Raw genomic sequence first — 57,671 nt, forward strand, 5'->3', positions numbered from 1 at the left:
TCTTTCTCAAAAATGAAGTATTCTATCAAACTTGTTGTGCCTAAATAAGCCTGTCTTTTCGGATTTTGATGAATCAAAAAGTCTATTGTTTTATTGTTTAAAAATTCCAGATTATTTTCTAATAAATCATAACCCACAAGCGCAATCTTTTTTTCGGGATTTTTAGCAATAATTTTTGCGACCTGATACGCTTTTGAAGTCGTAACAAAAAGACCGCTAATATTTGGATTAGCTTCTAAATATTCCTTAAGTGTTGTTTTAAATTGAGGATGCTTTACCTTAAAAGTTTTGATTTCGAATTTTCCTTTTTCTAAATTTTCAAAATAATCCCTGAAACCTTTTTCTTTTTCCTGCATGTGAATCGCATTCTCATAATCTTCATCAATATGGATAATAGCAATTGTTCCTTTTTGAATCAATAAATCGAGTAATCTTGCAGCAATTCTTCCGCTTTGAAATAAATCCTGTCCTACAAAACTTTTGATGGCATTTGATTTAAGCTGGTTATTAAAGATACTGGAAATAATACCTTTAGAATTATAGGTTTCAATAGCATCTATTGCTTCCTTGTGAAACAACGGAACCAGTAAAACAGCATCCGGAGCAGCATTTAAAACAGCTTTGTTCGTTTCTACAAAAGAGGCAGTACTTGTAGCATCAAACAAGAAAATTTCTACTTTAACATTGAAAGATTTAAATTCTTTTTTAGCATCATTTATACCATCAATGCAAGGCTGCCAATAAGGATCATTTTTAGAATCGGGAAGTAAAACACATATGGAATAAATTTGTGTTTTCTTTAAACTTCTGGCCATCAAATTGGGTTGATAATCGATTTTATCCAAAACTTCATTTACTCGGTCAAGTGCATCCTGAGAGACTTTTCCTCTTTTATGCAAAACACGGTCTACTGTTCCTTTAGAAACACCTGCCAGTTCTGCAATATCCTTAATTGTATAAATTTTTTCCATATAGAAACAAATATATATAAAAATCGAATATAAGAAAATATTAAATTATATGTGTTCGAAAACATTTTAATTGTGTTCGAGCACATTTTAACACTATTTTCTTTTTTTATAAAATATTAATATATATTTTAGCCGAATATTAATCATATAGCGCATGATATTAACTAAAATATTGTCAGATTAATATTTATTTTTTGATTTAATGAATAAGTTATTAAAATCTAAAAGGGGTTTTGAAAGATACTTTTTTAAAAACGAGAAAAATAAAAATACCATCGAAACAAAATAAAAATAATAAACCATTAATATACTATTTAAATGAGCAAAAGTAAACCTACTCTCGTGATTTTGGCGGCAGGTATTGGAAGTCGATATGGAGGATTAAAGCAGTTAGATACATTTACTCCCGAAGGTGATACCATTATGGATTTTTCAATATATGATGCATTACAGGCGGGCTTCGGAAAATTTGTATTTATTATAAGCAAAAATATAGAAGAAGAATGCAAAGAAATTTTTAATAAAAAATTAGAAGGAAAAGCCGAAGTAGGATATGTATTTCAGGAAATTGATAATGTTCCTGCAAAATACCAGAACCCGGAAAGAAAAAAACCATGGGGAACAGGACATGCATTATTAATGGCAAAAGATGAGGTAACTGAAAATTTTGCCATAATAAACGCCGATGATTTTTACGGAAAAGAAGCTTTCGAAATTATGGCAAAGGCTTTAACACAAATGGACAAAGAATCCTATCATTTTAATATGATGGCCTATCTTTTGAAAAATACAGTTTCAGATCACGGTTTTGTTTCAAGAGGAGAATGTCAGGTAGATGAAAATAATTATCTGACCGATGTTACAGAACGCACACACATCGAAAAAATTGATGGCAAACTGATGCGTAAAGATGACAATGGCGAATTTATCCTGATTGATGAAAATACCATCGTTTCCATGAATTTTTGGGGATTCACGCCAAAATGTTTTGAGTTTGGCGGTGCTCTTTTTGAAGAATTCCTTAAGGAAAACGAACACAATCTAAAAGCCGAATTCTTTATTACATCTGTAGTAAACGAAATTTTAAAATCAGAAAACGCATCGCTAGAAGTACTTCAGTCCAATGCAAAATGGTTTGGTGTTACTTACAAGGAAGATAAGGAAATTGTAAAAAAAGAAATAGAGAAGTTAAGAGCCCAAAAAGTTTATCCAACAAATCTTTGGTAATATGGCAGCAGAACATTTAAAATTTATATTCGACCAGTTTGACCATATTGAAGTTTTCAAAGAATTTGAAGAATTAGCCTCTGGTCATATCAATGATACCTATTTGATTACTACTGATAGCTGTAGACAGTTTATTTTACAGCGCATTAATAATGGTGTTTTTAAAGATGTTCCAGGACTTATTGCAAATAAGGTTGCCGTGAGTAAACATTTGCTAAAAAAATTAAAACACTTGTCTGAAGAAGAACTAAAGCGCAGGGTTTTAACTTTCATTGGCACAAAAAAAGGTGTTTTTTATTACCATGATAAAGACGGCAATTTCTGGAATATGATGGTTTATATAGAAGGAAGTCTGACGTTTGAAACCGTAAACAATGAAGAAATCGCTTATGAAGGCGGAAAATTATTTGGTGAATTTTTAAATCTAACCAGTGATTTTGATGCCAGAAAACTAACAGAAGTAATTCCGAACTTTCACAACATGGCTTTTCGTTATTCACAGTTTAACAAGGCATTAAAGGAAGCATCAATACAACGAATTGAAGATGCAAAAAAATATATTGATCTCGTTATTGAGCTTAAAGAAGAAATGCATGTTTTACAAAATCTAAAAGATGCCGGAAAAATAAAACTAAGAGTTACGCACAACGATACCAAAATATCAAATGCCCTTTTTGATATCAATAAAAAAGGACTTTGTGTAATTGATACAGATACTGTTATGCCCGGAATTATCCATTATGATTTTGGAGATGCCATACGAACCATCTGCAATACAGCTGCAGAAGATGAAAAAGATCTGGAATTAGTCAATTTCAATTTACAATATTATAAAGCCTATGTAAAAGGTTTTCTTGAGAAAACAAATTCGTCGCTTTCTTTATTAGAGATCAAATATTTACCGCTTGGTGCCAAGACTATGGTGTTTATTATGGCATTGCGTTTTTTAACTGATTTTTTAAATGATGATATTTATTATAAAACAGAATATCCGGAACACAATCTCGACCGTTCGAAAAATCAATTTAAATTGATTGAAAGTCTCTCGGAACAGTTTAAGGAAATGGAAGACTATAATTTGAATTTCATTGGATCATTAAAATAAGAAAAATGAAAAAGTATGTAATTACGGGAGGTGCTGGTTTTATTGGAAGCCACATTGCCGAGCATTTATCTAAAGAAGGGCATAAGGTTACCATATTAGATAGTTTAAGAACAGGATTTGAACACAACCTGAACGGTTTAAATGTAGATTTTGTGAAAGGAGATATTCGCGATGAAAATTTAATGAGTGAAGTAATCGCTGGAGCATCAGGTATATTTCATTTGGCAGCTTTGGTTAGTGTTCCGGAATCGCTTTTAAAAATAAGAGAATGTATTGAAATCAATACCATCGGAACAATTAATATTCTGGAAGCTGCAAAAAACAATACAGGTTGTAAAGTCGTTCTTTCTACTTCTGCAGCAAATTATGGAAACAACCCTGTCTTGCCGAAAGTAGAAACGATGTTCCCGGAACCCATGACACCCTATGCGATAACCAAATTAGACGGAGAATATTATCTAAAAATGTATCTCGATCAATATCAGGTTCCAACGGCATCTTTAAGATATTTCAATGTTTTTGGACCACGCCAGAATCCGGAATCGGCGTATGCGGCTGCAGTGCCTATTTTTATTAATAAAGCACTTCAAAACGAACCTATCACTATTTATGGGGACGGATTGCAAACCAGGGATTTTATTTATGTAAAAGATGTGGTGAAAGCCAATATTCTGGCTTCGCAAAAAGGAAATGAAACCTATAATGTTGCATTGGGTCACAGTACTTCGGTATTAGAATTGGCAGAGAAAATTATAAATATCACCAATTCAAAATCGCAGATTAAATTTCTGGAAGAGAGACCCGGTGATATCAAACATTCGAAAGCTAATCCTGAAAAGTTCAATCAATTGGGTTTTAAACCGGAATATACAATTGATAAAGCTTTAGAAGAAACTATACTTTTTTACGATCAGCAATTAGTGAGCAAATAATCAGAATATTAACAAAACCAAAACCAAGAATATGTCAGAAATCGATATCACTTTAAAAAAAGAACAAAGCAGTACTTTGATTCCAATGGTTATTTTAACCTCCTTATTTTTTATTTTTGGATTTGTAACATGGCTCAACGGACCTCTGATTCCGTTTTTTAAATTAGCTTGTGAATTAACCGAATCACAATCCTATTTTGTGACTTTTGCTTTTTACATTGCTTATTTTGTAATGGCAATTCCGTCTTCATTCCTAATTGAAAAAGTAGGTTACAAAAACGGAATTTCATTAGGATTACTGGTTATTGCAGTTGGTGCATTATTGTTTTATCCAGCGGCTGCTACACGAACTTTTAGTTTTTTTCTGATCGCTTTATTTGTAATGGGAACCGGTTTGGCCGTTTTGCAAACAGCAGCAAATCCGTATGTTGTGGTAATTGGTCCAAGGGAAAGTGCCGCAGCAAGAATCAGCGTTTTAGGAATTGCAAATAAGTTAGCAGGATTTCTGGCTCCGTTATTATTAACTGCATTAGTGTTGTCGAATATAGGGGATTATTCTGCAGATAAAATTGCTGTAATGACATCAGTGCAAAAAGAAAGTGCACTTGATTTATTGGCTTTACAATTGCAGACGCCTTATATATACATGGCAGTAATTATGCTGGTGTTGGCAGTTTTGGTAAAATATTCACCACTTCCTGAAATCAATTTAGACGATGAAGGACAAGTGGCACATTTAAGCATTTTCAAACAAATAAAAGAAGCTTTCAAACATCCGCAATTGGTTTTTGGTGTTATAACGTTAATGGTTTATGTCGCCGCCGAAGTTTTGGCAGGAGATTCTATTGGAGGTTTTGGAAAACAATTAGGTGTTTATGGTGAAAATGGAGCTTTTTATTTAAAACTTACTTCGTTTACCATGACCGCAATGGTTATTGGCTATATTTTAGGAATTACACTTATTCCTAAATATGTTTCTCAGGTCTTTGCCTTAAAAGTATCAGGATTTTTAGGTCTTATTTTAGTTGCACTAATCGTTATACTTTCTCCAAAAATTATGGTTCAGCTGCCGGGAATTCCAGAATTGCCAGTAATAATTATTTTAGTGGCTCTTTTAGGATTGGCAAATGCACTTTGCTGGCCGGCAATCTGGCCAATGGCACTTCAGGATTTGGGCGGATTTACAAAAATTGGAGGCGCAGTATTGATTATGGGAATTATTGGCGGTGCAGTTTTTCCTTTATTCTATGGCTTATTGGCAGATACAATCAATACAGCAAACGAAGCTAAAGGAATTGCTGAAACAGCAAAAAGCGGTAATCAATTAGCGTATTTAATTTTATTGCCGGCGTATTTAATGATTGTATTTTTCGCATTTAAAGGGCATAAATACAGAAGCTGGGAAAAAGCCTAGAAACACATAAAAGTAATTTTCGTTACTGCTCTTTTTAATTAATCGATCTAGTAAAATTGGATTAAAAATAAAGCACTCAAATATCACATTTGAATTTGCTCACGCTCAACTTATCCCTTTTTAAAGGAAAGACATTTAAAAAAAAATAAAGAAAAAAACAATAAATATATTTCAAAATGATAAAAAGTAATATTGATAAAGCAACAGGTTTCGAGAAACGATTCGAAAACATCAATACCGTTGTTTTTGAAAATTCTTCAGATGCTTCAAAAGTGGTTGCTCAGGAAATTGCAGCTTTAATTCAATTAAAACAAAAAGAAAATCAGCCTTGTATTTTGGGACTTGCAACGGGTTCTTCTCCAAAAGGATTGTATGCTGAATTGGTTCGTTTACACAAAGAGGAAGATTTGAGTTTTAAAAACGTAATCAGTTTTAATCTGGATGAATATTACCCGATGGAACCAAATTCGATCAATAGTTATGTTCGTTTCATGAAAGAACTTCTGTTTGATCAAGTTGATATTTTACCTGAAAACGCTCATGTTCCGGACGGACTTTTAACAAAAGAACAAATTGCAGATTATTGTCACGAGTACGAAGCTAAAATTGAAGCACTTGGCGGAATTGATTTGCAAATCCTTGGAATTGGAGGAAACGGGCATATTGGTTTTAATGAATCAGGTTCGCTGCAAAATTCTAAAACGCGTTTGGTCGCTCTGGATCATATTACAAGAGTTGCAGCAAGTAAAGATTTTTATGGCTTGAGTAATACGCCAAGAACGGCAATTACACTTGGCGTAAAAAAAATTATGGAAGCTAAAAGAGTGATCTTAATGGCTTGGGGAGAAGGAAAATCAAATGTGGTAAAAAGATCGGTGGAAGATGAAGTTACCAATCGTGTACCAGCTTCATTTTTGCAGGAACATAGTAATGCTGTTTTTGTTTTGGATAAAGAAGCTTCTTCAAAACTAACCAGAATCAACAGACCCTGGCTGGTAGAAAAAGTAATCTGGACAGACAAATTAACTCGTAAAGCTGTTTTAGGATTAGCGCTTCAGCTTAAAAAACCAATTTTAATGCTTACCGATGCTGATTATATCGAAAACGGAATGAGTGATTTATTGGCAGATTCAGGTCCTGCATACGACATCAACATTAAAATATTCAATAAACTACAACATACCATTACAGGCTGGCCGGGCGGAAAACCAGATGCAGATGATTCCAACCGACCTGAAAGAGCAGAACCAGCAAAAAAACGTGTCTTGATTTTTAGTCCGCATCCTGATGACGACATTATCAGTATGGGAGGGACTTTCATGCGTTTGCAGGAGCAGGGGCATGATGTTCATGTGGCATATCAAACCTCAGGAAATATAGCTGTGGCTGATGATGAAGCGTTGCGTTTTGCAAGATTCGTAATTGATTATAATGAAAAATTTGGAATCAAAAGTGCAGATGCAGAGAACATTTACCAAAAGGCAGTAGCGTTTTTAACCAATAAAAAGAACAGCGAAATTGATATTCCCGAAGTACGTTACATCAAAGGATTAATCAGAAAAGGTGAGGCGAGAGCAACAAGTCATTTTGTGGGTTTAACCGATGATCAGATTCATTTTATGGAACTACCGTTTTACGAAACCGGAACAATCGAAAAGAAACCAATCGGACAAGAAGATATTCAATTGACGATGGATTTAATTGAAAAAATAAAACCACATCAAATATACGCAGCAGGAGATTTAGCGGATCCGCACGGAACGCACAAAGTTTGTCTGGATGCTATTTTTGAAGCTGTAAAATCTTTAAAACCAAAACCATTTATGAAAGACTGCTGGCTTTGGCTCTACCGAGGAGCCTGGCAGGAATGGGGAATTGATGAGGTTGAAATGGCAGTACCAATGAGCCCGGATCAGGTTTTGGCAAAACGTCACGGAATCTTCAAGCATCAATCGCAAAAAGACGGCGTTGTTTTTCAGGGAACTGATGCAAGGGAATTTTGGCAAAGAGCCGAAGACAGAAACAGAGAAACAGCAGCAGTCTACCAACAAATGGGTTTAGCGAGCTACGCAGCTATGGAAGCATTTGTAAGATGGGAGTATTAAAAAATGAATTTTATCATATAAGTGATATAAGTTTATTTAGTTACTAAAGTTATAAGATTCTATATATGGTTTAAAATTCTATGTGGTAAAAAATAAATCAAAATGGCATTAATAAAATCAATTTCAGGAATACGAGGTACAATTGGGGGAGTGGTAAATGAAAATCTAACTCCCGTCAATGCCGTAAAGTTTGCCGCAGCCTATGGTATGTGGCTAAAAGGACAAAATTCAAAAGAATTGTTAAGCATTATTTTAGGAAGAGATGCGAGAATTTCAGGCGAAATGATCAGCAATCTGGTAGCCAATACACTCACAGGTTTAGGGATTAACGTTATAGATATTGGCTTGTCAACAACACCCACTGTTGAAATTGCCGTCACATTAGATCATGCTGATGGCGGAATTATAATTACCGCAAGCCATAATCCAAAAGAATGGAATGCCTTAAAGTTATTGAATGAGAAAGGCGAATTCCTAAATGCTGTTGAAGGAGAAAAAATCCTCAAAATCGCAGAAGACGAAACTTTTGTGTTTTCAGAAGTGGACGATTTGGGAAAATATGAAAAGAAAGAAGGGTATATCAATCAACATATTGAAGAAGTTTTAAAATTGGGTTTGGTTAATGCCGGTGCGATTAAAGCATCAAATTTTAAAGTAGTTGTTGATGCCGTAAATTCAACAGGAGGAATTGCTATTCCGGCCTTGTTGGAAAAACTGGGAGTAGAGTGCATCAAATTGTATTGTGAACCCAATGGTCATTTTCCGCATAATCCCGAGCCTTTAAAGGAACATCTAACGGATATTTCAGAATTGGTAGTAAGGGAAAAAGCTGATTTTGGAATCGTTGTAGATCCGGATGTTGACAGACTCGCGATTATTTGTGAAGACGGTTCTATGTTTGGAGAAGAATATACTTTAGTAGCCTGCGCAGATTATGTTTTGGGTAAAACAAAAGGAAATACAGTTTCAAATTTATCTTCATCGAGAGCTTTAAGAGATATCACTCTAAAGCATGGCGGTAAATATGAAGCCAGCGCAGTTGGAGAAGTAAATGTGGTTGAATTAATGAAAACGACAAACGCCGTTATTGGAGGAGAAGGAAATGGCGGAATTATTTATCCGGCATCACATTATGGCAGGGATTCCTTAATTGGTGTCGCTTTGTTTTTATCGCATTTGGCGGATGCAAAAATATCCTGTAAAACGCTTAGGGAAAGTTATCCCGATTATTATATGAGCAAAAACAAAATTGAACTCACTCCCCAAATTAATGTTGATGAAGTTTTAGAAAAAATCATTCAAAAATTCAGTAGTGAAAAACCAAATTGCATCGACGGTGTGAAAATAGATTTTGAGAAGGAGTGGGTGCATTTGAGAAAGTCAAATACGGAACCCATTATCCGAATTTATACAGAAAGTTTTTCCCAAAAAAACGCTGATGAATTGGCTGAAAAATTCATCTCGGAAATAAAAGAATTATTGTAGTCATTGGTAGCCGGAAATTCGTTTTTTGTACTTACGAATATAATTTGAAAATGATTTTAAATTGTGGATTATATAGGGGAAAATATAATTTTTGTTGCACATTTTAAATAAATGAATAATAAATAAAAAATACATTTTCTTGAAATATAATGGATCCTTTTTTGTGCTTACTTGTATTTTTTTGTAATGAATTTTTAAAAATAGTAAGAATTTAATAATACTTTTTCTAAAAAATGTGTTCGAAAACACTTTTTTCATGTGCACGAACACATTTTTTTGATTTTACCATTGTTTATTAAAAAATATTATTTAGTTTAGCCAAAAGTAAGTACAAAAACACCTTTTTTCTGTCCGTTTTTTTAAAGAAGAAAATGAGTTTCAAATTAAAAAAAAATGGAAATAAAAATTGTAAAAATTCTAATAACAGAATGAATTATGCAGTTGATTTTAAGTGAGAAGAAAAAACTGCATTTTTAAAATATCAATAAAAAAATAACCAGACAAAAACAAAAAACAAAACCAAAAAGAATTATGAAATCACAAGTAACATAGCTTGAAACATTTCGCTTTGTGTTGATGAAATCTCTATACATTTTTTATTACTGCAAAGCATGCTTTTTACATTAACCATTAAACTAACCAGAATAATATGAAAAAAAGTAACAAGTTGCTACACGGTAACTATCAGGAATTAAAATTTAATTTAAAAACAATGATTACTATTTTAATTTTGATCGTATCTGTTTTTAAAGTAAATGCGGCTACATCAACGGGCAGCAATGAGAACTCAGAAATTATAAATAAAAAATCTGAAGACGATATCACCATTAAAGGTATAGTTTTAGATGAATTAGGGCAGCCAATGATTGGTGTTAACATTGCCCAAAAAGGATCTGCCAAAGGTACAACAACAGATTTTGACGGATCATTTACTATTGTTGTTTCTTCGAATACACAAGCTCTCGTTATTTCTTATGTGGGATATGAAACACAAGAGGTTGCAATAGTGGGTAAAACCAATATTACGGTGTCGATGGTTCCAGCATCAAAAAGTCTTAATGAGGTAGTTATTGTAGGGTATGGAACACAGAAAAAGAAAAATGTATTGGGAGCAATGTCATCCATAAAAGGAGAAAGCTTAGATTTAACATCCAGTCCTTCTGTTGCTCATGCACTCCAAGGCAAAGCTGCCGGGTTACAAATAACACAAAATAGTGCACAACCAGGAGGTGGGCTAAATATTCAAATTCGAGGAGCAGGATCTGTAAATGCTGGTAATGATCCTTTGATAGTTGTTGATGGATTTATTATTACAAATTTAGATCAATCAGGTAGTGGAAATAGATATAATGGAGGTACGCAAGGAATTTTAAATTCATTCAACCCTAATGATATTGAATCGATAGATGTTTTAAAAGATGCCAGTGCTGCTGCAATATATGGGGCAAGAGCTGCAAATGGTGTAATATTGATTACCACTAAAAAGGGGAAAGAAGGAGATATAAAAGTTGATTATTCAGCATCATATTCTCATCAGGCATACAATAAAAATTATAATGTATTAAATTTAAGTCAATGGATGCAATTGCGAAATGATGCTGCGAAAGAAAAGTGGGAATTTGAAAACAGAGTTTATCCGTACTCTTCTATAACTTTAGAAGAAGCTAACGCTGCACCAGTAAATGGTATAGCTTTTAAAAGATATTTTTCGGATGAAGAAATAAGAGATGCTGGAAATGGAACAGATTGGCTTTCATTAGTTACCAGAGACGGAGTAATTCAGCAAAATAATATATCTATATCAGGTGGATCCAAAACTACTAAATATTTTATGTCGGGAAATTTGTATAGTCATGATGGTGTAATACAAAATTCAGGTTTAAAGAGAACTTCATTTCGAATTAATTTAGATCAAAAAATAAATGATTATGTGAATATTGGTATGAATCTTACAACTAGCAGAATTAAGAATCAATATACCCAATTAGGCGGCGATCAATATGAGAATTCTGGAATAATAAGATCTGCTATTCAACAATCACCTAATATAGCTGCGATCGATGAATATGGCAAATATCCTATAAATCCTGAATTATCACAACAGCCTAACCCTTATTCGCTCCTTACTATTTCTGACCAAGGAGTTACAGATCGAGCTTTAAGTAATTTTTATATGGAAATTAAACCATTTAAAGGATTAACAGCAAGAGTTCAAGGAGGCTTTGATAAGGGAGAAGATAGTCGTTTTACTTATTTGCCAAGAACTACCCTATGGGGAGCAGCAGAAAATGGAAAAGCATCGATTGCTAATAATAAAAAAAATGATGACTCATTTGATTTTACAGTAACTTATAATAAAAGCATACAGGATCATAGTTTTACAGTTCTTTTAGGAACTTCGAGACAAACATATAGAAAAGAAGCTAATTCAATTGGTAACAGTGGTTTTGTTACAGACTCTTTTTTATGGAATAACATGAATGCTGGAGCTGGGACTAAAGTTGTATCGTCTTCAAAATCAAAAAATAATTATATTTCATACTTTACCAGATTTAATTATTCATATAAAGACAAATATATTTTGACGAGCACAATTCGTCGTGACGGAGCTAGTGTATTTGCAGAAAACAACAAATATGGTATCTTCCCTTCTATTGCTTTAGGTTGGGATATAGCTAATGAGCCATTTATGGAATCTTCAAATAAATATGTATCCCAATTAAAATTAAGAATTGGTTACGGACAATTAGGTAATTCAAATCTTAATGGTAATGCTGGTGGAGCATATTATTCAAAACCGGCTTATTTGAATCCTGATGAATCTATTATACAAGGTGTTTTCGCTTCCAGATTAAATAACCCAGATTTGAAATGGGAAACTACTACAGAAAAAAATATAGGGCTTGATTTTGAGTTATTTAACAGAAAAATATCTGGTTCACTTGAGGTTTATAATAGAGTAGTATCTGACTTGCTTTCAGAAAAAGCTATAAATAGCTATAATGAAATAAACACTGTGGTAGCAAATATAGGCGCAACAGAAAGCAAAGGGGTAGAATTAACTTTGAATACCAATAACATAGACCTTAAAGATTTTAAATGGAGAAGTACCTTTGTGTATTCAACTTATAAAACAAAATGGAAAGATAGAGCTCCAGACTGGAAACCATCAGTTTATGAGGGATATAATGACCCGGTAAGAGCACAATATTCAAGATTATCTGATGGAATAATGCAAGCAGGTGATGTAGTTACTGCCCAGCCTAATTTATATCCTGGTCAAATAAAAATTAAAGATATAAATGGATTTAAAAGAGATGACGCTGGAAATCCAATGACTGATGCTAACGGAATATTCTTAAGAACAGGTGCTCCAGATGGTATAATTGATGATGCAGATACAGTGTTATTAGGATCATCAGATCCTAAATGGACTGCAGGACTTAGTAACACTATTATCTATAAAAAATTTCAATTGGACTTTCATTTTAATGGAATGTTTGGTAGAAAAATCGTAAATCAAACAGATCTGGCTTATGGTACAAGTGCAGATGGTGTAGCACAGTTTGGCTATAACGCAACTACTAGAATTTATGACAGATGGACACCAGAAAATCCATCTACGACTCGTCCAGGATCTAATTATGGATATTCCTCTTATGGATCAGGGAATTTCTTTTTAGAGAATGCATCTTTTGTCAGATTACAAAACGTATCACTAGCTTACAAATTGCCAACTGATTGGGCAGGTAAATATATTACAAGTTCATCTATAAAATTAGACGCCCAAAATCTTTTTGTTATTACTAAGTATGATGGTATTGACCCAGAAACAGATGGATATGCAGCTGCTTACCCGAATGTGAAAACGTATACAATAGGAATTGATATCAAATTTTAATAAATAAAAGATATGAAAAATTTAAATATAGTTATAATAGCATTGTTTATAACCCTTTTGTCAGGATGTAGTGACGATTTGAATTCTGTTAATTATGATGAGATAAATCCAAATAATTTTCCCCAATCAGAAGCCGATATTAATGCAATTGTTGCTTCTGCTTATTATCCTTTGAGAGGATCTTATGCCGATGGTATACATAGTACTTCAGAAAATGGATTGATGTTTATGCTAGATGCAACCACAGAAATCCTTCAAGGTCCTTATGGAGCACAACAAGTACAAACACTACACAGCTATACTTCAGCATCTACTGCAATAACTCAATTTTATGATAAATTTTATAATAAAATAGGAAGTATGACTTTGAGTATTGATAGAATAGAAAAGTCTAGCGTTAATGATTTGATAAAAAAACAAGCTATCGCAGAAATCAAATGTGCTCGAGGTTTGTTATCTTATGAACTTTATGATATGTATGGGCCAATTGTAGTAGCTCCACTGGCAACCTTACAAAATCCATTAGTAGAAGAACCATTACCAAGACTATCTAATGCAGATATGGTTAGCTTTATTGAAACTGATCTTCTAGCTGCAGCAACAGATTTAAAATTGCCTTCAGAAACTAATTACGGAAGGTTTAGTCAAGGTATGGCAAGAATGGTATTGATAAGATTGTATTTGCATGAAAAAAGATGGGCTGATGTTGAAGCTCAGGCTGATGCAATAATAGGAATGAATTATTATGGATTAGATGCTGATTATGTAGCGCTTTGGGGTACCAAAGCTCCGGTTGATAGCAAGGAAATAATTTGGGCAATTCCTGCAGATGCTGCAGGTACTGTAGAAAACCAATGGCAACTTATGGCATTACCAGGTAATTATCCAATTAGAGGAGGTTATGGAACCATACAAAGTTCTTGGAGTTTTTATGATTCTTTTGAGTCTACTGATATTAGAAGAAAAGGTCTTATTGCCGAATATGTTGGAACAGATGGAGTCACCTATAATAGAGCAAATCCTTCAAGTTATTTACAATTAGGACCTATTCCCCTAAAAATTAATGAAGATGCGGCAAGAACAACTGCTTTAACGACTGTTGATATTATTATGTATCGCTATGCGGATGTTTTATTGTCTAAGGCAGAAGCTTTAGTAAACAAAACTGGAACACCAACACAAGAAGCTATTGATTTGGTAAATATTGTTAGAAGAAGAGCCAAAATCAGCGAAATTAATTTAGCAGATTACAATACACTGGCCAGTTTTAATGAAATGATCCTGTTGGAAAGATCTCATGAATACTGGTGTGAAAACGGACAATATCGTTCAGATTTAATCAGACACGGAAAATTTACAGAGCATGCTCTTGATCTTAATGGTGCAGCCAGTCAAAGCGAACCTTATAAAGCATTGTTTCCTTTTTCATTAGCGAGAGTAAGTGAAGGTAAAGGAAAATTCATTCAGAATGATAAGTATAATTAATTAGGAGAAGGATGGCACTTTTGTGAATAAATAAAAATTAATCAGATAATTTAATTATGCAAAAAATGAAACATTTACTAATATTATTTTACCTTTTTCTGAATGTTGCTTCCAGTTGCCAAAGCGACGGAGGCGGTGACAATAAAGAAGAAGCCAGCGGACAGGAGAAAGTTACATATACAGTTTCTAATGAGGTTTTCACAAATCCGGAAAGAGGGTTCATGCACACCTGGCAGGTGAATTCTGAAGGCACCGCCATGACTGCGGCGTCTCTTAATAATCTAAAGAAAGAAAATGTAAGTCTTATTTTGCGTTTGTATTACTTAGAGAAATTTAAAACGACTGCTTTAAGCCAGGCACAATTAGATCTTATTAAAACTGATTTCTCACGCTTAAGGGATGCAGGTTTAAAATGTGTTTTACGTTTTGCCTATACGGATGCTCAGGATGGCTCTGATGCTTCTGTTACCGTTATTTCAGGTCATTTAGATCAGCTAAAACCGATTTTGGAAGAGAATAAAGACGTGATTGCTTTTGTTCAGGCAGGTTTTGTGGGAGCATGGGGAGAGTGGTATTACACAACAAACCAATTAACGACACCTGCAAATAAAAAACTGATTTTGGATAAACTTTTGGAGACTTTTCCTAAAGAAATTAAAATTCAGGTGAGAACGCCAAAAATCAAGCAAGATTTCGTAGCCACTACAACCGCTATGGATGCTAAAGTAGGTTATGGAACTACCAATCCTGCCCGTTTAGGTTTTCATAATGATTGTTTTATGGCCAGTGTTGATGATTATGGAACCTACCAGAATGTTACAATCGAAAAAACATATATAAGTAATGAAGCCCTTTTTGTCCCAACAGGAGGTGAAACATGTCCGCCGGTAGATGTGCCAGTTGCCAGTTGTAGTATCGCAGAAAAAGAAATGACACTTTTAAAATGGACCTACCTAAATCTTGATTATTATGGCCCCGTTTTACAGGAATGGAGAAATAATAATTGCTTTACCGATTTTGAAAGAAAGTTAGGATACAGACTTGCATTGGCTACTTCAAGTGTAAAAAAAGAGGTTGCCTTAAACGGAACATTAGAGTTTAATGCCGTGATTAACAATTCAGGTTTTGCTCCGGTTTACAATCCTAAAAACGCATTTTTAACTTTTAGAGCTACTGCAGGCGGAACAATCTACAAGAAAAAATTAAGCTTTGATGTTAGAAAAGTGGTGCCTAGAGTTTCTTATGATTTAAAAGAATCGGTGAGCTTATCAGGGATTCCGGCAGGTACTTATGAATTGCTTCTAAAAATAGAAGATAGTTCTTCAAAATTGAGTGAACGACCTGATTATGCTATTCGTCTTGCCAATACAGGAGTATGGGAAACCACAACAGGTTTCAACAAATTATCACAAACGGTTATCATTAAATAGTTATTAAAATATTTAAACCAAAAAACCATGAAAAAAATAAAATTAACCAAGTACGTAACAATGCTGACGCTGCTGTTACTGTTAACAGCTTGTTCGAGTGATGGTTCGGATTCAAATTCGGCTACTAAACCTGTAGCAGATTTTTCATTCACTAATCATGGAAGCACCTTTACCTTTACTAATCTTTCTACAAATGGCACAAAGTACAGATGGGATTTTGGAGATTTGTATTATCCTTCTAACGAAAAAGATCCGGTTTATACCTATCAAATTGGAGGTGAAATCAGGGTTTCGCTAACTGTTACAAACGACGACGGGGAAGAAGACTTTATAACAAAAGTTATAACAGCACCTATTATAAAAATCATAGATGTTAAAATTGACGGTGATTTTGCAGAGTGGGATGATGTTGATATAACAGATCAAAATACATCCGGAAATGGATCTATCCAGAAAATTAAAATTTGGGCTAAAGGTCCAAATGTGAATGTGTATTTAGAAGGAAACAAAAAAATGTTACTGGAATTGGTAGATATGTACATCAATACAGATGGTAATACGCAAACCGGATTTTTACATAGTAACTGGCCTGAAGGTTCCGGAGCAGAATTTTTATTTGAAGGACCATTGGTAAGTGCCGGATGGGGAGATTTTTATAAGCATACTGATCCTAATGGCGGATGGGGGTGGAGTCAAATTGCTAGTTCTGGAGTTAATTTGAAAGCATCAGCTGTGGTTAGCCTAAATGCTACCACAAATGCTTTGGAATTTAGTATTCCGAAAACACAGCTTGGAACTTTAACAGGTTCTATTGGTATTGCAATTACTGAAATGACTAGTGGATGGGCGTTAGTTGCCAATTTCCCGGAAGGGTCTAAATTCGCTACTATAAAATTGTAGTTTGTCATCGATAGCCTGTTAAAATATGCCATTAGGTTGAAAGTTTTTTAAAGTAGTCATTTTTAAAACCTAATGGCATGAGCTATCGAGTTTAGATATTTAAAAGTAATCCTTGGTATTTTTAATGATATTGAGGATTACTTTATAAAAATTAAATTGTAAAGAAATAACAAGAAATGAATAAAAGCATAGCCAACAACCGATTGATGTCAGTAGATGTGCTGCGAGGATTTGATTTATTAATGATAATCGTGGCTGATCGTTTTTTTTATAATTTGAATACAGCTGCCAAAACCAATTTTACTAAGACTTTGGCAGACCAATTCGAACATCCGGAATGGATTGGTTTTCATTTATATGATGTTATTATGCCTTTGTTTCTTTTTGTGGTTGGTGTTGTTATTCCGTTTTCATTAGGAAAAAGAAGTACCGAATCAGGCTCAGAAAGAAAATTATATGTTCATATTCTAAGACGATTTGTAATTCTGTTTATTTTGGGTTGGATCGTTCAGGGCAACTTATTGTTTCTGGATCTCTCCAAATTTCAAGTATTCAGTAATACGCTTCAGGCTATTGCAGTAGGTTATTTCTTTTCATGTATTGCTTATATTAATTTATCTAAAAAAGGGAGATATATATTCTTTGTATCGTGCCTTGTTTTATATGCAGTTTTATTAGCATGTCCGAATTTCTTCGGACATGCTTTTGAATTATTACCAAATAAAAACCTTCCTATTTATATTGACCAGCAGGTTTTCGGTCGCTTTTATGACCAGACACAATATTCGTGGTTCTTAACAGGTTTAGGATTCACAGCCACTACAATGTCCGGATTATTTGCAGGAGAGTTACTTCTGTCTTCTTTATCCAGACAAAAAATTGCGAACTACTTATTTTTAATCGGAATAACCGGAATCGTTATCTCATTAATTATAGGGTTATGGCATCCCATTATTAAAAAAATATGGACGAGTTCATTCGTACTATTTTCATCAGGAATTAGCTTTGTTTTGTTAGCTTTATTTTATTGGCTTGTAGACGTAAAAGGCTATACTAAATGGGCATATCCATTTCGTGTTATCGGTCTGAATGCCATCGCAGCTTATGTTGGTTCGCACGTATTAAATTTTTCTTTAATAGCCAAACAGGTTTTTTATGGTTTCGAACAATTTACGGGAGCCTATTATGATGCCTTTTGCGATTTGGCAGGTTTCGGAATCCTTTATTTCATACTTTGGTACATGCATAAAAATAAAACATATATAAAAGTATAATCAAACAAATAAGTATAAATAGAACGTCTAATAAATTATATCACTAAATAAAAGAAAATGAAAAGTTCAAGTTTAAAATTTTTACTGATAGCTTTTTTGCTATTAAGAATTTGCGATGTATCTGCGCAGCTCATAAAAACAAAAACACCTAAAAGAGATAAAGGTCAAACCGATGTTTTGCGTTTAGCGACACCGGCTATTCCGGTTGTTCATGTAGCTATTATTGGTTTAGGAATGCGCGGAACGGGTGCTGTTGAACGTATCACGCATATTCCGGGAGTAGAAATTGTTGCACTGTGTGATATGGTAGAAGAGAGAACAACAGCTGCCAATGATACTTTAGTAAAACATGGAAAAGCAAAAGCTGAGGTGTTTTTTGGAGAAGATTCCTGGAAAAAAGTAACAACGCTTAAAAATGTCGATTTGGTTTATATTGTAACCGATTGGAAACATCATGCTAATATAGCGGTACAAGCCATGAAAGATGGAAAACACGTTGCCGTAGAAGTTCCGGGAGCATTAACGATGAAGGAAATATGGGATATTATTGATACATCTGAAAAGACTCGTAAACATTGTATGATGCTGGAGAATTGTGTTTATGATTTCTTTGAATTGACTACATTAAATATGGCTCAGCAAGGCTTGTTTGGAGAAATTCTTCATGCCGAAGGTTCTTACATTCATGGATTACAGCCGTACTGGAATAATTACTGGAACAACTGGCGTATGGATTATAACCGCAAACACAGAGGCGATGTATATCCTACACACGGAATGGGACCGGCATGTCTGGCTCTAAATATTCATAGAGGGGATAAAATGAATTTCTTAGTTTCTATGGATACCAAAGCTGTTGGAAATCCTGCTTTTATTAAGGAAAAAACAGGAGAAGTAGTAAAAGATTTCAGAAACGGCGATCATACCATGACTATGATTCGTACCGAAAAAGGAAAAACAATCCAGATTCAGCACGATGTTACAAGTCCAAGACCATACAGCAGAATGTATCAGTTATCAGGAACAAAAGGATTTGCAAACAAATATCCTGTAGAAGGGTATGCAATAGATGCAAAAGAAGCAGGAGCAGAGATTTCTAAAAATTACCAAAACTTAAATGCAGAAGAATTTGTATCTGAAGATGTCAAAAAGATTTTAATGGAAAAATATAAAAATCCAATTGTAAAAGATATCGAAGAAATGGCCAAAAAAGTAGGTGGCCATGGCGGAATGGACTTTATTATGGATTACCGTATGTTTCATTGTTTACAACAAGGACTTCCGCTGGATATGGATGTTTACGATTTGGCTGAATGGTCTTGTTTGAGTCCGTTAACAGAAATATCTTTAGACAACAATTCAGCACCGGTTGAAATCCCTGATTTCACTCGTGGAAGCTGGCAAAAATTAAATACGGTTGAGTTTTCTAAATAAAGAATCAGTATTAATTGTTTTAGTTATATTTTGTGTTAGATTTAAAGTCTCCTGTTATTTAGCAGGAGATTTTTTTTGATTTTTTTGAGTGAGGAAAGACCACAACCATTATGAATATCTTAGCTACTATTAAAAAAAAATAAATCTCATATCTTTGAAAAGTTAAAAATAAACTATGGAAAAACTGAGAAAACATATTGAAGAAATTATTCCTATTACTGATAAAGAGTTTGAATCGATAAAACCTTTTTTTACAATAAGAAAGGTATTAAAGAATCAATATCTCGTTCAGCAAGGAGATGATGCAAAATATGAATACATCATTATGAGCGGTATTTTCAGGGTTTTTTATCTTGACGAAGAAGGAAAAGAACATATTGTACAATTTGCCACAGAAAACTGGTGGATGTCTGATTATATTGCCTACTTCAATCGAAAGCAGGCGAATATGTATGTGGTGTGTATGGAGCCTGGAGAAGTTTTATGTTTGACATTGGAAGGCCGGGAAAAACTCTCTGATACGCTTCACAAAATGGAACACTTTTTTCGGGTAAAACTCACTAAAGGTTATATAGCACTTCAACAAAGAATCATTTCATTACTTTCTAATAATCCGCAGCAGCGATATAAAGAATTTGCAGATCTTTATCCCAATCTAATGCAAAAAATACCCAAAAAATATATAGCAGAATATCTGGGAGTTAGCCGCGAAACCCTTAGCAGACTCTACTCTAGTAATAAATAAGATATTTTTTTAACTCTCAAGTGTGATTTTTATCACACTTTTTTTGTGACTTTTCTCCTCGTATTGAGGAGTAGGGCTGGCATAAATTTGTCCTGTAAATAATTCATAACAACTTTAAAATTTATACCAATGAAAAAACTTATGATTCTAACAACGGCACTTGCCATTTTTTCTTCTTATGCACAAAATAAAAGAGAAAACACCTCAGTAAAAGAAAACACAATCCTTAAAAATGAAACTAAAATGAACAAGAAAATTTTAATTATCGTATCGAATGCCAATGCAATTGGACCAAATAACAGAAGAACAGGAACATTTCTTCCTGAAGTAGCACATCCTTATGCTGAATTCGAGAAGGCAAATTACCAAATAGATTTTGCAAGTTTAACAGGAGATACTCCTTATTTAGACGCACTTAGTTTAGCAAATGATCCTGCTAACCTGGCATTTCTAACAGGAAAAGGATGGGAAGCGATGCAAAAAGCAGTGAAACTAGCAACTGTTGATGTCAGTAAATATGATGCTGTTTTTGTACCGGGCGGATTAGCACCAATGGTTGATATGCCAGAAAATGAATTGCTGAAAAAAGTTATTAAAGAAACTTACGAACGAAATGCAGTTGTGGGCGCTGTCTGTCACGGTCCTGTTTCGTTATTAAACGTAAAACTAAGCAACGGAACTTATCTTGTAAACGGTAAAAATATTACCTCTTTTACAGATGAAGAAGAAAGAGGTTACGCAATTGCAGATGTTCCTTTCTTATTAGAAACGGCATTGACAAAACAAGGGGCAAAATTTCATGCGGCTGCAGTATGGTCAGCTCACAGTATTGTAGATGGTAATTTAGTTACAGGACAAAATCCTGCTTCTGCAAAAGGAGTTGCTGAAAAGATGATTGTCATTTTGGAAGCTGCTAAAAAGTAATTACAACCCTAAGCTAGTAACCACAATCTTGTCATCCCGAGGAACGAGAGATCTCCGCTAGAAGCTCGACAATCTACATACACTTAGTGTCAATTCCTGTGGACAAGATTGTAGTTACTCTTTAATTAGAACTAAAAAAAACAATTATAAAATAAATCAAAATGCAAAATCAAAATCCGGTTCATGTCTTTGCAACATGGAAAGTTAAAGAAGGTCAGGTTGAAAACGTTTTAAATATACTAAAAACAGTTCATGACGAAAGTATCCAAGAAAATGGAAACCTGTTTTATAAAGTGCATCAAAGCAATTCAGATAAAAATACAATACTGTTATTTGAAGGATATACCAATGAAACTGCAGTTGCAGTACATAGAAATTCATCATATTTTCAAGATTTAGTTTTGGGTCAGATTGTTCCTTTATTGGATAATAGAGAAATTTTTTTAGCGACGCCTATAGCTTATTTGTAAATAATAAACATGCAAGCTATGAATGTTACATCAAATCAATCTGAAAAAATTATTGAAGCCGCAAAGGCCAAAGCAAACGAAATTGGAGTCGCTATGAATATTGTCATTGTTGACGAAGGAGCCAATTTAAAATCCTTTTTAAGAATGGATGGAGCACTTTTAGGATGTGCAGATATTGCAATAAAGAAAGCAAAGACTTCTCGTTTTTTTGACATCGACTCAGGAGAAATTGGAAAATTATCGCAGCCCGGCGGTTCTTTATATAATATTGAACATTCAAATGGTGGTCTTATTTCATTTGCCGGAGGCGTAGTATTAAAAAATAATAAGCAAATAATTATTGGAGCAATCGGTGTATCAGGAGGATCTGTAGAACAAGATCAGGAAGTAGCCATTGCCGTTGCAAATGCTTTACAATTAAGACTAAATCATATTAAAATAATCTAAAAAAAAAATAAAATGGAAAATAATATTAAGAATAAAGTTGTTGTGATTACCGGAGCGAGTAGTGGCTTGGGTGAAGAAACAGCAAAATATCTTGCAGAAAAAGGAGCTATTGTAGTTCTGGGAGCAAGACGTGAAGATAAATTAGAAAAAATTGTAAATGATATTAATACAAAAGGTGGAACAGCTCGATATAAAGTAACCGATGTAACCAGTAAAGTGCAAGTACAAGCCTTAGTAAATGAAGCTGTTACGGCCTACGGAAAAATTGATGTATTGATTAACAATGCCGGCATAATGCCTATTGCACCCATGTCAGAAGTTAGAATTGATGAATGGGAGAATATGATTGATATTAATATAAAAGGCGTGCTTTATGGAATTGCTGCTGCTTTACCAATTTTTCAAAAACAAGAATCAGGTCACTTTATCAATTTAGGCTCTGTGGCCGGAATTAAAGTTTTCAGTCCCGGCGGAACAGTTTACAGTGGAACGAAATATGCCGTAAGAGCCATAAGTGATGGACTAAGACATGAAGTTGGACGTAATATAAGAACCACAACTATTGAACCTGGAGCAATAGATTCAGAACTGAAATTGAGTACAAACCATCAGGAAAGTGCTATAGGTGTTAACGAGTTTTATAAATTGGCTATTCCAGCATCATCAGTAGCCAGAGCAATCGCTTTTGCTATTGAACAGCCTGCCGATGTTGATATTAATGAAATTGTAATCAGACCAACAATTCAGGATTTTTAATTAAGAAAGGGATTGTTTTTATTGATAATTTGACTAAATTTAAGGAACAAACAGTGATGTAATAATTTAAAATTGTATAAGCATGGTTTTTAGAATTACATATTAAAAACATATTTATGGAAAATACCACAAAAATAATATTCCCATACGATCGAAGTCTTGTAAAAGAATTACCTTTAATTGATAAAAGTAAAATCGAAAAGATATTGACTGCCGCTCAAAACTTATTTAATGATCAATCAAAGTGGATTCCTGCTTTTAAAAGAATTGAAATATTAGAAAAAGCAGCTTCAATAATGAACGACAGAAGCGAGGAATTAATTCATATCGCCATTAGCGAAGGCGGAAAACCCTATAAAGATTCGAAAGCTGAAATTCGGAGAGCTATAAAAGGGGTTAAATTAGCAGCTGAACATATAGCACAACTAAAAGGAGAGCAGATTCCGATGGGATTGACGGAAGCTTCTCTAAACAGAATGGCTTTTACTTCAAAAGAACCTATTGGAGTTGTTGTAGCTGTCAGTGCATTTAATCATCCATTAAATTTAGCGGTACATCAAATTGCAACTGCTGTTGCGGCAGGCTGCCCCGTAATTTTTAAACCGTCAAGTAATACACCATTATCAGGTCTTAAACTTGCTGCTATTTTAAAAGAAGCCGGATTACCTGAAGGATGGTTGCAAGTGGTTTTGTGTGATAATGAAACGGCAGAATTGTTAGTTACAGATCCAAGAGTAAACTTCTTTACTTTCATTGGATCAGCAAAAGTGGGATGGTCTTTAAAAAGTAAATTGGCTCCAGGAACGAGATGTGCATTAGAACACGGTGGAGCAGCACCAGTAATTGTAGAGAGTGATGCCGATTTTAGTGAGATGATTCCAGATTTGGTAAAAGGAGCTTTTTATCACGCTGGACAGGTTTGTGTTTCTGTTCAGAAAATTTATGTGAATCAGGAAATTTGTGACCGTTTTGTTGAAGAGTTTTCTCAGGCAACTAGTAAATTAATCGTTGGAAATCCGTTTGATGAAAAGACAGATGTTGGTTCACTTATTACACCAAAAGAAGTAAATAGGGTTGAAGACTGGGTTAATGAAGCTTTGCAAAGTGGGGCTAAATTAGTTGTAGGAGGAAAAAGAATTTCGGATACTTGTTTTCAGCCTACCGTTTTGTTTAATCCATCAGAAGATTCTAAAGTATCGACTAATGAGATTTTTGGACCTGTTGTCTGTATATATTCATTTACTGATAGGGAAGAAGCTATAAAAAAAGCAAATTCATTAGATGTGCATTTTCAGGCAGCTGTCTTCACACAAAACATAGATATTGCATTAGAAACAGTAAAAAAATTAAATGCCACGGCTATTATGATTAATGACAATACGGCTTTTAGGGTAGATTGGATGCCTTTTGGCGGCAGAGATGCTTCAGGTCTCGGAATGGGCGGAATATCCTATACAATTAATGACATGACAAGAGAAAAATTGACAGTTTTTAAAAGTAAATTTCTATAATATAGATTTTTCTTATTCACATTAGCGGTTTTTTGCCTAATTCCAAATTTTTGCAACTGATACGTTAATTTTCAGGCTATTAAATAGGGACTTGTCTGATGCCTATTTAAAGTTTAAAATGAAAATGAAATCATTCAAAAGTTAAATCAGAATACTTGTATGTGCTGTAAAATATAAGATAATCAAATCAATTTAAAATTGCTGAAAGTTTGTAGAGTTTTTAGGAAATTAAAAGTTAGTGGTTCATGGTTCAGCGTTGAAGAAAATCAAATCACCTAATTAGGGCGAGGCACCATTAGAAAAAGAAGCTGCCTTTCTTTGCGATTATTTGCTTCCTTCTTTCCCTAATACTCTGGTGCTATCCGCACTGCTCCAATATCTCTTGCGTAAGAAATAGAACGTAGATTTAGGAAAATAGAGAAAAGACTACAATTAAAAGTTATTGCAAAAAAATAAAGTAATCACAAAGTATGTCATCCTGAGCTGAGTCGAAGGGCTTCAAAGTAAAAAGTTTTTTGATTCCGCTTAGACTGACAAAAAAAATTGCCAGAACAAATAAAATAACCAGCATAAATGGGTACAAATAAGCTTTATCTACCTACAAATTTCTCTGCAACCAAGTCCTCGTAAACAACAAAACAATAGTAAAATATAACCTTTTCTCGTTATCTTAAAACTCACCTAATTGTCATCACAACTCGTAACAAATACTTTTAGATTCAAATATTAATCCTTACTTTTGAACCTCATTTAATTTAAACAAAAAACATGGCTTCAATAACTTTAGGAGGAAATCCTATTCATACTTCAGGAGAATTACCAAGAGTTGGCTCACAACTGGCTGATTTCAAATTAATACAAAATGATTTATCAGTAGCTTCATTAAGCAACTTCGCAGGTAAAAAATTAGTTTTAAATATTTTTCCAAGTATAGATACAGGAACTTGTGCTACTTCTGTTAGAAAGTTCAATGAAAGTGCAAGTAACTTAGAAAACACAACAGTACTTTGTATTTCAAGAGATTTACCATTCGCTCAAAAACGTTTTTGCGGCGCTGAAGGATTAGAAAATGTAGTAAACTTATCTGATTTTCAAGCTGGAGATTTTGGCAAATCAAACGGTTTAGAAATCGTTGACGGCCCATTAGCAGGTTTACACTCAAGAGCTATAATTGTAGTAGATGCTGACGGAAAAGTTATCCATACTGAACAAGTTGCTGAAATTGCAAACGAACCAAATTACGAAGCAGCTTTGGCAGCATTATAATACCAGTAAATGGAATTTCAAAAAGACAATACTTTTGTAACAGGTCGGTTAAAAAGCATGACTTATGCTTTTAACGGAGCTGTTAAACTATTAAGAACAGAGCATAGTGTTATGGTTCAATTTTCATTGGGAATCATAATGACTATTGCTGGTTTCTATTTTAATATTTCACAAACCGAATGGCTTTTCCAGGTATTAGCCATCGGTTTAGTAATGAGCATTGAAGGATTGAATACTGCAGTTGAAAAAATTGCCGATTTTATTCATCCTGATTACAGTAAACGAATTGGATTTATTAAAGATATTGCTGCCGGAGCAGTATTTTTTGCCGCAATGACAGCAATAGCAATAGGCTTGATAATTTACATCCCAAAATTTGTATAGGCAATAAACGCAAGAATGGCAAAAACAACCAAAAAAGAAACTGCAGACAAAAAAAAAGAACCAAAAGCTGAAACTAAAAGGTCATGGAAGCTATCCAAACAGCAAAAAATTGTTTTAGGCTGCCTTTTGGTACTATTTTCTATTGCCTTATTAGTTGCATTTATTTCTTTTTATGTCAACGGACAATGGCAAACCGATCAAAGTGCAGTTAGTCACCTGGAAGATCGTGCGGAAGTTGTGCAAAATTGGCTGGGTAAATTCGGAGCTTATCTTGCTGATTTAATTATATATAGAGGTTTTGGTCTGGCTTCATTCATTTTTGTACGTCTATTTTTTCTTACCGGCTTATTTTTGGCCTTAGAAATGACTAGCAAAAAACTGAATAGTATTTGGTTCTGGGATTTATTTGCCATCATAATAGTTTCAATTCTATTTGGTTTTTTCGCTACTTCAGCACCGGAATTGGGTGGTACAATCGGGTATGAACTTAATTTATTTCTTCAGGATTATATCGGAAAAACAGGTACGCTTCTAACATTGCTTTTCGGATTAATCGTTTATTTAATTTTTAAAATTAAAGTGTCACCAGAAAAAATTCAGTCGTATTTTGATTCAACAAAAAAAGAATTTAAATCTGAACTAGGGTCTTTAAAAACTTCTAAACAACCTGAAAGTGCTTATAATTTAGAAGAATTTGCTATTGAGGAGGAAGATCCTGAATTAGATAAAATTCACTTAAAAACGGTTAATAATCAATTCGAAATCGACAAAGAGGCACTTAAACCTACTATTTCAAATTCATCAGAAATCGATTTGAATCCGGTTGTAAAACCACTTCAAATGGATATTAATCCTGTAAACAGCAGTGTTCCGGTTCATAACGAAGAATTGGTTATTGAGAAACCTGAAGAAGAAGATATCATTGAAGAAAATTTGGCATCACGTTTAGTAGCAGATTTCGGTTTATTCGATCCAACCCTTGATTTATCGAATTATAAATTTCCAACACTTGATTTATTAAAAGAATATTCGACTGGCGGAATTACTATTAATCAGGAGGAATTAGAAGAAAATAAAAACAGAATTGTAGATACACTTCGTAACTACAAGATTGAAATAGCACAAATTAAAGCAACTGTTGGTCCATCAGTAACTTTGTACGAAATTGTACCTGAAGCAGGAATCAGGATTTCTAAAATCAAGAGTTTAGAAGACGATATTGCATTGTCACTTTCGGCATTAGGGATTCGTATTATTGCACCAATTCCAGGAAAAGGAACTATTGGTATTGAGGTTCCAAACAAGAATCCAACGATGGTTTCTATGAAAAGCGTTATTGGTTCAGCTAAGTTTCAGGAAGCTGAAATGGAGCTGCCAATTGCTCTGGGAAAAACAATTTCAAATGAAACTTTTGTTGTCGATTTAGCGAAAATGCCTCACTTATTGATGGCAGGTGCTACTGGGCAAGGAAAATCGGTTGGATTGAATGCTGTTTTAACTTCACTTTTATATAAGAAACATCCGGCAGAAGTTAAATTTGTTTTGGTCGATCCAAAGAAGGTAGAGTTAACATTATTCAATAAAATTGAAAGACATTATTTAGCTAAACTTCCTGATACCGAAGACGCCATTATTACAGATAATGCTAAAGTTGTAAATACACTGAACTCACTTTGCGTTGAAATGGATAACCGTTATTCCTTATTAAAGGATGCGATGGTGCGAAATATTAAAGAATACAACGATAAATTCAAAGCCAGAAAACTAAATCCTGAAGCGGGACACCGATTCTTACCTTATATTATTTTGGTTGTCGATGAGTTCGCCGATTTGATCATGACTGCCGGTAAAGAAGTCGAAATTCCGATTGCCCGTCTGGCTCAGCTAGCCCGTGCTATTGGTATTCACTTAATTATTGCTACTCAAAGACCATCTGTAAACGTAATTACAGGCTTGATTAAAGCAAACTTCCCTGCTAGAATTGCTTTTAGGGTAACTTCAAAAATTGACTCCAGAACTATTTTAGACACCCAAGGAGCTGATCAGTTAATTGGCCGTGGAGATTTATTATATACAAATGGAAACGATGTGGTTCGTGTTCAGTGTGCTTTTATTGATACTCCCGAGGTTGAAAAAATCACAGATTTTATTGGTTCACAAAAAGCATATGCCACGGCTTATTTGCTTCCGGAGTTCGTTGGAGAAGATACTGGCATTAATCTTGATATGGATATTTCTGAAAGAGATACTTTATTTAGGGAAGCTGCGGAAATTATTGTTAATGCACAACAAGGGTCTGCTTCATTACTTCAAAGAAAACTAAAATTAGGCTACAACAGAGCAGGTCGTTTGATAGATCAACTGGAAGCAGCCGGAATTGTTGGTCCTTTTGAAGGCAGTAAAGCCCGAAGCGTAAACATCTTAGATTTAAGTGCTCTTGATCAATTTTTTAATAATGAACAAAATTAACCCAATCATGAAAACGAAAATTCAGGAAATCACAAATAATTCTATCATGAAAATGAGTAAAAAGTGTCTGCAAACGGCAATTTTATTACTTTTAAGCTTTACTTCTATTCAGGCTCAGGATAAAAAAGCGAAAGATTTATTGAACCAGGTGACCGCAAAAATAAAAAGTTACAACAATATTTCTATTGATTTTAAATACTCTTTAAACAATGCAAAAGAAAACATCAATCAGGACAGCAAAGGAAATGTGATTATGAAAGGCAATCAATATATATTGAATTTTATGGGTGTTACTAAAATATTTGATGGACAAAAAACATACACAATTGTCCCAGAAGATGAAGAAATTACTATTTCCAAACTAAAAGATAATGACGATAGTTCAATTACTCCTTCGAAAATGTTAACTTTTTTTAATTCCGGATACAAATACAATATGGATATTGTTCAAAACGTTAAGGGAAGAAAAATTCAATACATTAAATTAGTGCCAACAAATACAAAAGATCAGAGAAAAGAAATTCTTTTAGGTGTTGATGTACAAACAAAACACATCTACAATTTGATTGAAACCGGAAAAAATGGCACAAAAACCACTTTAACCGTTAATTCTTTTAAAACCAATCAACCTTTATCAAAAAATCAATTTACCTTTGTGGCGAGTAAATATCCAAAGTACTACATCAATAAATTAGATTAATTACAAGGTTGAAAATTTTAGACAAATACTTACTAAAAACATTCCTGATTACATTTACTACGGTATTTGTAATCCTTTTTTTTATATTCATACTTCAAACAGTCTGGCTTTTTATTTCTGAACTCGCAGGGAAGGATTTGGATTTAATATTAGTTGTAAAATTCCTTCTTTTCTCTATGCCACGGATTATTCCGCTTGTTTTGCCTTTATCTGTTTTATTGGCTTCGATCATGACTTTTGGTAATTTGGCAGAAAATTACGAGTTTGCTGCAATGAAATCTTCAGGTATTTCGCTACAGCGAGCTATGAGGGTCTTAATTGTTTTCATCTTTTTATTAAGTATTGTTGCCTTTTGGTTTTCAAATAATGTTATACCTTTTGCAGAATATAAATTTGTGAATTTCCGAAAAAACATCGCTCAGGCAAAACCTGCAATGGCAATAGCCGAAGGGCAATTTAATGATGTCGGCTTTTATAATATTAAGGTAAATAAAAAATCCGGAGAAAACGGTAATATTTTAACAGGGGTTACCATTCATGAAAAACCCACAAATATGGGTGAGAACAAAACGGTTATAAAAGCTAAAAACGGGAAGTTAATAAGCAGCGAAAAGTCGAGTATCTTAAAATTAGTACTTAATGATGGTTATTATTATCAGGATGTCACACCAAAAAAATACGAAGACAGGGCTAAATTACCTTTTGTAAAAGGCGCTTTTAAAAAGCAAATCATCAATATTGATTTATCTGAATTAAATAAAACAGATACAGAAAACGAGAATATTAGCAGCACCAGTAGCATGTTAAATGTTAACGAATTACGCTACACATTAGATTCGCTAAATAAAAGCAGAGACAACGAAGTTATTTCATTCACTGAAAACATAAATCAACGTGCAGGGTTGTCAAAATTTGTTACAATTGCAAAAGAAAAAAAGAAAAAAAAACAATTGCCTAATAACCTTTTATCTCTTTATGATAATAAACAAAAAAAGGGTATTTTAGATATGGCAAGCAGCAATTTGACAAGTACTATTTATTCTATAGAATCAACCCAAAAAGACCTAAAGGACAAGCAGCGTGAAATCAACAAGCATTTAACGGCTCTTTACGAAAAGTTTGTTATTGCCTTTGCCTGCTTTCTAATGTTTTTCATTGGTGCACCTTTAGGGGCAATTATCCGAAAAGGAGGACTTGGCCTTCCTATTGTATTTGCAGTTTTAATTTTTATCACATTCCATTTCATCAATACCTTTGGAAAAAGACTTTCACAAGAAGGTGGAATGACTCCGTTTATGGGAGCCTGGATGTCTTCGTTTATATTATTACCATTGGCAATTTTACTGACTTATCGTGCTACTAACGATAATGGGTTGGTGAATTTTGATGCTCTAACTACCCCAATCCAAAAACTATTTCAAAAAATTTCTGAGAGGTTTTCACCTTCTCAAAACCCAAAATAATTATGTCAACAACTAAGATACAACTCAATACCATTGAAGAAGCCATAGAAGATATTCGTCAAGGTAAAGTCATCATTGTAGTCGATGATGAGGATCGTGAAAATGAAGGTGATTTTCTGGCGGCTGCCGAAAAAACAACTTCGGAAATGATCAACTTTATGGCTACTCATGGCCGTGGATTAATTTGCACCCCTCTTACAGAAAGCCGTTGCAAAGAACTTGACTTACGTGCAATGGTTACGAATAATACGGATCATATGGAAACTGCTTTTACGGTTTCTGTAGACTTAAAAGGAAATGGAGTCACAACAGGAATTTCTGCCGCAGACAGAGCAAAGACAGTTTTATCGCTAGTGGATGCAAATACTAAACCACATGAATTAGCCCGGCCGGGACATGTTTTTCCATTAGTAGCTAAACAGGGTGGTGTTTTAAGAAGAACAGGGCATACCGAAGCTGCAATTGATTTTGCAAGATTAGCAGGCTTTAAACCAGCAGGGGTTATTTGTGAAATTTTGAATGAAGATGGAACTATGGCACGCTTACCACAATTGGCAGAAGTAGCTAAAAAATTCAATTTAAAATTAGTTTCCATTGAAGATTTAGTAGCATATAGAATGCAGCATGACAGCCTAATTATTAAAAAAGAAGATTTTGATATAGAAACCCGTTTTGGAATTTTTAGATTGAGAGCTTACGAACAGACAACTAATAAACAAATACATATTGCCTTAACGAAAGGTACGTGGAATCTTGGAGAGCCAATCTTAACACGTATTCATTCATCTCAGGTTAATAACGATTTGCTGGGTACTTTAACAAATAATGCAGATCAACAATTAGATGATATGTTTAAGATCATCAATGAAGATGGAAAAGGTGCTGTTATTTTCATTAACCAGGATATGTCAGCCGTGAACTTATTAAACAGAATTGCCGAGTTAAAAGCATTACAATCAGAGGGCACAATGAAAGCACCAAAAGTAGTCATCGATACCAAAGACTATGGTATTGGAGCACAAATTTTGCATGACATTGATATTTCAAGAATTAAATTAGTTTCGAATACCCAACAAACTAAACGTGTTGGAATGATAGGTTACGGATTGGAGATTACTGAATATGTAAACTATTAATATGGGAACTTTAGAAGAAAGAATCATAAAATCTGAGACACGTATTTTTAAAGCGGTTTTTCCGAGTACCACAAACCATTACGATACCTTATTTGGAGGGACTGCACTTCATCTTATGGACGAAGTTGCTTTTATTTGTGCCACTAGGTTCAGTAGAAAGAAAGTTGTAACAATTTCAACAGGTCAAATTGATTTTAAAAAGGCAATTCCGGCTGGAACTTTAATCGAATTAGTAGCAAAAGTTATTACTGTAGGAAGAACAAGCTGTAAAATTCATGTAGATATTTTTATGGAACAAATGTATTCTGAGCTTCGTGAAACTGTAGTTTCAGGAACTTTTTCATTTGTTGCTGTTGATGAAAACAAAAAACCAACTCCAATTTTAGATTAATAACTTTATTTTAATCTTAAAATGTTGTTTTAATAAATACTGATTATTAGATACTTGAAAATAAATTTAAAATAATCATCAAAAAAGCTTAAAAAAAGTTTTTATAATCGAAAAAGCGTACTATATTTGCACTCGCAATCAGCAAATGATAGCGATATACTGGAGAAATGGCAGAGCGGTCGAATGCGGCAGTCTTGAAAACTGTTGACTGTAACAGGTCCGGGGGTTCGAATCCCTCTTTCTCCGCCAGTAGAAGTTTCAAAAGAAACTTTAAAAGTCAAAAGCCTTTAAATACAAGTATTTAAAGGCTTTTTCGTTTTTTGTCACTTGTCAAAAAACACATATATTATCAAAGTACGGTGACCCTATGAGTGACCCCTATTTTTTTTGGCAAAAAAAGCAAAAAAAAGGGTCACTAAAAAAAGTGAATTGCCCGGGAATTCCCTGAAAACACTACAAACTTTCAGCGATTTTAAATCAATTTGATTATTAATTTAAAATTGTGAGTTATGTTAAAAGTAATTTTTTATCTCAAAGCAGGTAAATTCAACAAAAGTGGAGAATCTCCAATTTATGCCCGCATTTCGTACAAGAAGCAATCCATAACGATGGCGGCGGGTAAATCGATCTTAAAAGAAAGATGGCAATTTACTGACAACCTAAGAAGTGTTCTAAAACTTGAAAAAGAAAAGGTTATTAAGAATGCCCTGGATCTTTTTCTTCTTGGTATGGAGAAGAAGTTCAATGAACTTCTTAAAATTGATCAGGATTTTTCATTGCAATTACTCAAAGATGAATTTAAAGGAGAAACAGCCGTAAAAGAAGATTCTGTAAGCATAATCGAAATTATGAACAGGCATAATGAGTTCTTTAAAAGAAAGGTTGATGCCGGAGAGCGATCAAAGGCTTCCTACCAGAAATATGAACGTGCAAAAGATTTGCTTATCACATTTATGACAAAACAGTATGGAATACAAGATATTTCTTTGCCAGAAGTGAACAGTGCCTATGTTTACAATCTTGAGGCATTTCTTAAATATGACAGCAGCTTTAAAGGCAAAACAGGCATTCAAAATAACTCGGTAGTCAAATACATGCGCATGTACAAAACAGCATGTAAATACAGCATCAGAATGGGTATAATAGACAAAGACCCTTTTAATGTTTATGATGGTAAACTGCATGTCACAGATGCTATATTTCTTACTCAGGAAGAATTAAATTTAATTGAAAACAAGAAATTTTCAGTTAAACGCCTAGAAAAGGTTAAAGATGTTTTTCTGTTTAGCTGTTATACGGGATATGCACCTGTAGATGCCGCTAACCTTACATCCAATAACATATCTTCGGATGGAAATGATAATCTTTGGATTATGACCAATAGAGCAAAAACAGCAATTAGGGCAAATGTCCCTATCCTTCCTCCCACCTTGGCGATTATTAATAAATACAGGAACATGCAAATTGGACTGATCCCAAAGTTATCTAATCAAAAAATGAATGCTTATTTAAAGGAAATTGCTGATTTGTGCGGTATCGATAAACACCTCACTTGGTATGTAGCGAGACATACGTTTGCAACAACCGTGACTTTAGGTAATGGAATAAGAATAGAGAATGTTTCAGCAATGATGGGACATACTAATATTAAACAGACCCAGCATTATGCTAAGGTATTGGATATGAATATCATGGAAGATATGTCAAAATTAAAACAAAAGTATACTTGAACAATTAGCCAGTTAAACACTGACTAGACTACTATTAAAAAGGCAAAAGAATTCACAATTGAATCCTTTTGCCTTTGTATTGAAATAGAATCTTATCTTACTTGTAGAAGTACAATCAATAATAATCACGGTTCGTTTTCGCTAAGTATTTTTTCTATTTTGCTTGATTCATACAAGTAAATATCACCTAATTTAGTATAAGGAAGTATACCCGTTTGACGGTATTTAATGATTGTATTATTTGAGAGTCCAAATATTTTCTTTAAATCTTCATTTCTATAATATCGTAAACTGTCTTTTGTATTGTTTCCTTTTATTTTTGAATCTATTTTTTCTAGTCTTGCATATAAAGGATCTAGCAATTGTTTGATTGCTACTATATAGGACATTTTAGTTTTGTTATCTTCTTTAGACATAATAGTTAATTTTTAGTATTGCATTTTAAATGACACAGATTACCAGCAAATTAATTTTTCTCTTCGTTTTTCAAGTATAACAATAATATTCTCAAGAAATCTTATTTGCCTGTCTTTATAGGTAAATCCTTTTGACTCAGAAAACTGTTTACTTATTGTATCTATGTTTGTTTGAAGTCCTGAATCTCCTATATATGTAAAATTATTTTCTATAAAAAGCTGAATTTTGCTTCTATTGCACTTTTGATTTCGATCATCAAAAAATAAAATTTTCTCATCCATAAGAATATAAAAAAGTTGTGCCAAATCGCTCTTGTTGAAATTAGAACTGCACTTCTCTTGTACTAAAGCATTAAGTGACGAATTTCTTTTACTAAGGTTAGGTTTATTTTTTTCTAAAAACCTTTCTATTTCTTGCATCCTCCCATACAATTTTGAAACCGCATCGGGAAGTTCTTCAAAAACAAACTTCTTCATAACATAAACTTTTTTTGTAATTTTATTTCTTTATCAATGTCACTAAGAATTGAAATAAATCGTACTCCTTTGGTTTCTATTGCGTTTTGGAAGATAACTTATATAACCATACTCATTTAGTTCACGCATGCATTTATGGTATGTTACAGGCCCGGTTATCTTAGCTAACTTCATAATTTCAGACCTATAGACTTCAATAGGGTTTACAAATCCCTTTTGCGTCCTAAATTGAAGTAATGCGGCATATATACCAATATGGGTAACACTGATACGGTAATCTTTTTCGATTGCCTTAAAGAAATCAGATAAAGGTTTTAGTGTTTTCATTATATTAAGTTTATCAGCTTATACGCATACTATTCCTTTTTGAATGTTTCTCATGCAGGCTCTCACTCGTTTTTTGAATTTGTTTTACAGTTTCCATTGTTTTATCACCCAATGCCGTTGAGAGCGTTATTTTTCTCGAATGTTCGTCATAAATATTTACCGATTTAAACTGAGGGTTGGCTTCAATGTAAAACCGATGTTCATTTCCATTTTTAATCAAGGTGACAGGCAGCCGATTTCCTTGTTTTAAATCATCCTTTAATTTATCGGCTTGAGTTTTATTTGATAATTCCTTTAAAGGAAGTTTTTGTACGGATTTTTCAAGATCGTAACCATACCCGGAATGAAATTCTTTGATTCTATGATTGCCACTAGCATCTTTGTCGTTAAGATCTAGTTGTATCCAAGTTTTTTCCTTTTGAACCGCTCGCCCTGCCAACAAATTATAAGCCTGTGTTGTGTCAACAGAATTTTCTTGCTCAACTTTGAAGTACTGATTCCTGTTTTCTTCAGGTTTTAACTCATTATGCAGACTAGCTTTATAACCTTCAAATTGATACTGTCCGCGTTGGTCTTTAACAAAGGACAACTCATGATCCAGTCGTTCTTTTTCGTTGACGTAATAGGAAACCGGAATAGTAAATTGCTCGTGACCTTGTTTGATTTGCTGATCAATTTGATTTGATAAATCTATAAAACCAATACGCTGCATCTGATCGTGCAGCGATTGGTTATTTTTTTCTTCTTCTTTTGCATCTTTCCGAACAGCAATTTGGTCTACGAGTGGTGCAACGATCAGTTTACGAATGAGTCTTACCAATAAATTAGGATAAAGTTGTTTTAGAATCTTGTTCTTTTCCTGCTTGAGCATCTTCAAAGCGAAACGTTCCTCTATATTTTTGCTGCTCTTATACTTTGTTCCAATCCGCTCGTAATGATGAAGCTTTTCTTTAATTAGTGACCTATTGTTGGAAAGACTGAAATTAAACAGTTTACTAAAACGCTCTTCCCTGGAGCGCCATTGGTTCAATTCCATCTCTACTCTGTTTATGGGAAGTTGTTGGTTCATGATTACTAATTACATGGATTGACTTTTCCTTTTTCTCTTAGCTTCCTTTGGCACTTCTGGCCCATCATCATCGGTAGTTTGGTTTTGCTTTTTACTGCCTTGTTTTTCGGAAGTTTGCTGGGTTTCGGATTGCTTTTCTTCTTTAGACTTACGATTATCAATGCGCTGTAAATTGCTGTCATATACATTAATTGTCTTGAATTGTGGGCTGGCTTCAATATATTGCTTAATCTCATTTCCTTCTTTTTGGAAAGTAGCCGATTGCAGGTTTCCCTTTTTCAAAGAATTGATTAAGTCTTCTTTGTATTTTGGGGTTTCCAGTTCTTTAATCGGATGTTTGGAGAGTGTTGCTTCCAAATCATAGCCGTAATTCTGATGGTAATGGTTTAGCTTAAAGTTTCCATTAGATTCGGACTGTTTAAAATCGATTTGAAGCCAAACGTTGTAAAGTTCTCCGTCCTTGTTGGTAAGATCTTTGTTTACTGATCTGCCTTCCATAAGATTGTAAGCTTCTTTCATGGTGATGTTGCTGCCTTTATTGATATAAAAGGTTTGCTCCAAATTTTCTTTGGAATTCTCTTTTTGCAATTCCACTTTATAAGAATTAAAGAAATACATATCGCTTTCTTTTGACTTATTAAAATTTAATGTAGCTGCAGCAGTATCATTGCCATATTGCGTATTATGCGTCAAAGTAAAATTAGGTTCTTCTTTCTGCATTTTTTCTTTTAATTCAGATTCTAATGCATCTCCAAAACCAGTGTACTTTAACTGGTCGCGTAAGTATTCAAAATTTTTCTCGTTCATGATTTCAATTTTTTAATTATTAAATAGTTTATAGTTTGGGAAGTACAGTAACCTGTAGCAGTTTTGTATTCTTGACATGTTCTTCTAAATGTCTGCCGCCATTTTTCTCCATGACTTGTATGGCTAAATATTTTTTTTCCGGAATTGTAAATTTTGGCAGTGCAAATACAAACGTATTTTCTGCTTCAGCTTCAATTTTATCAATATCATTCAGGATATAAATTGGTGAAATTTCAATTTCCTGAGAAGCGGTACGTTTTACTTTTTTTGTATCACGAATAAAAAAACGAAGCTGATCGATCTCATAATTGATTTTAGAATTGTTGGTTACTTTTATCCTGTAATACATTACTTCGTCACGAATAAAAATTCCGTTGAGCCTAAAGTCAATATCATATTTACTTTCCTTTTGACCTCGTAGCTTTTTTTTATCGTATAACGCTAACTTTGAATATTCCTCAATATCCTGATCATTAATAATTTCATCTGAAAAATAAATTTCCTGTCCATCGGGCTTAGTTTTATTAAGGGTAAGATTTAGCTGTGGAAACTCTTCGTCATAGTTTATTACAAAAGAATAGAGTTTCCCGTCTGCAGTAACTACGGTAAGATTAGTTTGGAAAAATCCTTTTTGGGCCGCCTTGATCTGAAGAATGTTTTCAAGACCTTTCGCTTTTTGTACCAGTATATCGGGACTTCCTTTATCAACGCTTCTTATAGCAAAAGGAAATACAATATTGGTCGTTTTTGAATAGGCTATCATTAAGGAGTCCGATTCTATTTTGGATAAATGGTTTTTACTTGTTTGCTGTGCCAATACACCGATGGTCATAAATAATAGATGGCCCATCACCAATAGTTTAAAATTTTTCATCTGTATCATTTTTAGTTTTTAATTGGAATCATTTTGTTTCTGTTTTTCATCACGCAGCAGTACTTTATAACCTGCTTTTACAACTACCTTAACCAGTTTTACTTTTTTGCTTAGCAGACTTTTAGCCGCTTCAATTCCTGCTCCCGCTGCCTGAGCGCCCCAGGAATCATCCAATGATGTAACTCCTAAAGTTTGCATGGATCGATCAGCCGAGGCTTTTGCTACATCACGATTAATGGCTCCCGGAATGTATATACCGACAAGTCCATCCATATCATAAACTGACAAGTCCACGGGGAATAAGGAGTTATTATATCTAATACTGCTAACATTGATTGTTAGCCTTTCTCCTTTTAAGGAAGCCACTCCAAACAAAAAATTGTCTTTTGGGATTTTAATGCCATTTATAAATATGTCGTTCATGAGTCGGAACTTAACTGTCGAGCCATTTACAATTGTTTGCGTTTCATGAATAATTGCTTCTACAGCATTCTGCATTGAATCATCATTTTCTAGTTCGTCTAAAGAGTAAAAACCATTCTGTTTGTACTCAGAACTGTTCAATGTTTTGTTTTGTAAAGAAGAAACAGGATCTTCATACTCCTTGGTTGAAATAGTAAAGACTTGTCCACGCTGATCCTCGGACGCTTTTTTCAATTTTTCCTGTACTCTGTTTGGATGTTGGATATCCAAAATACTCTCCAGCATTCCACCGAGCTGTTGTAGTTCCGGATCCTGACTTTCCTGCTCTTCATTCATAGACTGCATCATTTGTTCGAGCCTGTCCACATCATTGGAATGCAGCGAGGTTTCATTTGATTTTACAATTTTAGTATAATCTCTGTTTTGCTCTGGAACTGGTACTGCTGTATTGATTGCTTTTTGCAAAGCTTCCAATTTTTGATGCACTTTTTCTTCATTCGGATCACGATAAACGGATTTATTTAAACCATGTCTTTCTTTTCTATGAATAACAGCACTGCTGTCTTCAGTGGAATCAATCTGAAAGGATTGGCTTAAATAGTTGGGGTCTTTTTTGATAAGTTCATTAAGCTTTGCTGAATCAAGCGCTGCCATATCGTAGTAATTCATTTTATCGAGCGGAAGTCCTTCTTTCAGGTTAGCATTGGGAAGTTTTAGATTAAAACCTTTTTGCTGTGGTGCTGTTGAATTGGCAGCATCCATTTTTCCACCGCCCAATGCCCAAAAAATGGCAGTTATAAAAGGTAGAGCCAATATTGGCAGTATCAAGAGCATCTTACGCTGCTTTAGTACTTTTAGTGATTTTGCTTTTTGTTCCATGATATTATTTTTTAAGATGTGAGTAATAATAATTTTCTACAATTGTTAAACTGTCCAGAAGTCCGGGACGATTTAATACAATGCTGTCATGCGTTTTTTTCCCTGTCGGACTGCGCCCCAAACTATCCATATATTTCCTGAAACTGGTAATTTTTTCAAATTCAGTTTTACTAATAATTGTATTGAGTTCAAGAGGCTTTTCTTTTGTGGGTACCAGATTGGTTGGTTTGGTAATCGGGGTTACTGTAATATTTCTATTTTTATTACCTGAAAAACTACTAACGATCAGGTATATACTGCAGCCAGTTGTAAATACTGTAAAACACAACAGAATCACAATCCAGTTAAGGCGTGTAAAATGAGCTGTTTTGCGTTCCAGCCAATTGGCGCATTTATACTGAAATCGCAGATTAGCCTGATCAAACTTTTTCCATAGATTATTTTTAGCAGTTGCAAGAGCATCGCTTTTTTTGCTATTTCGTTTAGAAGTGAATTTCATGATGTGCAGCTTTATTATTTTCTGTTTTCGGTACTTATGTCCCGATTCTCAATAGTATTCCAACGCTCGATTAAAAAGCCATGAGGGTTGTTGTCACTTCTTGATACGTTACGAAGGTTGCCTTCCGTAATAAGGTTTCGATGCGCAATACTGGTAGTACGAATGATATTTTGAGTAGCATAACATCGGAATCCATACGGATAGTTGTTAAGGTCAATAGTCACACTGTCAATCTGTATCGTCTGGCTGACGTTCCCTGATATAATGCCAGAGTAGTAACCGTTTTCCTTTAAATCATCATAGACCCGTTTGGCACTGTCATCCGCCAGATAAAGAGCCTTTGTTACATTGCTTTTAATGACTTTATCATCCGGGTCAAGTGTAAAAAACAGCTTATGAAACGTTTTTACATGATCTCTCGCTTCTACAGGAATGTTATCTTTTCGATCCGAAGCATAGGCTTCGAGTGCTTTTCCGTTAGCCAGTATATATACCTTATTTTGCATTTGTGATACCAGCGAAAAACTCTTATAAAGTGAAAAGCAGCTAATTAAAATACAGCCTGTAATGATCAGCAGGGTAAATCCGCGAACATGACGAAAAGCAGTATCAATATTTTTCATTTTACTAAACATACACTTTGAATTTAGGATTAAGATTTACCTTTTAATTTGTCAGCCATATAATTATCCTTGTCCTTGAAGTAAGGAGCAGAATTACCAGAATCAGACATGCTTTGATACATATGTCCGGCAGCATTCCCCATAGCATCTGCTACCATTGTAGTGCCCTGAGATGCAGTATTGACAAGGGAAGTTGTAGAATTACTAAACATACTGGTTACTTTTTGTCCGAGTGCACCACCACCTCCGGCATGAACAATGTAATTGGCAACAGAAGGGACAGTGAAATAGCCTATAATTCCAATAATCATAAAGACCAGATAAGCAACATCAGTCCTGCTAAAGAAAGTCTCTCCATATTCTCCTGCTTGCGCAATATCAATCTTTAGCATATTCTCCTGAATTTTTCCGATGATGCTTCCAAATATATTAGCCACAGGAAGCCACAGATAGATATTGATGTAACGTGCCAGCCAGACGGTAAGGGTGTGTTGAAAACCATCGAAGACCGAAATGCCAAAAACGATTGGACCTAAAATAGAAAGTACCACCAATTGAAAAGTCCGCAGTGTATCGATGCACAGGGAAGCAGCTTCAAATAATACACGCAGTACCTCGCTCATCCATTCTTTTACTGAATTTCGGAAATTATAAGAGGCCTTGCTCATGGCAAATTTGATATCATTTCCAATACCATCCAGCATTCCCTGACCACTTGGATCTGCATCATCATGTGTATAGCGGTACCATTTATCCTGATCACCGCTTCCTGTCGAACCAACATACATTTTCCAGGGATCTGTTTCTTTGAGTGCTTCTTCTTTTTCTTTAAGCAGTCTTTCAATCGCTTTGTTCGATCCTTCCAGCATTGCAGCGGTTGCTGTAACAGTAGGTTTCATAACACCATTAATCATATAGAGGACAGAGGGAAAAATCATAATACAAAATCCAATAACAAAGGGACGAAAGAGTGGATAGAAGTCTATGGGTTCAGCACTGGCAATATGTCTCCAGACTCTTGAGGCGATATACCACATAGCTGCAAAACCGGCAAGTCCTTGTCCAACCCCAATCAGATTACTGCATAAAGGCATCATTTCATCATACAATTGTTCCAGTACACTATGCAAGCCGTTCATGTCGTCTGCAATTCCTTGTGCCTGGATCGTAAACGGTAATATCATTGCAAGAAGAACAAGTATTATTTGCTTATTTATCTTTATCATAACAGTGGATATTTAGTTATTTAACTTATAAATACTGCGCATTGCCCGCGTATCATTATGCTCTTTTGCACGCTGTAAAGCCAGTACAGTCGTATTATTGTTGAAGTTTCTCAGGAACAAAAGTTTATCCTGCATATCTGCATATATTTTGTCAATAGCGGCCAGCCTTTCATCATCAGACATTCGCATTTTATTTGCGGTAATCACAGAGGTCAGTTCATCAAGATTTCTAAGACTTTGCTTAAAAAGATTATCGTACACCCTTTCGAAATAGGCAATTTCTTCAGCATTAAAATTTTTACTGTCCCTAAAGCGGCTAAAAGCGGACTTGTATTCTTTTACCAGCAGCCCCTGATAATTCACAATGTCACCAATACGCCTGTAATTCTTAACTGTGGGGCTAACCTGCATGAGCGCATCAAGAAATGTTTCATGAAGGTTGAAATTTCCTTCAGACAAATCTTTTACAGTATTATAGCCGCCACTTAGTATTTCATAGCCCTTTTTCATATCCTTTAAAATCTGTTTGAACTGGGCCAATTTCTCTATGTTCAAAATCAATTGCTGGATTTCCTGTTTTTGAGCGGTTATCTGGGATGGAAATAGCAATCCGGTAAACACAATTCCTATAATCAATAATTTTTTCATGGCAAATCAGTATTAATGCCGTTTACGACACGGCTTTTTTTTGCTTCTTTCAATTCGGTTGCTTTTGATATAGCCAGGATTTTAGTTTCATTACTGAAGCTCTCAGAGAAAGTATAGTTATCCAGCATATTCTGGTAAATCATATCAATGCGTTTCATTCGCTCGTCATCTTTCATCTCTAACTTTCCGTCCGTAACGATTGTTAGAAGCTCATCCAGATTGGTATCACAATTTTTGATTAACCTTTCAAAGACTCTTCTGATATAATCGACTTCATCTCCATGAAACAAATCATCCTGCCGGATTTGCTGATATAAGCTTTTGTAGCTTTTCATGATTTTTGTCTGGAGCCCTATAATTTCCGTTACCCTGGCATACTTTTTTATTTTGGGATTGACTGTCTTAAGAGAATTCAGATAATCGGTATGAAGATTAAATTCTCCACGTTTGAAATCTCCTATGGTATTGAGTCCTTTTTTGACTGCCGAATAGCCTTTTTGAGCATATCCGATATAGACTTGCAAGGCTGCTATTTGCTCTAAAAGCATCCTTTGCTGATTTGCCTGTGCATGAAGATTCCCTGTGGTCAGTGCAGTAAAAAGCACTACTAAAAATATCTTTTTCATGATTTTATTACTTGTTTACGGAATTCCGTAAAATTGTTTAACGGATTTGACATCATTCTCTGTTTTGGCTCTTTGAAGGCTCAGTAGTATATTCTGTCTGTTGAAGAGCGTCAGGTCATCATAATTAGCATCAATCTGATCTGCAGCAGCATTTATAATCTCCAGTCTTTTGGCATCACTCATCTGTGTGGTAAAAGAATCCAATACAAGGAAAATCTGATCGATGTTTTTCAGGCTTTCATTTAATATTCCGGAATACACACTTTGCATATAATCGAGTTCGCTGGAATTAAAATGAGCATCTTTTTGAAACAGGTTCCATGCTCTTTCGTATTCATCTACCAAACGAACCTGCTTTTCACTGATATCTTTGATACGCTGGTAATAGGTAATAATGGATTTAACTTTTGCCAGTTCCTCATAGTAATTCTTGTAGAGTTCTTTTTGTTTCTTGGTCCAATCTGAAATCTCATCCAACTTTAGTTTGGAGAGGATATTTTCTATTTTTTTCTGCGCATTCTGCAGCCAGATCGTTTTGTTCTGCAATTTTTGGATCCTAAGGTCAATAGCCTTAATTACCTTTTTGGCAACCGCTTTTACAATTTCTAAAATCGGTATTGCTGCAACCGTTGCCGGTCTTGCCGGAGTGCTGATCAGTAAAAAGCACAACAGGCAAATCATGATTTTCTTTTTTGTTTTCATAAGTATTGTTGTTTAGTTTTCATATTTTTTATGCTCTTAAGTCATTAGCAAGTGCCGCAATGCCTTTTCTGATGTCTCCATCAAATTTCTTAGCGTACGCCTGTACTTTTACTTTTTCAGTTTCTTCGGTTGTGTACGCGTAATATTCCTCAAGGGATACCTCGGTACGGTATACTTTAGACTGCATGCCTCCAAGGGAGATAAACACTTCTTTGTATTTCTTATCAGGATCATTGGCTTTGTTTACAGATAGTACGAGTGCCTTTTCTTTTTCGGTAAGCCCAAGTAGTTCCTGAATTTGTTCGAATTTATTTTGATACTTGCTTTGGTCCAATAATATCTTGCAGTCACTGTTATTTATAATAGCCTGTTTAACGACCGGAGAAGAAATAATATCTTCTACTTCCTGAGTCACTACAATGGCTTCCCCAAAGAATTTACGAACAGTCTTGAATAAATACCGAATATATTCTGCCATTCCTTCCTTGGCAATAGCTTTCCAGGCTTCTTCAATCAGGATCATTTTACGGACTCCTTTAAGCTTGCGCATTTTACTGATAAAGACTTCCATGATAATGATGGTCACCACGGGAAAGAGTATCGGATGGTCTTTGATATTATCGAGTTCAAAAACAATAAAACGTTCTTTCAACAGATCCAAATTCTCCGTAGCGTTGAGCAGGTAATCAAATTCTCCTCCCTTGTAGTAAGGACGCAGTACGTACAGAAAATTGTTTACATCAAAATCCTTTTCCTTTACCTTGTCACCCTCTAATATGGATACAAACTCATTTTTTAGAAATTCATAAAAGCTGTCAAAGCAGGGAAACAAATCAGAATTGCTATCTAACTTTTCATAATACAATTGCAGTGCATTGGACAGTGCAACATATTCACTTCGATTGAATGATTCATTGTCTTTTTTCCAGAGTGCTAATAACAATGTTTTAATACTTTCTTTTTTTTCGGTATCAAGCGAATCGCCTTCACTGATATAAAAGGGATTAAACCTAATAGGGTTCTTTTCATCGTAGGTAAAGTAATAGCCATTAACCATATCACACAGTCCTTTGTAGCTGTGCCCGACATCAACAAGTACAACATGAGTTCCCTGCTCATAGTAACTTCTAACCATATGATTGGTGAAAAATGATTTACCGCTTCCCGAAGGCCCTAGTATGAATTTGTTTCTATTGGTACAAATCCCCATTTTTACTGGTTCGTCGCTAATGTCTACATGAACCGGTTTTCCAGTCAATCGATCTCCTAATCGAATTCCAGTTGGACTAAGGGAAGAACGATACCCTGTTTCCAGATTCAGGAAGCATGTTGCTTGTTCTGTAAACGTATCAAAGGTGTCATTCATTGGGAAATCTGCGGAATTCCCGGGAATTCCTGCCCAAAATATTTGTGCGCCACCCACTGTTTCTTGTTTAGCAGCTGCATCCATCTGAGCCAGTGCTGAAGAAACTTTATTCTTCAGGTCTTTGAGTTCTTCTTTATTATCTGTCCAGATCAGCACATTAAAATGTGCTTTTACAGGCAGTCGCTGCTGGCTGATAGCCTCGTTAAGAAAATCATTTGTAGCATCTCGCGCAATCAGGTTCTCCCTACTGTAGGCTGATAAGGATTGCAGTCGCAGTCTTTTACTTTCAAGTTTTTGCAGCGTTTTCTGGAAATCCTCTATGAAAATATATTGATTATAAATGTGGTTACAGGAAAGTAATTGCCCCAGAGTCGAAGCAAATCCGATACTGAATTTGGTCTTATCAGTGGAATACCGGTCGTAGTTAATTCTCGAACCGCAAAGGGCAGGCAGATCGGCTGCATCCCCCAGCGTATAAATCTGGCAGTGTTTATCTCCTACTTGCAGGCCATCATCAAAAGAGATGTCTTTAAAAACAAATGAGTTTTGTTTTTCAGACAAATAACAATATTGTTCAATGATACCGATCTTTCTGCTGTGGCTTCTGAGTTGATCGTTACCAAGACGGGTGAGTTTCACAAAACCACTGTCTTCCAGTATGCGTCTGAATTGTCCGGTACTATCAATAAATTCCTGACGCAATTGTGCTTTTAATGTTTCTTCAGGAACAATAGAAGCTCTAAGTAAATTTGAAAATAGGGAACTTGACGTTTTTCTGCCTGCCGGTTTTTTGGTCAGGAAAATGTAACAGGAATGATCCAGAAAGGGACGTTCATTAAAAAAGCGTTCACTGCTTCGGGTAAGAAAACTCGAATCTTCACTTGTGAAATCGGGTTCAAACTTGCTGTCTATAAACCAGTCCTGTTTATGGAATACACTAAATTTCGGCAATAACTTTATGGCTTTGAGCCACGCCTGATGAAATGCTTCGTATTCCTGATCCGACAATGTAAATATCTCGGGCAGTTCTGCTCTAAACACTACTGTCACATCTCCTTGTTTGGACAGGATGCAATCATACTCTACATCCATAATTGGTAAAATATCATCTATCATCTTTTCCATCATTCTCTTTTTTACCGCTCAGGTAATGCTGAGCAAATTCTATTTGGTCATCATAAAAATTTTTCTGCTTTGCGATTTCACAGCTTTTGGAATCTGTCGTTTCGCTAAAGCTTTCATCATTCCATATTCACCGTATTTATGGCTCATTTTATATATTTTCAAAACCCACAATGTCCCTGAAATACCAATAATTCCGATACAGATAATTGAGGGTAAGCCTGCTATATACATAATGGCAAACAGTATCATAAGCACAATTACACCGCCGCCCAAATACCAGATATACTGCGCCTTTAACCCTTTAAACTCTATGCTCTGGTTAATTCCTTTGTTGATTTGATACACACTGTTTGACATGGTCATTATTTTAAAATTTCATCCTGCTACTGCGCCTCATTTCTGAAAAAGAGCGCTCCTGCCATTTATCAGTATTGCTTTCTGCTTCTGTGAGACGCTGTGATTCTTCACTGCTCTTTATTGGCAGTTGAATTACCGGAGCTGTATCGGTTAATTTTGTTTCATTACTGAGGTTAACCTCTTGCGGATTGGCTTCTTTCAATTGGTTCTCCTGAATTTTCAAGGCTATTTCCCTTTCCAAACTAGAGAGATCACTTTTCATTTTTTGCAGTTCATCTTCCTGACTAAATACTCTTGTGGCTAATTTTTGTAATTCCGGCAGTTGGTTTTCAATATCATTAAGTGACTTTTGATATTTAGCCGTGAGATGTTCCACCTTATCAATGGCATTTAGAAAATGACGGGCCGCCAATTTTGGATTGTCCACATTTGGAGTTCCTCCATTGGAAGTATATTTAATACCATCTTCCAAACGTTGTGCATAAAAGCTGTTGGAGTAACGGTACTGGTACAAACCATCATTTTGATAGGCTTCCCGTTCTCTTTTTATATAGAGTCCAAAATCATATAACTTCCCAATCTGTTTGGCCTGGTTTTCTCCTTCTGGAGGTTTCCAGTTTTTATAGAGCAGGATAATTTCTTTGCCGATACTTTCAGGATCTGCTGTCTTGCAGTTATACAACTCTATAGGATTTGCTTTGGAACCATCAGATTCATACTTCAGATTGTTTTTGTAAAAACTGTGATCAGCAGTTAGTTTGTCCAGTGTTTTAGTGGTGATTCCTTTTTCCTCCATTAGGTATTCAACCTGATATTTAGTTCTGGAAATTTCCTTGTAATGTGCTTTTTTAAGGCTTTCCATTACCGTTACTTTTTTCTCCAATTTTGATTTTTCCAGTAATGAAGTATCACCTGATAATACTGCGATATATTCTGAAAAGTTCATTCCACTTTGCTCATCCATGGCTCCCTCATCAATAGTCCTCACATTAAGTTCACAGTTTTTCATCTGACTGATAAAAGTCTGTTTGTTCTTCAAAAGGTTGAATTTGTAATTGTCCAGGGATTGCTCTGTTGCATAGATGAAATTTTTTACTTTATTCCAATAATGCTGTTTGGCGACTTCGTTCCCTTGTCTGCTGCCTCGGCCATTGCGTTGCCCTAAGTCAGATGGCCTCCAGGGAATATCCATATGGTGCATCGCCACAACACGCTTCTGCACATTAAGTCCGGTGCCTGCTTTTTCTGTACTGCCCAAAAGAATACGTATCTCACCGGTATTCATTTTAGAAAACAACTCTGGTTTCTTTTTATCGGTCCAGTCGTGTATATAGGTAATCTCATGAGCCGGGATATTAAAATCCCTTACCAGTTTTTCTTTAAGGGCATCATACATATTAAAGGCATCCGGCTTGGGTGTACCGATATCTGAAAAAACAATCTGAGTGCCTTTATTCTCGATGGAAGCCTGATAAATTTCAGCCACATTTCTGGCGCATGTATTGACTTTATTATTCGGATGATCACCATATCTTTCATCTATCAGCCTCATATCGGCAGCCATTTTTTTAGCGTAATTAGTAGCTATAAGCATCCTGCCTTTATCTTCCTGCGAGGTAAGAGGTGCCCTGCCGATAAGTGTCGCATTACCTGTTTTAGCAAACTGCATTAGCTTGGTGATAAACTCGCTTTGCTCTGATGTAGGGCTGATATTGACAAGCTTCTCCTCAATTTCAGGTTTATCCAGATCAATATGTTTGGCTGTTTTGTAATCGGTAATCTCATTATAGAACAGTGCCAGTTCCGGAACTTTGATAAAATGGCGAAAACGCTCTTTTGCAATAATCTCATTGGTGACAGAAAATTCAAAATCAGTCGTTTTTCTCGCAAAAACAGCTGCCCATCCATCAAAGTTTTCAATATGCTGGCGTTCCATTTCTTTAGGTCGCAGGTATTTGAAAAGCAGGTACATTTCTGTCAGACTGTTTGAAATTGGAGTTCCCGAAAGAAACGTTACACACAAATCCGAATCGAATTTTTCCTGAAGCGTGTGTACCGCAAATAACATATTAAGCGCCTTTTGGCTTCCCTGCATATTTCCAATTCCGGCAACACGGTCATGACGGGTAGTGAAAGTCAGATTTTTGAATTTGTGAGATTCATCTACAAACAAATGATCAATCCCCATTTCTTTAAAGTTGATACCGCTGTCCTTTTTATCTTCTATATCTTTCAGCAGTGTTTTTAGTCTACCATCCAGATTATTTTTTCGTATTTCAAGACCTTTTAATATTTTCTTGGAGATATCGCCTCCCAGATCTCTGGCCGTATCAAGGTCCCGTTCTATATTATCCAGCTCATTTTGTAAGATCTCTTTTTGTATTTCGGGTGACTGCGGAATTTTACCAAATTGATCGTGGGTTAAAATGATACAGTCCCAATTATTATTTTTAATCTCATGGAAGAGTCTCATTCTTTTTGCCGGAGTAAAATCATTTTCACCAGGTGCCAATATTCTTGCATTGGGATAAGCCTTTCGATAGGTTGCTGCAATTTGATTTACATTGGCATTCAATGCCAGTATTGCAGGCTTATGAATAATCCCTAATCGTTTCATTTCATTGGCGGCCACAATCATAGTTAATGTTTTTCCAAGCCCAACCTCATGATCGATTAATGCACCACAGTTCTGAATAATACGCCAGGCCGCATTTTTCTGCGAACTGTACAAGTCATCAATTTCAAGTGCTTTTTTATCCAAACCCGGAAAGCTCAGATGACTTCCGTCATACTCGCGTAATACATAACAATTGAAAGTATTATTATATAGGCTCTCCAGTTCATTTTTATCGCTTATTGGTAATTCCTGTAGCCACTCAATAAAACCATTACGGATGTTTTCTATTTTTTGATGGGCAAGCTGTATGGCTTCATTGTCTGGCAGTCGTATCGGTTTTCCGCCGGCTCCCTCAACTTCGTAGGTAAAAAAGGGAGCCGTATTTTCGAGCGCATGCTCCAATATCGTGTATCCGTAAGTGGTTCGCCCGCTTTTTGGAGTTACCGAAAATTCCCTGTCTATTTTGGTATTGTGTCCTGTACTTACTTTAAAGGTATCCAGTGATGGGAAATAATTAATTTCAGTTGGCTGGTCAAATAGCTTTCCGGCAAAATTTTCATAGTATCGGTTGGGAATCCATCGCTCGCCCAGATTAAAGTCAAGTAATTCAAAAGGGATACGCTCTGGCTGAACTTTTTCCAGTGCCTGCAATCCTTTGTAGTATTGCGTGTTTTCAGGGTATAACTGCACAGCCTGTTTAGCCTGTTGCAACTTTTCTACAACATTGCCGCTTAAATAGAGGTCTGAAGTTTCCCAATTCTGACTTGTAGGATTCAAATAAATTTGATGGTTCAGACGTTCTATAACTTCGTTTTGTTCAAGTCCTGTCGCAGCAGTTATAAATCCTAAGTCAACAGCTCCTTTTTCATTCAGACTGCGTGCCAGGGCTTCAACCGGATCATCTGTATAATAGCGCTCTTGCTGTTTTACTACAGACTCACTTAGGATATCAGACTTCACATAACGTTCGCCTTCTTTGCGTTCCAATGAAGAAAGAATGGTGAAACCAAAAGCGGAATCCTGCATGATTAACCTGCGATTCTCAGCACTGTTCAAAATACCATAGTGGGAAACAAATTTGGTATACTGCTCATCTAGATTTTTCCGAACCTGTTCACTGCCAGCTTTATCTGATTGCTCTTTCTCAAACAATTCCAGATAATGATCCCGAATAGCAATATAGGAATCATAGAATTTCAGATTGCCTTGTGATGCTATTGGCCGGAAAAAGGCTTGTTTGTGCTGCTCATTGATATCACTGATAATTCCAACGGATTCTCCAACTCTAACCAGAGTGCCTTCTGTATAAAAAGATTTCAATGAAGCAACTTCTTCATAAAGTCTTCTTTCAAGGTTAAAAGCAGGTTCAAGGGTTTTATCTCCTTCATAAATATACTTGTGATTATAATATTGAAGGGTATTGGATAAAGCCAATAACTCATGCGGCAGTAATCCGCCATTAATCCAATTGGCTGAAAAGCCATCGATTTCTTTTACATTCGAATATAATTTATACAGGTATCGATTAGTCTTAATTTGTTTAGCAGCAATAAGCACCACATTTTCATGCGAGGGATTATCATTAGTGCGTATGGTACTGAGTATTCGTGCTGTTTTTTTATCCACTACAGTTTCATCAAGGGGATTGATGTAATCCATAGCACGGTTGATATTCTCTGCAGGCACAGTATCAAACAACCCAAGCTGGACTGAAATACCGCTTGCTTTACTCTCAGGCATGGGTAAATAAGTGAATGTAGGCCCAATTGCTTCAGCGGGCTGAACAATCTCCGTTTTTTGAGCCTGTTCAAATCGTTCGGGGTTAAAGTTTTCTTTTAATCCTTTGGTAATATTTTCTACAAGATGGTTTCCAATAGAATTTATATCACCGTTTTGTCTCACACTTTGGTGCGCCTGTCCGTATTGGTTTTTACCGGCTTGTATTTCATTCCCAATAATGAGCTCTTCTCTATTGTGCAGATATTTATTAATACTGTATTTTCCAAATTCATTTTCAAGTTCAATAGTTTGCAGCAGCTCTTTTTCATTGTCAGACAATGTTTCTTTGTTCTCATTTTTCTGCACAATAAGCAAATGATTGGGAGCATCTGTATTTCCTGTTTCTTTCATCAGGTTGTCAGGCATAACTGCCACACTCACAAAATCCGCATTTTGAAAAAGATATTCACGTACACTCTGATTCGAAGGGCTGTTTAAAAAACCGTCTGTAGTTATGTATGCCATAATACCGCCATCAGCGAGTTTGTCCAATCCTTTTGCAAAAAAGTAATTGTGAATTTTCCCCGAAATCGTTTTATTGGGATAGGCTTGGTCATACACAGAAAAATTACCAAAAGGAATATTGCTGACCACAAGATCATAACTCCCATTATCATTTGTTGGAGCTTCTTCGAGTCCTATTACATGTGTGGTATTTTTGGTTGAGAGTGTACTATTTAATGTAGAAAGCACCAGTCCGCTCAATCGGTCTTTTTCCACAGCAGTAATTTGTTCCAAACTTGAAAGTGCATTGTCTGCTTCAGTGATAAAAATGCCTGATCCTGCTGATGGCTCGTACAACCTTTTAGGGTTAATACCTTGTTTTTCCAAAGCAGCGTACAAAGTTTTAGGTACAATTTCCGGCGTATAAAATGCAGTAAGGACGCTATTGCGAAGTGAAGAAACAACTGCATTATACTCTTTTTCAGAATAGTGTTTTTGAAGCAATTCATGCAGTCTTGTCATTTCCGGATGCAACTTCAGATCTTCTTTAGTAGCGCCGGATTTTATCCAGTCTTCGGTAGTGCCATTTGGGTATAATACAGCCTTGATACCTCCGAAGCCGGCATATGCCTTAAGCGCGTCAACTGCTTCTGCCGATAAAGCATCACCTTGCTGCCATTGCATTGCAATGGTAATCGCCTTGATATTGGTATTTAGTTTTTGGGATTGATTGTAAGCCATAATTACTCCTTTTCATACTACACACTGCTATAAATAGCTCAATTCAGATATTCAGCAATCTGACCGATAAGGGCATTTCTCAAATTAGGATCTTCTTCATTTTCTTTAGTAAAACCAATAGTTTCAAAAACCGTCTTGCAGCTTTCCATAAGATTGATTACTTCAAAGGCCAGGATACCTGATTCCTGAAAAGCGGCATAGGTTTTCTCAAACTCATCCGAAAGAAGGGAGCGGATATATAAAAACCGGGAAGGTTTCAGATCTTCGGTAAGTACATTGAGACAGATTTCTTCGATGATATATTGAGGTGTATCATCAGATAGCATATCGTCCAATATGGATTTTACACTACTTATTTTCTCATTGAGATAATCTAGTACTCCGTATTCTTCTTGAAGTGTAAACATCAAATCGGGATTGTTATGGATAATGTAAAACCATAACTTTTCTTTGAGTAAATCTTCCATAACGATTTGTTTTAAATCCCAAAGAAGGATTTGATTACGGTGGCCACTACTACCAGAAAAACACAACTTCCAAACCAGGCTGCCGCTACTTTTCCAGTATCCGGATCACCAGCATTCCACTTTTGATATACCTTCACAGCACCAATGAGTCCAAGTAATGCTCCAACGGCATACATGAGTTCCGTTCCTGCATCAAAATAGCTTCGTACCTGTTGGTTGGCCTCATTGATTCCTGCCAGACCATCCTGGGCATAGGTTTCATAACTGATCACAAAAAGGATTTGTGTCAGAAGCATACAGATCTTATTTGTTTTTTCTTGAATAAACTTTTTAAAATTCCAGTTCCACTTTTTCATCACACATTATTTTAAATTTTAAAAATTCAGATAAAAAACGGAGGTGTAGCCGCTGTCGCAGTTCCACTTTCCTGTTACATATGCCATACTGCGCCGGGATGGACAGGGGCAATTCCTCCGTTATATTTTTTAGAGTTTATTCCCAAAGGGCTTCTGCTTCGTTCTGGGTTAAAGTAATTGATTCGAGTTTCTCACATTCTGAAACTATCAGTTCACTTACTGAGGAATTAAAAGGTGAGTTTTTCACTGAGGGAAATTCTCTAAGAAGAAGTTGCAGATAATAGGTAAACTCTTTTTTGACTAATTTTTTCTTTGCGGCATCTTCAATAAAAGTTTTTAATCTTGCCACCAAAACATCAACGTCCTGAAAAGTGGTGTCAAATTCTCCAAAAGAAGTTTGGTTTGAAGTCAGTTCAGGAGAATCATGATCCTTTAATTCGGGTTCAATATCTTGGTAGATTGCATTTTCAAATCCACGGAATTGAAGTTTCCGCTTTCCAGATATGATTTCTTTGAAGTCATCAAAATAAAATCGAAATCCAACAAATAAATACCAGCTTGCCAATAGCAGAATAACTACAACTATGTAATTACTCCATGAAATGTTTATAAACATACCTCATCATTTTATCGTTCTACATTAGTTTCTCACAATCCCGGTAAATGGATAATTCCAAACCAGGTTCTTCATCATTACAAGGCAAAGAAACGATAGAGATAAAACTGATACAAGTACAACTTTTTGTTGTACCCCAGTTGTACCCCATTGAACCCCCAGTAAAATCAAGGAGAAAAAAAAATAAAAAAAATAAAAAAAGCCTCGTAGTTTAGGAGGCTTAAAAAAATATAAGAGTTTATGGAAGATTTTTATAAATTGTTTCTGTCAAATATCTATTTTATTTTTGAATCATTTTTTTAAAATTCAAAATAATTTTCATCGGAATATTATATTAACATTTCTACCTTTCATAATAGTTTTATTTTTTCCCTAATCTTTCTAAATATTCACCTAAAGGTATGTCAAGTCCTATACTAAAAAAACCATTCTCACCAAAATTTCCTCCTTCAATAAAAGGTAGACAATATGATATATTAAAATCTAAAGCATTGTAAAATCGTAGACCTAATCCCACACCAATATGGGGATAATCAAAATTTTCATTGGTGGTTGTGTTTGCTAAGCTATACAGTAAACCTGAGCCATAAATGATTCCGTAAAATTTATTTAGAAAAGGATTTTTAATGTTGGTATATACTTTATCATCTACCAAGTTCGTAAATCCTTTTTCTTTTCTAAATGTATTAATTGTAAATTGAACTCCGATTTTCTCAGATGCAAAACCAATATTATCAATTTTTTCAGTTGCGCCTGGGAGCATAACACTTTTTGGAAAGAAATTTTCACTTATTCCTAAAGTAAAATACAATGAAAACCACGATCTATTTTTTCTATTATAATATTGCTGAAGATCATTTAAAAATGAAACCACATCAACCTCAATATATTGCTCACTTGTGTTAAGTAAGGTGTATTTTTTTATTCCATTAATAAATAAAATATAAATAGGTTGAAAATTGGGTGGCAGACATTTAGTGACATTCTCATTATTTTGCTGAATTAAATTTACGACACTTTGATAAGTTTCAGCCTTATTTAATTTGTCTAGATTAGAAATAAAAGTGAAGATGTTGTTAAGTTTGGAATTATATATAAACTCACCATCGTCATTAGCATCATTAATAATTTTTATCTTTAGAAGATTATTTAAGATCCTAAGATTTGTAATTATTTTTGTGAAATCGGATGTCTTAGCAAAAAAAGAATATTTTAAAAATTGTGGTATTATTTGCTTTTCTATATAATTTACATCAGCAATTGTGATAGTATTTTTATTCGCAATCGTTTCAAGGTTGGCGTAAAAGGTAGAGATTGCTTGAGAATACTCCTTTGTTATTTTTAATTCTTCATCACTTTTTAAATCCAATCCTAATGTAAACTCCTTTTTATTAAGTAAATTATCAATTAGAAATTTAAGATATAATTGTAAAAAATCTTCTTTCTGAAATATGACAAGCAAGTCTGCTTTTATTGTGTTTTCTGAATCTAAGATTTGATCTGGTGTGTAAGAAAGTACATATTGGTTAATATTTTTTATAATACCATCTATATAAACTTCATTTTCTAGTTTAGTTGGATTAAGAGAAGATTGAGATGACATAACAAGTTTAGTTATTGCCAATATATTAGTTTTTAAATCTAATAATTTTTTATTAAGTTCTAAATTACCAGCTTTGATATCATTGTATTTGTCCAGTAAGGATTTCAAAGTGTCATTTTGTTCTACAGATAACTTACTGTTTTGAATTCGTTTTTGTATTTCCTTAGAATCAATAAGACTATCTACCTTTAGATCAAATCCTTTATCTTTAATTAAGTTTGTCGATTTTTCAAGTTTTTCCTTATTTAATCTTAAGTCTTTGAGTACTTTTGCCAATTGGGATAAGTTGTTTTTTAAATTTGCATAGTTTTCATTTTGCGTTTTTTTATAATTAAATTCCTCTATATGGTTAGCATAATTCGCGAAAGCCGATTTAAAATTTTTGTCAGGACTAATTTTGACTAATAATTCTGGAAAACTTGAAGATGGAAACAATGCCAAAATTTCTTTGTTATAATCTTGAAGTAAAGTGTTTTTGATATCAAGTGGTTTTGCTCCTTTATATCTAGAATAAAACTCCTGTATAACGTCATAATTTTTTACATATTTATCAATTTGGTTCGTAATTTTTGTTGCAAGATTTTGTAGATTAGTTCGCATATTCTTACTGTTTCTTGTCAAATAAGTGTATTGCTTTCCTTCCATATAGTTTATCGGATTTTTATAAAATCCTTTTTCTTTTATTTTTTGAGAATTACTTAGTGATAATGAAACAATATCTACAATTAATTTATAGTCCAGAGTTTTACTAATTGTATCCGACAGATCAAAATCTTTATTTATTTTATAGCCTTCTTTTATGTCCGCATTTATTTGAGTTAAGAGTGTTCTTATTTCGGAGTCCTGCAGATCATAGTTTGGAGAATTATAATCATATACAACCGCTAACCCTAATGCTATTGAATAATTAGTTGTTAATTCTAAGATTTCTTTTTTAATAACTTGTGGATTTTTTTCATTCAGCAATGTGTTTAGACAATTCTGGATGTAAAATTTCGTAGCGAAATTTCCAGCTGGAAATTTATCATACAAAAACCGTTTCAGTGCTTCTTTTTTTAACTCTTTCTGTTTCTCCATTATTATTTCTGTCAGAACTTCTACATCTATAGTACCTTTTTTCATGGTTAATTCACCAAGTCCAACACCTAAAGTCGGGTTGACTTGTGTATAGGTTAATGAGGGAATCATTAAAATGAATAGTAAAATTAGAAAAGTAGTAATTGGAGTTTTAGTAATGTTCATATCATTTAGAATTGATTTAAATCTTGTACTAATTAAATGCAAAATGTTTTGATAATAGTTCATTGAAAACTTAACGTTTATAACTTTAGATGACATAATGAATTTTAAAATGGATGCATTTTAACATGATATTTTTATTTAGCAATTTTAGTTATAAATAAATTATAAAACACAGGTGTTTATACGGTTTTTTATTATTAAACATCTGTATATCTGCATATTATTTGTTTTTTTTTTTAGTTTGTAGAGATAACCGTTTTCTTTATTAATATTAAAAGATGTTTTTCTTTAAAGACTGTAATTCTTTAGGTAATTTATTTCAAATTGAGATTAACTTTAAATTATTGGAATGTCGAAGAGATAATCAAAATGAGAGGAATAATTAGATTATTCTCTAATTCAAGGCTAGTTAGTATAAATTTATAACAAGAGTAAAATAGAAAAAGAAAATATTATAATAGCCCACAAATTTGAGATCAGCGGGCTATTATTTTTCTAGACTAATTACTAATTTAATGAAAAAAACAAGTATAGATTAACTTCTAAAATGATAAAAATTCAATTTCCGATTTTTTATCCATGAGCTTCCATCCATCTTCTGCTCGTATAAAATATACTTCATGACTAAGTGTATCTTTCAAACCATTTTTAATTGCAGCAGCAAAAACATTTTTTTTTCGAATAGTAGTAAATTCTACAATTGCCTTATTACCGGAACTCATCATCCTTATTTCTTTGATTGCTCCAAATTCTTCATCTGCTACTTTTACACGTTGGATTTTACTTATTTTATCCTCTTTAGGTGTAGGTAGCAAATAGGGTTTTGCTGCAGCAGTAAAATTTACAAAAGCCATTGTATCGCCAAATTTTCTGGTTTGGAGTACTTTTACAAGTCCTTTTTCTACGAGCCCTGATTTAAAAATGGTATAAGCATGCGTTGGATCACCGCAAAAAATATCATGGTGTACGATAGTAGGGTAATGATTTTTTTCCAAAATAAGAGCAGTAGCCAATTTCTCATCAAGCTTTTTAGGCTCACAGCCTGTGATTATTAAAATCACTGTAGTTAAAATATAAGATAGATTTTTCATGTTTTTAAATTTTAAATTAGTAGTATTTGATTAATATTCTTTAATCTGTTTGATCATGCGTTCCAATGTTTCAATTGCTATTTGCTTATCCCTTTCTTCAAAAACATAAGCCTTGCTCCGCATGGCATTGTATGAAAGATCTGCTTTGTTTGGAGTGGATAAAAAAGGAACGATTGTTTTAAACAAATGATTCATTGATTTTGAAATAAGAATTTT

General features: G+C 34.5%; 49 protein-coding genes and 1 tRNA gene (2 of these 50 running past the window's edge). 27 read left to right on the top strand and 23 right to left on the bottom strand.

The genetic code is table 11. The features are described from left to right. A protein-coding gene (locus ACEN2I_RS04160; RefSeq protein WP_441764854.1) for a LacI family DNA-binding transcriptional regulator crosses the window boundary here: on the bottom strand, nt 1–971 show its 5' portion. The gene continues 70 nt to the left of window position 1, outside the view; the window shows 971 of its 1,041 coding nt (coding positions 1–971); the start codon lies at nt 969–971; its stop codon lies beyond the left edge, outside the window. A gap of 318 nt (nt 972–1,289) precedes the next feature. Here ACEN2I_RS04160 and ACEN2I_RS04165 point away from each other — a divergent pair, with 318 nt between their 5' ends. The 27 genes from ACEN2I_RS04165 to ACEN2I_RS04295 all read left to right on the top strand — a co-directional run bounded on the left by ACEN2I_RS04165 (nt 1,290) and on the right by ACEN2I_RS04295 (nt 34,055). Continuing rightward, complete coding sequence (locus tag ACEN2I_RS04165; protein ID WP_441764855.1) at nt 1,290–2,198, top strand: sugar phosphate nucleotidyltransferase; 909 nt, start codon at nt 1,290–1,292, stop codon at nt 2,196–2,198. 1 nt (nt 2,199) lies between these two features. After that, nucleotides 2,200–3,303, top strand: coding sequence for a phosphotransferase enzyme family protein (locus tag ACEN2I_RS04170; RefSeq protein WP_441764856.1), 1,104 nt, complete (start codon nt 2,200–2,202; stop codon nt 3,301–3,303). 5 nt (nt 3,304–3,308) lie between these two features. Continuing rightward, on the top strand, nt 3,309–4,235 hold the full coding sequence (locus ACEN2I_RS04175) for an NAD-dependent epimerase/dehydratase family protein (protein ID WP_441764857.1): 927 nt from the start codon (nt 3,309–3,311) through the stop codon (nt 4,233–4,235). 31 nt (nt 4,236–4,266) lie between these two features. Next, complete coding sequence (locus tag ACEN2I_RS04180) at nt 4,267–5,649, top strand: sugar MFS transporter (RefSeq protein ID WP_441764858.1); 1,383 nt, start codon at nt 4,267–4,269, stop codon at nt 5,647–5,649. A gap of 176 nt (nt 5,650–5,825) precedes the next feature. Next, a complete protein-coding gene (gene nagB / locus ACEN2I_RS04185) occupies nt 5,826–7,754 on the top strand; it encodes a glucosamine-6-phosphate deaminase (RefSeq protein WP_441764859.1) in 1,929 nt (642 codons plus the stop codon). Nucleotides 7,755–7,856: 102 nt separating this feature from the next. Then, entirely contained in the window at nt 7,857–9,239 is a 1,383-nt protein-coding gene (gene glmM / locus ACEN2I_RS04190; protein WP_441764860.1) for a phosphoglucosamine mutase, read from the top strand. Nucleotides 9,240–9,888: 649 nt separating this feature from the next. Beyond that, the gene (locus ACEN2I_RS04195) at nt 9,889–13,140 is read left to right on the top strand and encodes a SusC/RagA family TonB-linked outer membrane protein (RefSeq protein WP_441764861.1); all 3,252 of its coding nucleotides are present in this window, start codon (nt 9,889–9,891) and stop codon (nt 13,138–13,140) included. A 12-nt stretch (nt 13,141–13,152) separates the two neighbouring features. Next, nucleotides 13,153–14,625 (top strand): RagB/SusD family nutrient uptake outer membrane protein, encoded by a 1,473-nt coding sequence (locus ACEN2I_RS04200; RefSeq protein ID WP_441764862.1) that lies wholly within the window; start codon nt 13,153–13,155, stop codon nt 14,623–14,625. A gap of 65 nt (nt 14,626–14,690) precedes the next feature. Beyond that, complete coding sequence (locus tag ACEN2I_RS04205; RefSeq protein ID WP_441764863.1) at nt 14,691–16,055, top strand: DUF4832 domain-containing protein; 1,365 nt, start codon at nt 14,691–14,693, stop codon at nt 16,053–16,055. 27 nt (nt 16,056–16,082) lie between these two features. Further along, nucleotides 16,083–16,955, top strand: coding sequence for a PKD domain-containing protein (locus ACEN2I_RS04210; RefSeq protein WP_441764864.1), 873 nt, complete (start codon nt 16,083–16,085; stop codon nt 16,953–16,955). A gap of 176 nt (nt 16,956–17,131) precedes the next feature. Continuing rightward, complete coding sequence (locus tag ACEN2I_RS04215) at nt 17,132–18,229, top strand: acyltransferase family protein (protein ID WP_441764865.1); 1,098 nt, start codon at nt 17,132–17,134, stop codon at nt 18,227–18,229. 57 nt (nt 18,230–18,286) lie between these two features. Next, on the top strand, nt 18,287–19,663 hold the full coding sequence (locus ACEN2I_RS04220; RefSeq protein WP_441764866.1) for a Gfo/Idh/MocA family protein: 1,377 nt from the start codon (nt 18,287–18,289) through the stop codon (nt 19,661–19,663). Nucleotides 19,664–19,838: 175 nt separating this feature from the next. After that, nucleotides 19,839–20,408 carry a Crp/Fnr family transcriptional regulator gene (locus ACEN2I_RS04225; RefSeq protein WP_441764867.1) on the top strand — a complete coding sequence of 190 codons (570 nt, stop codon included), beginning with the start codon at nt 19,839–19,841 and terminating at the stop codon, nt 20,406–20,408. 129 nt (nt 20,409–20,537) lie between these two features. Then, complete coding sequence (locus ACEN2I_RS04230; protein ID WP_441764868.1) at nt 20,538–21,332, top strand: type 1 glutamine amidotransferase domain-containing protein; 795 nt, start codon at nt 20,538–20,540, stop codon at nt 21,330–21,332. Nucleotides 21,333–21,493: 161 nt separating this feature from the next. Further along, a complete protein-coding gene (locus ACEN2I_RS04235) occupies nt 21,494–21,802 on the top strand; it encodes a putative quinol monooxygenase (RefSeq protein ID WP_441764869.1) in 309 nt (102 codons plus the stop codon). An 18-nt stretch (nt 21,803–21,820) separates the two neighbouring features. After that, nucleotides 21,821–22,249, top strand: a complete 429-nt coding sequence (locus ACEN2I_RS04240; protein WP_441764870.1) for a GlcG/HbpS family heme-binding protein — start codon at nt 21,821–21,823, stop codon at nt 22,247–22,249. Between the two features lie 12 nt (nt 22,250–22,261). Then, nucleotides 22,262–23,005, top strand: a complete 744-nt coding sequence (locus tag ACEN2I_RS04245) for an SDR family oxidoreductase (protein WP_441764871.1) — start codon at nt 22,262–22,264, stop codon at nt 23,003–23,005. Between the two features lie 116 nt (nt 23,006–23,121). After that, complete coding sequence (locus ACEN2I_RS04250; RefSeq protein ID WP_441764872.1) at nt 23,122–24,516, top strand: aldehyde dehydrogenase family protein; 1,395 nt, start codon at nt 23,122–23,124, stop codon at nt 24,514–24,516. Nucleotides 24,517–25,284: 768 nt separating this feature from the next. Continuing rightward, complete coding sequence (gene tpx, locus ACEN2I_RS04255; RefSeq protein ID WP_441764873.1) at nt 25,285–25,782, top strand: thiol peroxidase; 498 nt, start codon at nt 25,285–25,287, stop codon at nt 25,780–25,782. A gap of 9 nt (nt 25,783–25,791) precedes the next feature. Beyond that, nucleotides 25,792–26,166: a diacylglycerol kinase family protein gene (locus tag ACEN2I_RS04260; RefSeq protein ID WP_441764874.1), complete on the top strand. Its 375-nt coding sequence runs from the start codon at nt 25,792–25,794 to the stop codon at nt 26,164–26,166. 15 nt (nt 26,167–26,181) lie between these two features. After that, the gene (locus ACEN2I_RS04265) at nt 26,182–28,635 is read left to right on the top strand and encodes a DNA translocase FtsK (protein ID WP_441764875.1); all 2,454 of its coding nucleotides are present in this window, start codon (nt 26,182–26,184) and stop codon (nt 28,633–28,635) included. Nucleotides 28,636–28,642: 7 nt separating this feature from the next. Further along, on the top strand, nt 28,643–29,335 hold the full coding sequence (locus ACEN2I_RS04270; protein WP_441764876.1) for a LolA family protein: 693 nt from the start codon (nt 28,643–28,645) through the stop codon (nt 29,333–29,335). Nucleotides 29,336–29,343: 8 nt separating this feature from the next. Continuing rightward, entirely contained in the window at nt 29,344–30,798 is a 1,455-nt protein-coding gene (locus ACEN2I_RS04275; RefSeq protein WP_441764877.1) for an LptF/LptG family permease, read from the top strand. 2 nt (nt 30,799–30,800) lie between these two features. Beyond that, complete coding sequence (gene ribB / locus ACEN2I_RS04280; RefSeq protein ID WP_441764878.1) at nt 30,801–31,934, top strand: 3,4-dihydroxy-2-butanone-4-phosphate synthase; 1,134 nt, start codon at nt 30,801–30,803, stop codon at nt 31,932–31,934. Nucleotide 31,935: 1 nt separating this feature from the next. Then, complete coding sequence (locus ACEN2I_RS04285) at nt 31,936–32,325, top strand: acyl-CoA thioesterase (protein ID WP_441764879.1); 390 nt, start codon at nt 31,936–31,938, stop codon at nt 32,323–32,325. A 161-nt stretch (nt 32,326–32,486) separates the two neighbouring features. Further along, nucleotides 32,487–32,574 (top strand) — tRNA-Ser (locus tag ACEN2I_RS04290). Between the two features lie 260 nt (nt 32,575–32,834). Continuing rightward, a complete protein-coding gene (locus tag ACEN2I_RS04295) occupies nt 32,835–34,055 on the top strand; it encodes a phage integrase SAM-like domain-containing protein (protein ID WP_441764880.1) in 1,221 nt (406 codons plus the stop codon). 125 nt (nt 34,056–34,180) lie between these two features. On the opposite strand, the gene ACEN2I_RS04300 is transcribed toward ACEN2I_RS04295, so the two are convergent. The 22 genes from ACEN2I_RS04300 to ACEN2I_RS04405 all read right to left on the bottom strand — a co-directional run. Beyond that, complete coding sequence (locus ACEN2I_RS04300; protein ID WP_065450762.1) at nt 34,181–34,471, bottom strand: helix-turn-helix domain-containing protein; 291 nt, start codon at nt 34,469–34,471, stop codon at nt 34,181–34,183. 39 nt (nt 34,472–34,510) lie between these two features. Next, on the bottom strand, nt 34,511–34,948 hold the full coding sequence (locus tag ACEN2I_RS04305; protein ID WP_441764881.1) for a hypothetical protein: 438 nt from the start codon (nt 34,946–34,948) through the stop codon (nt 34,511–34,513). 42 nt (nt 34,949–34,990) lie between these two features. Next, on the bottom strand, nt 34,991–35,275 hold the full coding sequence (locus ACEN2I_RS04310) for a hypothetical protein (RefSeq protein ID WP_073409904.1): 285 nt from the start codon (nt 35,273–35,275) through the stop codon (nt 34,991–34,993). Between the two features lie 13 nt (nt 35,276–35,288). Continuing rightward, entirely contained in the window at nt 35,289–36,344 is a 1,056-nt protein-coding gene (locus tag ACEN2I_RS04315; protein ID WP_441764882.1) for a hypothetical protein, read from the bottom strand. A gap of 9 nt (nt 36,345–36,353) precedes the next feature. Beyond that, nucleotides 36,354–37,151, bottom strand: coding sequence for a hypothetical protein (locus tag ACEN2I_RS04320; protein ID WP_441764883.1), 798 nt, complete (start codon nt 37,149–37,151; stop codon nt 36,354–36,356). Between the two features lie 28 nt (nt 37,152–37,179). Then, entirely contained in the window at nt 37,180–38,025 is an 846-nt protein-coding gene (gene traN, locus ACEN2I_RS04325) for a conjugative transposon protein TraN (protein ID WP_441764884.1), read from the bottom strand. A gap of 18 nt (nt 38,026–38,043) precedes the next feature. After that, nucleotides 38,044–39,327, bottom strand: coding sequence for a conjugative transposon protein TraM (gene traM / locus ACEN2I_RS04330; protein WP_441764885.1), 1,284 nt, complete (start codon nt 39,325–39,327; stop codon nt 38,044–38,046). 4 nt (nt 39,328–39,331) lie between these two features. Continuing rightward, nucleotides 39,332–39,826 (bottom strand): hypothetical protein, encoded by a 495-nt coding sequence (locus ACEN2I_RS04335; protein WP_441764886.1) that lies wholly within the window; start codon nt 39,824–39,826, stop codon nt 39,332–39,334. 14 nt (nt 39,827–39,840) lie between these two features. Further along, on the bottom strand, nt 39,841–40,461 hold the full coding sequence (gene traK / locus ACEN2I_RS04340; RefSeq protein WP_441764887.1) for a conjugative transposon protein TraK: 621 nt from the start codon (nt 40,459–40,461) through the stop codon (nt 39,841–39,843). Nucleotides 40,462–40,478: 17 nt separating this feature from the next. After that, entirely contained in the window at nt 40,479–41,675 is a 1,197-nt protein-coding gene (gene traJ / locus ACEN2I_RS04345) for a conjugative transposon protein TraJ (protein WP_441764888.1), read from the bottom strand. Nucleotides 41,676–41,687: 12 nt separating this feature from the next. After that, complete coding sequence (locus ACEN2I_RS04350; protein ID WP_441764889.1) at nt 41,688–42,323, bottom strand: TerB family tellurite resistance protein; 636 nt, start codon at nt 42,321–42,323, stop codon at nt 41,688–41,690. Continuing rightward, nucleotides 42,320–42,949, bottom strand: a complete 630-nt coding sequence (locus ACEN2I_RS04355; protein WP_441764890.1) for a hypothetical protein — start codon at nt 42,947–42,949, stop codon at nt 42,320–42,322. The genes ACEN2I_RS04350 and ACEN2I_RS04355 overlap by 4 nt, the downstream gene beginning before the upstream one ends. A gap of 15 nt (nt 42,950–42,964) precedes the next feature. Continuing rightward, entirely contained in the window at nt 42,965–43,651 is a 687-nt protein-coding gene (locus ACEN2I_RS04360; RefSeq protein ID WP_441764891.1) for a conjugal transfer protein TraI, read from the bottom strand. A 28-nt stretch (nt 43,652–43,679) separates the two neighbouring features. Further along, a complete protein-coding gene (locus ACEN2I_RS04365) occupies nt 43,680–46,142 on the bottom strand; it encodes a TraG family conjugative transposon ATPase (protein ID WP_441764892.1) in 2,463 nt (820 codons plus the stop codon). 39 nt (nt 46,143–46,181) lie between these two features. Next, nucleotides 46,182–46,499: a DUF4133 domain-containing protein gene (locus ACEN2I_RS04370; RefSeq protein WP_441764893.1), complete on the bottom strand. Its 318-nt coding sequence runs from the start codon at nt 46,497–46,499 to the stop codon at nt 46,182–46,184. A 10-nt stretch (nt 46,500–46,509) separates the two neighbouring features. After that, complete coding sequence (locus tag ACEN2I_RS04375; RefSeq protein ID WP_441764894.1) at nt 46,510–52,080, bottom strand: Eco57I restriction-modification methylase domain-containing protein; 5,571 nt, start codon at nt 52,078–52,080, stop codon at nt 46,510–46,512. Nucleotides 52,081–52,118: 38 nt separating this feature from the next. Next, a complete protein-coding gene (locus tag ACEN2I_RS04380; protein WP_441764895.1) occupies nt 52,119–52,547 on the bottom strand; it encodes a DUF1896 family protein in 429 nt (142 codons plus the stop codon). Nucleotides 52,548–52,558: 11 nt separating this feature from the next. Continuing rightward, nucleotides 52,559–52,903, bottom strand: a complete 345-nt coding sequence (locus tag ACEN2I_RS04385; RefSeq protein ID WP_441764896.1) for a DUF4134 domain-containing protein — start codon at nt 52,901–52,903, stop codon at nt 52,559–52,561. A gap of 136 nt (nt 52,904–53,039) precedes the next feature. Beyond that, nucleotides 53,040–53,519 (bottom strand): hypothetical protein, encoded by a 480-nt coding sequence (locus tag ACEN2I_RS04390; RefSeq protein ID WP_441764897.1) that lies wholly within the window; start codon nt 53,517–53,519, stop codon nt 53,040–53,042. A gap of 361 nt (nt 53,520–53,880) precedes the next feature. Further along, on the bottom strand, nt 53,881–56,364 hold the full coding sequence (locus ACEN2I_RS04395; RefSeq protein WP_441764898.1) for a hypothetical protein: 2,484 nt from the start codon (nt 56,362–56,364) through the stop codon (nt 53,881–53,883). 542 nt (nt 56,365–56,906) lie between these two features. Then, nucleotides 56,907–57,455, bottom strand: coding sequence for a hypothetical protein (locus ACEN2I_RS04400; RefSeq protein WP_441764899.1), 549 nt, complete (start codon nt 57,453–57,455; stop codon nt 56,907–56,909). 30 nt (nt 57,456–57,485) lie between these two features. Continuing rightward, nucleotides 57,486–57,671, bottom strand: partial view of a hypothetical protein gene (locus tag ACEN2I_RS04405; protein WP_441764900.1) — the 3' portion only. The gene runs 495 nt beyond the window's last position; only the last 186 of its 681 coding nucleotides appear in the window; the start codon falls outside the window, past its right edge — the gene reads right to left on this strand; the stop codon is at nt 57,486–57,488.

It is taken from the genome of Flavobacterium sp. W22_SRS_FK3, from assembly GCF_052113665.1.
GTDB lineage: Bacteria > Bacteroidota > Bacteroidia > Flavobacteriales > Flavobacteriaceae > Flavobacterium.

Bases quoted from the DNA above. Each gene is read 5' to 3' on its own strand.
- ACEN2I_RS04245 (WP_441764871.1), top strand. From the start codon at position 22,262: ATGGAAAATAATATTAAGAATAAAGTTGTTGTGATTACCGGAGCGAGT.
- ACEN2I_RS04400 (WP_441764899.1), bottom strand. From the start codon at position 57,455: ATGAAAAATCTATCTTATATTTTAACTACAGTGATTTTAATAATCACA.
- ACEN2I_RS04310 (WP_073409904.1), bottom strand. From the start codon at position 35,275: ATGAAAACACTAAAACCTTTATCTGATTTCTTTAAGGCAATCGAAAAA.
- ACEN2I_RS04230 (WP_441764868.1), top strand. From the start codon at position 20,538: ATGAAAAAACTTATGATTCTAACAACGGCACTTGCCATTTTTTCTTCT.
- ACEN2I_RS04200 (WP_441764862.1), top strand. From the start codon at position 13,153: ATGAAAAATTTAAATATAGTTATAATAGCATTGTTTATAACCCTTTTG.
- ACEN2I_RS04225 (WP_441764867.1), top strand. From the start codon at position 19,839: ATGGAAAAACTGAGAAAACATATTGAAGAAATTATTCCTATTACTGAT.
- ACEN2I_RS04285 (WP_441764879.1), top strand. From the start codon at position 31,936: ATGGGAACTTTAGAAGAAAGAATCATAAAATCTGAGACACGTATTTTT.
- ACEN2I_RS04360 (WP_441764891.1), bottom strand. From the start codon at position 43,651: ATGAAAACAAAAAAGAAAATCATGATTTGCCTGTTGTGCTTTTTACTG.
- nagB (WP_441764859.1), top strand. From the start codon at position 5,826: ATGATAAAAAGTAATATTGATAAAGCAACAGGTTTCGAGAAACGATTC.
- ACEN2I_RS04175 (WP_441764857.1), top strand. From the start codon at position 3,309: ATGAAAAAGTATGTAATTACGGGAGGTGCTGGTTTTATTGGAAGCCAC.
- ACEN2I_RS04250 (WP_441764872.1), top strand. From the start codon at position 23,122: ATGGAAAATACCACAAAAATAATATTCCCATACGATCGAAGTCTTGTA.
- ACEN2I_RS04235 (WP_441764869.1), top strand. From the start codon at position 21,494: ATGCAAAATCAAAATCCGGTTCATGTCTTTGCAACATGGAAAGTTAAA.
- ACEN2I_RS04350 (WP_441764889.1), bottom strand. From the start codon at position 42,323: ATGAAAAAATTATTGATTATAGGAATTGTGTTTACCGGATTGCTATTT.
- ACEN2I_RS04365 (WP_441764892.1), bottom strand. From the start codon at position 46,142: ATGGAAAAGATGATAGATGATATTTTACCAATTATGGATGTAGAGTAT.
- ACEN2I_RS04385 (WP_441764896.1), bottom strand. From the start codon at position 52,903: ATGAAAAAGTGGAACTGGAATTTTAAAAAGTTTATTCAAGAAAAAACA.
- ACEN2I_RS04335 (WP_441764886.1), bottom strand. From the start codon at position 39,826: ATGAAATTCACTTCTAAACGAAATAGCAAAAAAAGCGATGCTCTTGCA.
- ACEN2I_RS04305 (WP_441764881.1), bottom strand. From the start codon at position 34,948: ATGAAGAAGTTTGTTTTTGAAGAACTTCCCGATGCGGTTTCAAAATTG.
- ACEN2I_RS04165 (WP_441764855.1), top strand. From the start codon at position 1,290: ATGAGCAAAAGTAAACCTACTCTCGTGATTTTGGCGGCAGGTATTGGA.
- ACEN2I_RS04390 (WP_441764897.1), bottom strand. From the start codon at position 53,519: ATGTTTATAAACATTTCATGGAGTAATTACATAGTTGTAGTTATTCTG.
- ACEN2I_RS04265 (WP_441764875.1), top strand. From the start codon at position 26,182: ATGGCAAAAACAACCAAAAAAGAAACTGCAGACAAAAAAAAAGAACCA.
- ACEN2I_RS04315 (WP_441764882.1), bottom strand. From the start codon at position 36,344: ATGAACCAACAACTTCCCATAAACAGAGTAGAGATGGAATTGAACCAA.
- ACEN2I_RS04295 (WP_441764880.1), top strand. From the start codon at position 32,835: ATGTTAAAAGTAATTTTTTATCTCAAAGCAGGTAAATTCAACAAAAGT.
- ACEN2I_RS04395 (WP_441764898.1), bottom strand. From the start codon at position 56,364: ATGAACATTACTAAAACTCCAATTACTACTTTTCTAATTTTACTATTC.
- tpx (WP_441764873.1), top strand. From the start codon at position 25,285: ATGGCTTCAATAACTTTAGGAGGAAATCCTATTCATACTTCAGGAGAA.
- ACEN2I_RS04370 (WP_441764893.1), bottom strand. From the start codon at position 46,499: ATGTCAAACAGTGTGTATCAAATCAACAAAGGAATTAACCAGAGCATA.
- ACEN2I_RS04320 (WP_441764883.1), bottom strand. From the start codon at position 37,151: ATGAACGAGAAAAATTTTGAATACTTACGCGACCAGTTAAAGTACACT.
- ACEN2I_RS04195 (WP_441764861.1), top strand. From the start codon at position 9,889: ATGAAAAAAAGTAACAAGTTGCTACACGGTAACTATCAGGAATTAAAA.
- ribB (WP_441764878.1), top strand. From the start codon at position 30,801: ATGTCAACAACTAAGATACAACTCAATACCATTGAAGAAGCCATAGAA.
- ACEN2I_RS04170 (WP_441764856.1), top strand. From the start codon at position 2,200: ATGGCAGCAGAACATTTAAAATTTATATTCGACCAGTTTGACCATATT.
- ACEN2I_RS04215 (WP_441764865.1), top strand. From the start codon at position 17,132: ATGAATAAAAGCATAGCCAACAACCGATTGATGTCAGTAGATGTGCTG.
- ACEN2I_RS04260 (WP_441764874.1), top strand. From the start codon at position 25,792: ATGGAATTTCAAAAAGACAATACTTTTGTAACAGGTCGGTTAAAAAGC.
- traM (WP_441764885.1), bottom strand. From the start codon at position 39,327: ATGGAACAAAAAGCAAAATCACTAAAAGTACTAAAGCAGCGTAAGATG.
- ACEN2I_RS04180 (WP_441764858.1), top strand. From the start codon at position 4,267: ATGTCAGAAATCGATATCACTTTAAAAAAAGAACAAAGCAGTACTTTG.
- ACEN2I_RS04240 (WP_441764870.1), top strand. From the start codon at position 21,821: ATGAATGTTACATCAAATCAATCTGAAAAAATTATTGAAGCCGCAAAG.
- ACEN2I_RS04205 (WP_441764863.1), top strand. From the start codon at position 14,691: ATGAAACATTTACTAATATTATTTTACCTTTTTCTGAATGTTGCTTCC.
- ACEN2I_RS04375 (WP_441764894.1), bottom strand. From the start codon at position 52,080: ATGGCTTACAATCAATCCCAAAAACTAAATACCAATATCAAGGCGATT.
- ACEN2I_RS04210 (WP_441764864.1), top strand. From the start codon at position 16,083: ATGAAAAAAATAAAATTAACCAAGTACGTAACAATGCTGACGCTGCTG.
- traN (WP_441764884.1), bottom strand. From the start codon at position 38,025: ATGAAAAATTTTAAACTATTGGTGATGGGCCATCTATTATTTATGACC.
- ACEN2I_RS04300 (WP_065450762.1), bottom strand. From the start codon at position 34,471: ATGTCTAAAGAAGATAACAAAACTAAAATGTCCTATATAGTAGCAATC.
- ACEN2I_RS04380 (WP_441764895.1), bottom strand. From the start codon at position 52,547: ATGGAAGATTTACTCAAAGAAAAGTTATGGTTTTACATTATCCATAAC.
- glmM (WP_441764860.1), top strand. From the start codon at position 7,857: ATGGCATTAATAAAATCAATTTCAGGAATACGAGGTACAATTGGGGGA.
- ACEN2I_RS04355 (WP_441764890.1), bottom strand. From the start codon at position 42,949: ATGAAAAAGATATTTTTAGTAGTGCTTTTTACTGCACTGACCACAGGG.
- ACEN2I_RS04220 (WP_441764866.1), top strand. From the start codon at position 18,287: ATGAAAAGTTCAAGTTTAAAATTTTTACTGATAGCTTTTTTGCTATTA.
- traK (WP_441764887.1), bottom strand. From the start codon at position 40,461: ATGTTTAGTAAAATGAAAAATATTGATACTGCTTTTCGTCATGTTCGC.
- traJ (WP_441764888.1), bottom strand. From the start codon at position 41,675: ATGATAAAGATAAATAAGCAAATAATACTTGTTCTTCTTGCAATGATA.
- ACEN2I_RS04270 (WP_441764876.1), top strand. From the start codon at position 28,643: ATGAAAACGAAAATTCAGGAAATCACAAATAATTCTATCATGAAAATG.